Origin of the sequence: Pantoea sp. EEL5 (genome assembly GCF_049892805.1) — a bacterium.
GTDB lineage: Bacteria > Pseudomonadota > Gammaproteobacteria > Enterobacterales > Enterobacteriaceae > Pantoea > Pantoea ananatis.
Genome location: NZ_JBNDNJ010000007.1, coordinates 173,015 through 223,683, shown reverse-complemented (window position 1 = coordinate 223,683; position 50,669 = coordinate 173,015). Strand labels below are relative to the sequence as shown.

Sequence of the window (50,669 nt, the reverse complement as noted above, 5' to 3'; positions counted from 1 at the left end):
GGTTTTAGCCAGAACGGTGGTGATCGCTGCAGTCAGGGTGGTTTTACCGTGGTCAACGTGACCGATGGTTCCCACGTTTACGTGCAGTTTGTTACGTTGAAATTGCTCTTTCGCCATGGCGATATTCCTTACGTTATGCCTTCATCACTCTGGATGAAGGCATCAGTTCAAATTTAAACCGTAGCTTATTTGCTACGAGCTTCAATAACGGCCTGCGCAACGTTGCTCGGTGCGTCGTCATACTTCAGGAACTCCATGGAGTACGAAGCACGACCTTTGGTCAGAGAGCGCAGCTGAGTTGCATATCCGAACATTTCAGACAGCGGAACTTCAGCGTGGATCTGAACGCCAGTAGCGTTAGATTCTTGCCCTTTGAGCATACCACGACGACGGCTAAGGTCACCGATTACGTCACCGGTGTTCTCTTCTGGGGTTTCAACTTCAACCTTCATGATAGGCTCAAGCAGAACAGGCTGCGCTTTCTTAAAGCCATCTTTAAAGGCAATAGACGCGGCCAGTTTAAACGCCAGTTCAGAGGAGTCAACGTCATGGTAAGAACCGAAGTGCAGACGAACACCCAGATCCACAACCGGATAACCTGCCAGTGGGCCTGATTTCAACTGCTCCTGGATACCTTTATCAACGGCCGGGATGAATTCACCAGGAATTACACCACCTTTGATATCGTTGACAAATTCGTAACCTTTCGGGTTAACGCCCGGCTCCAGTGGGTACATGTCGATAACAACATGACCGTACTGACCACGACCACCAGACTGCTTGGCGTGTTTACCTTCGATACCGGTGACTTTAGAGCGAATGGCTTCACGGTAAGCAACCTGTGGTTTACCCACGTTCGCTTCAACGTTGAATTCACGCTTCATACGGTCAACGATGATATCGAGGTGAAGTTCACCCATACCAGCGATGATAGTCTGGTTAGACTCTTCGTCAGTCCATACGCGGAATGACGGGTCTTCTTTCGCCAGACGACCCAGAGCCAGACCCATTTTTTCCTGGTCAGCTTTGGTTTTCGGCTCAACGGCGATAGAAATTACCGGCTCTGGGAATTCCATGCGCTCAAGGATGATGACGTTATCTGGGTCACACAGGGTGTCACCTGTCGTCACGTCCTTCAGGCCGATCGCTGCTGCGATATCGCCCGCACGAACTTCTTTGATTTCTTCACGCTTGTTGGCGTGCATCTGAACGATACGGCCCAGACGCTCACGGTTTGACTTAACCGGGTTGAATACGGTATCACCCGTGTTAACTACACCAGAGTAAACGCGGAAGAAGGTCAGGTTACCTACAAACGGGTCGGTAGCGATTTTAAACGCCAGAGCAGCAAACGGCTCTTTGTCATCGGAATGACGCTCAGCCGGTGTGTCTTTACCGTCGTCCAGGATACCGTTGATCGCGGTAACGTCAGTCGGTGCTGGCAGGTATTCAACAACCGCATCCAGCATCGCCTGAACACCTTTGTTCTTAAATGCAGAACCACAGGTCACCAGGATGATTTCGTTTTTCAGAACGCGCTTACGCAGAGAAGTTTTGATCTCTTCTTCTGTCAGCTCTTCACCGCCGAAGAATTTCTCCATCAGCTCGTCAGAACCTTCAGCTGCGGCTTCAACCAGTTTCGCACGCCATTCTTCAGCCAGTTCCTGCATGTTGGCTGGAATGTCTTCGTAAACGAAGGTCACGCCCTGGTCTTCATCGTTCCAGTTGATCGCTTTCATTTTCACCAGGTCAACAACACCGGTGAAGCTGTCTTCTGCGCCGATAGCCAGCTGAAGTGGGACTGGGTTTGCACCCAGACGCGCTTTCATCTGGTCAACAACTTTCAGGAAGTTAGCACCCATACGGTCCATTTTGTTAACGAACGCGATGCGTGGAACTTTATATTTGTTAGCCTGGCGCCATACGGTTTCAGACTGTGGCTGAACACCACCAACTGCACAGTAAACCATAACTGCGCCATCAAGCACACGCATAGAACGCTCAACTTCGATGGTGAAGTCAACGTGTCCCGGGGTGTCGATGATGTTTACGTGGTGTGGTTCAAACTGCTTAGCCATACCAGACCAGTAGCAGGTGGTCGCAGCTGACGTGATGGTAATACCACGTTCCTGCTCCTGCTCCATCCAGTCCATGGTTGCTGCGCCGTCATGAACTTCACCGATTTTGTGGTTTACACCGGTGTAGAACAGAACACGTTCGGTAGTTGTAGTCTTACCGGCGTCGATGTGCGCACTGATACCAATGTTACGGTAGCGCTCAATGGGTGTTTTACGAGCCATTTGATTCCTCTGATTCTTAGACGTTCTAAGTTAATAAAGCCCAGCAGGTAAGCCACTGGGACGCCCGCTGGGTTAATAACACCTACGCAGCTGTTACCAGCGGTAGTGAGCGAACGCCTTGTTGGCTTCAGCCATACGGTGAACGTCTTCACGTTTCTTCACTGCAGTACCTTTGTTTTCTGCAGCATCAGAAAGTTCGTTCGCCAGGCGTAAAGCCATAGATTTATCACCGCGTTTACGAGCAGCTTCTACGATCCAACGCATTGCCAGGGCATTACGACGAACCGGACGGACTTCAACTGGAACCTGGTAGGTTGAACCACCAACGCGACGTGACTTAACTTCGACAGTCGGACGTACGTTTTCGAGAGCAACCTCGAACGCTTCCAGGCCATCTTTACCAGCACGTTGAGCCAGGGTCTCAAGCGCGGTATAGACGATAGATTCAGCAGTAGATTTTTTACCATCTACCATCAGGATGTTTACAAATTTAGCCAGCAGCTCTGATCCGAACTTAGGATCCGGCAGAATTTTACGCTGACCAATGACGCGACGACGTGGCATGGAAATACTCCGTTGTTAATTCAGGATTGTCCAAAACTCTACGAGTTTAGTTTGACATTTAAGTTAAAACGTTTGGCCTTACTTAACGGAGAACCATTAAGCCTTTGGCTTCTTCACGCCGTACTTGGAGCGTGACTGCTTACGGTCTTTAACACCTGAGCAGTCCAGCGCGCCACGAACGGTGTGGTAACGCACACCTGGCAGGTCTTTAACACGACCGCCACGGATCAGGATCACGGAGTGTTCCTGCAGGTTATGACCTTCACCGCCGATGTAGGAGGTAACTTCAAAACCGTTAGTCAAACGCACACGGCAAACTTTACGCAGTGCTGAGTTTGGTTTTTTAGGAGTGGTGGTGTACACACGAGTACAAACACCACGTTTCTGCGGGCAAGCTTCCAGCGCCGGCACGTTGCTCTTTGCAACTTTGCGGACGCGTGGTTTGCGAACCAGCTGGTTAACTGTTGCCATTAAATAGCTCCTGGGATTTAGCTTTTTGCTTCGTAAACACGTAATAAATCACCTCGTAGAATTACGAGGAGGCAGAATTTTAGGGCTGTGTCAAAAGGGTGTCAAGAAATAACCAGGGGGTTAACGAATTACCAGGCCATTTGTTGTCGATGTTTTACCGTTAACGCAACGAAGAAAGTATAGTCTACTGGCTGCACAATGGGGGAAATTTGCTCACCCAGCCCGCGTGCATTCAGGTCCGCTTCCAACGCCCACACGTTTACCCCACTGGCGCTCAGTTTTTCCAACGCCTTACTGCCCTGCATCGCAGCCAGCACGCCGTCCTGCAGCAATAACAGGTCGTCGTCCGGGCTGAGGAGCAAAGACAGCGAATCGATATCACTGTAGGCCGGAGAATGAAATAAAGTATGCAGCATTACACGCTCTTAAAAAGTCACAATACGGTCATAGCTCGCGAGTTTTTGACGCAGCAACGGCGCATCTAAAATCTCAGCATCCAACATGCGCGGCGCACGTTCCGCTAAACCGCGATCCCGTAACGCGTCCCGACACAGGTAACATTGCTCAATATCGTACAGCGCCAGCACACCAAAGGTCGCGGCATAATGACGGGCGTGAATGCTTTCTGGCTGTTGCCCGCTGCAGAGCTGGAGCACGCCATCGCCGATAAAAAACAGGCCAATATCGTCGCTTAACGCGCCGGTGGCCAGCGCAGCATCCAGTCCTTCGCGCCCCGCGCTGCTACCATGCGGCGCACGGGTAAAAACAAATGCAACACGATTCATTAAAACTGCACCATACGTTCGCAACGCAGCAGAGCTTCCGCCAGCGCGCCTAACCCCGCCAGCGTAAAGCCGGGTTGAAGATTAGCGCCGGGCAGCGCCAGCCGTGACGCTTCGTGCTGGTCGGTCACGCCCCGGCGTAACGCCGCCGCAACGCAGATATTCAGCGCGACGCCCTGAGTCTGACTGAGTGTCTGCCATGCCCTTACCAGATCAAACTCATCACTGGCCGGTGCCGTCAGCTGATTCGCATTCAGCACCCCTTCGCGGTAAAAGAACACGCTTTCCAGTTGATGGCCGGCTACCAGCAACGCGTTGGCAAACAGCAAGGCGCTGGTCGCCTGCTGCGTGCCATAAGCCGGTCCCGTCACTAACAGCGCATAGCGCATTAGCGATCCTGCCCCTGAAAGTCGCCATTTTTAAACTGACGGATGTACAGATACACGGTGTGTTTAGAAATATTTAAGCGGTCCGCCACCTGATTAATCGCGTCCTTGATGTCAAAAATACCTTTCTCATACAAATTCAATACGATTTGACGATTCTTGGCATTATTAGAGACGTTGCGATCGGCGCTCACCTCTTCAATAGTAAATTCCAGCGTTTGCATCACCAGGTCGTCTACCGAACTGGCGAAGTTGACGTTAGAGTCAACCTGATGCATCTCAGGCGGAAGAAATGTCGACATAATCTGCGAAAACGGAACATCAAGGTTCATATTGATACACAGCAGCCCAATCACCCGCTGCTGTCGGTTACGAATCGCGATGGTCACTGACTTCATCAGCACACCGCTTTTCGCGCGGGTAAAGTAGGCACGGGAAACATTGCTGTCTGCACCCTGCATATCATGCAGCATGCGCAGTGCTAAATCCGTAATGGGCGATCCCACTTTACGCCCTGTGTGCTCGCCGTTAGCAATGCGCACGGCCGAACAGTTCAAATCCTCCAGTGAGTGAAGGACGATTTCGCAATGCGAGCCAATCAACATGGCAAGGCCATCTACGACGGCCTCATACGACTTTAGAATATCGTAATCAGTTTGCTCGAACGGATGCTGCTCCAGAAGATCGAAGTCGCTCAGTTCACCGGGATTGAATGGATTAGACATTGAAGACATCACCCTACATGGCTGGAGCCTGTCTCAGCGGCTTACGGGCAGACTCAATATTGGGATAGTTATGCAGGCGATAGTCTGGCAAATGTCGCGGGCTTATGCCAGAGGTTTGTCATAAACAGAAACCGCCACCCGAAGGTGGCGGTAGACAGATTACTGCGATTTCTTCGCGTCAGCAGCAGGGGCCTGCGTTTTTTCATCCGCTTTCGGAGCAGGTTTGATATCAAGCAGTTCAACATCAAACACCAGGGTGGAGTTAGCCGGAATACCCGGAACGCCGTTTTTACCGTAAGCAAGGTTCGGTGGAATGACCAGCTTGATCTTACCGCCTTTCTTAACGTGCTTCAGGCCTTCGGTCCAGCCCGGGATCACGCCATCAAGACGGAATGACAGAGGCTCACCGCGCGTGTAAGAGTTGTCGAACTCAGTACCGTCAATCAGCGTACCTTTATAGTTGACGACCACGGTATCGCTGTCTTTCGGCGCATCACCGGTGCCTTCTTTCTCTACTTTGTAAAGCAGACCGCTGTCAGTTTTCTTCACGCCGCTCTCTTTGGCAAACTTAGCGCTGTAAGCTTCCCCTTTCTCAGCGTTTTCTTTCGCGTCTTTTTCCATCTTGGCTGAAGCCGCGCCTTTCACACGCACTTCAAACGCCTGCAGTGTTTGCTCGATTTCTTCGTCAGACAGTTTGCTCTTGCCACCGAATGCATCCTGAACACCGGCAATCAGCTGCTGTTTGTCCAGTTTGATGCCCAGCTTCTCTTGTTCTTTCAGAGAGTTGTCCATGTAACGGCCCAGCGATGCACCTAATGCATATGCAGATTGCTGATCTTCGTTTTTGAAGGCAGCGTTTTTTGGAGCCTGGGGAGCAGTCTGAGGTGCATCAGCAGCAGCCGGTACCGCTGCAGTTTCTGCGGCCATTGCCAGCGGAGCATTTAGCGCAACGGCCATGGTGGTAGCTAACAATGTGACTTTGAACAGTGATTTCATCCTTTCTCCAAAACCGAAGCCTGACACCTCGGGAATCATTGCGGACTGCGGGCCCACACTATAACTTTACGTGGCAGTGGCGAACACTCCCACAGCGTAATTATCCTGGTCTACTTCCGACCTTTTTTGCATCAGGAAGTTTCACCAGAGATGATGCCATCTGGGCCATTTTCAAGCTAAACACTAAATTAAAGATAAAAAATAGGGCAATTCTGCAACGTCAGCCATTAGAATTGCGCGCTGAGTAGCACCTTAACAGGAGAACAGGTCATGCAACAGTCAGAGTGGGAACAACGTATTGAAACGCTTGAAAGTAAACTGGCTTTTCAGGAGATGACCATCGATCAACTGAACAATACCGTGGTCCAGCATGAACTTGAAATGAGTAAGATGCGCGAACATATGCGCCTGCTGCTTGAGAAGTTCAAAGCCAGCGCGCCATCGATGATTGCCGATCCTTCTGAAGAAACGCCACCGCCTCATTACTGATTCAGGCGGTTATCGACGCGCGCACCGCGACAGGCAGAAAAAAGTAAGGCCACCCGGAGGTGGCCTTGACATGCAGATTTGAACTTAGTGGCTGCAACCGCAACCACCGGTACCGCAACCACCCTGACCGTGGTCATGGCCGTGATCGTGATCGTGGTCATGATCGTGATGATGACCATCGGCACCGTGAACGTGGCCATGGGCCAGCTCTTCCGGTGTGGCTTCACGAATCGCAACCACCTCAACATTGAAGTTCAGGTTCTGACCTGCCAGCATGTGGTTACCGTCAACCACAACATGCTCGTCTTCAACTTCGGTGATTTCAACCGGTACTGGGCCCTGATCGGTTTCTGCCAGGAAACGCATACCAACCTGTAATTCATCAACGCCCATAAAAACGTCTTTTGGTACGCGCTGTACCAGGTTGTCATCGTACTGACCGTAAGCGTCGTTTGCAGGAATGTGCACCTCAAACTTATCGCCCGCTACGTGGTTTTCCAGCGCGTTTTCCAGACCAGAAATCAGGGAACCATGACCGTGCAGATAGTCTAACGGTGCACTCACCGGTGACTCGTCAACCAACACACCGTCTTCTGTACGTACCTGATAGGCCAGGCTTACCACCAGGTCTTTTGCTACTTTCATGATATCTCCTAACCGTTGAGAACAAAGATCCCGTCTCATTGGTCTATTCTTGCGTGCAATAACACCAACCAGAAAGGTTCGGGGCTGAGTACAAGAGGTTATCTTTTTCTCTTGCGACCACAGCGTTAATGGCGTCAATTGTAACGGAATTCAATCCCGCTGTGTGGTTAAGCTTAAAAAAAGCTGGGCCATTTCGCTACTCGGGATGGAAAATTCCGATCACCTGCTCATTGCTGCGAACCTGATCGCGTACCTGTTTATCCGCTTCGCGCATTTGATGGCCGCACTTCACACACTCAACCACATCGACATTGTTTTCACGCCACATGGCCAGCGTGTCTTTTTCCTGGCAGTGCGGACAAACCGCACCGGCAATAAAACGTTTACGCATGATGCTCTACCTGCCTTCTCTGATTACTGATCGTCGTCCCAGTCATGGATCTGACGCCGTTCATGCTGCATTTCACGCTGGAAGATATCTTCAAGTTCCCGACGGGCTTCACGCGCACGAGAAATCTGTGCATTGTCGGAATGGGCGGGCATCAGTTCCCGTAACATGCGCATATCCAGCCGACGGAAATGCTGCTGCGCGCGGTGCGCCTGATGCGGATGCATACCCAACGACATCAATGTTTTACGCCCCAGTTCCAGCGCACTGGAAAAGGTTTCACGCGAGAACTGCGTAACGCCCGCCTGAAGTAGCTCGTGGGCTTCTACGCGGCCGCGAGCACGCGCCATGATGTGCAGATGCGGAAAATGCTGCTGGCAGAGATGGACAATCGTCATGGCATCTTCCGGATTACTGCAGGTAATCACAATGGATTGCGCACTGGCCGCCCCGGCTGCACGCAGTAGCTCCAGCTCGGTGGCATCGCCATAATAAACCTTGTAGCCATATTTACGCATCAGGCTCACCGCGCTGATATCGCGCTCCAGTACCGTGATACGTTTATTGTTCGCCATCAGCAAGCGGCCAACGACCTGACCAAAACGACCAAAGCCCACCACAATAACCTGCGGCTGATCGTCTTCAACGAACGGCTTTTCAGCATCTTCGTCGATTTCATTGAAACGACGTGCTAACAGACGGTCAATGCCTTGCATCAACAGTGGCGTCGTCATCATGGACAGCGTCACGGTTACCAGCAGAAGCGGAAGTTGATCGCCCGAAAACAGTTTGGCGGATGACGCGGCTGAAAACAGGACGAAGGCAAACTCACCGCCCTGACTCAGTACACCGGCAAACTGCTGGCGCTCCGAGCTGCGCAGACCATAAATACGCGCCAGTACGTATAAAACCAGGATTTTTACCGCCACCAGCGCCAGTACGCCCAGCAAAATCGCGATAATATGGGTATAGAGCACGCCAAGATTCAGCGCCATGCCAACTGAGATAAAAAACAGCCCCAGCAGCAAACCTTTAAACGGCTCAATCGCCACTTCCAGCTCATGCCGGTATTCACTTTCCGCCAACAGAATGCCGGCGATAAATGTCCCCAGCGCCATGGACAATCCCAGCGCATCCATAAACAGCGCCGATCCTAATACCAGCAGCAGTGAAGCAGCGGTAAACACCTCGCGTACGCCCGATGCCGCGATATAACGAAAAATGGGGCGCAGCAAATAACGGCCACCCACTAACATGCCAGCGAAGGCCAGCACCTTCATGCCCACTTTCATCCAGTCGATACTGCCGCTGTCATTGCCTGCCAGCAGCGGAATCAACGCCAGAGCTGGAATGACGGCCAGATCCTGGAACAGCAGTACTGAAAAGCCTAACTGCCCGGCTTCACTGCGATTCATTCCCTTGTCGCGCATCAGCTGGAGCGCCATCGCCGTGGATGACATTGCCAGACCAATGCCGCCAATAACCGCCGCTCGCCAGTCAAATTTAGTCAGCCACAGCAATACGCCGAGAATGGCCGCTGAAAAAATCACCTGCGCCGCACCGATACCAAAAATAGAACGGCGCAGCGCCCAAAGCTTTGCCGGATTAAGCTCCAGCCCGATGATAAACATCAGAAACACGACGCCCAGCTCAGAAAAGTGCAGAATCTCATCGACGTCGCTAATAAACCCTAGTCCCCATGGCCCGATAGCAATACCGGCCAGCAAGTACCCTAAAACCGCGCCAATACCGAGACGCGCCGCTACCGGTACGATCAGCACCGCCGCAACGAGATAGATTACCCCCGCGGTCAGTAGCGTTTGTCCTTCCATTTATAACCCTCCATTTGGCAGCGGTGCTGCCAGCCAGTCGCTGTACGCGCGGGCATAGTTTTTCAGTAAATCGGGATCCTGACGGCGAGCCCAGTAAATAATCATCGGCGGCATCCAGTGCATGCGGCACATCTGCGCCGTCAGCTCGAAGGGACGTAAAATGTCATTCATGGCGTAGCGATTTAGCCCCTGGCGCTGAAAGGCGGACTCTGGCTCACCGGTGGTCACAATACTGCGCCAGTATTTGCCTTCGAGCGCATTACCATCCACGCCGTTGGCAAAGCCGCGCGACAGCACGCGATCCAGCCACTCTTTTAACAGCGCCGGGCAGCTGTAGGTGTAAAGCGGATGTTGAAAAATAATCACATCATGCTCACGCAGCAGCTGTTGCTCGTGGTAGACATCAATAAAAAAATCCGGGTAGGCAGCATAGAGATCGTGAACGGTGACATGTTCTGTTTTCTCTGCCGCCTCCAGCAAAATGCGATTTGCCTTTGAATCCTGTGCTTCAGGATGAGCAAAAAGCAGCAAAATCTTAGGTGGCTGCGACATCCTTTCCCTCCAAAGCGTCGTCATTGGTGCAGATTTCCGCTACCATGCACAACGCAACAAAAACCCAATTATGTTGCAGGTAAATTAACATATTCTGACGATACGGCGCTTATGATTGTCTTCTCTGCCCTACAAATTCGCCGCGGTATTCGCGTTCTGCTCGATAACGCGACCGCCACCATCAATCCCGGCCAAAAAGTCGGACTGGTGGGTAAAAACGGCTGTGGAAAATCCACGCTGCTGTCGTTGCTGAAAGGCGAGATCAGCAGCGATGCTGGCTCATTCACCTTTCCCGGCAACTGGTCACTGGCCTGGGTGAATCAGGAAACCCCTGCCCTGAGCCAGGCCGCCCTTGACTATGTGATCGATGGCGATCGTGAATACCGCCAGCTTGAGGCAGAACTGGCAGAGGCGAACATCAGAAATGACGGAAATGCCATTGCTTTGGTACACGGAAAGCTCGATACCATTCAGGCCTGGACCATCCAGTCACGCGCCTCGAGCCTGCTGCATGGACTGGGATTTAGTCAGGAGCAGCTTCAGCGCCCGGTAAGCGACTTTTCGGGCGGCTGGCGCATGCGGCTAAACCTGGCTCAGGCGTTACTGTGCCGCTCAGATTTGTTGCTGCTGGATGAACCGACCAATCACCTCGATCTGGATGCGGTTATCTGGCTGGAGCGCTGGCTGAAAAGCTATGAAGGTACGCTGATCCTGATCTCGCACGATCGCGATTTTCTCGATCCCGTGGTGGATAAAATTATCCACATCGAGCAGCAGACGATGATGGAGTACACCGGGAACTACAGCTCCTTCGAACGCCAGCGCGGCGCCAAACTGGCCCAGCAGCAGGCGTTATATCAGAGCCAGCAGGAAAAAGTGGCGCATCTGCAGAAATATATTGATCGCTTCCGTGCTCAGGCAACCAAGGCGAAGCAGGCCCAAAGCCGCATTAAGATGCTGGAGCGCATGGAGCTGATTGCGCCAGCGCACGTGGATAACCCCTTCAGCTTCAGCTTTCGTGCACCGGAGAGCCTGCCGAATCCGCTGCTGAAAATGGAAAAAGTCACCGCAGGCTATGGCGATCGCATCATTCTTGATGCCATTAAGCTTAACCTGGTGCCCGGCTCACGTATTGGCCTGCTGGGGCGCAACGGCGCCGGTAAATCGACCCTGATTAAGCTGCTGGCCGGTGAGCTCAGTGCCAAAGAGGGTGAGATTGGGCTGGCAAAAGGCATCAAGCTGGGTTACTTCGCCCAGCATCAGCTGGAGTTCCTGCGCGCCGACGAGTCCCCTTTACAGCACCTGTCCCGTATCGCGCCGAAAGTGCTGGAGCAGCAGTTACGTGACTATCTCGGCGGTTTTGGTTTTCAGGGTGATAAAGTCACAGAGATAACAGCGCGTTTCTCCGGTGGAGAAAAGGCGCGCCTGGTGCTGGCGCTGATTGTCTGGCAGCGCCCTAACCTGCTGCTGCTGGATGAGCCAACCAACCATCTGGATCTGGATATGCGCCAGGCACTCACCGAAGCGCTTATCGATTTCGAAGGCGCGTTAGTAGTGGTTTCGCACGATCGTCATCTGTTACGTGCCACCACGGACGATCTCTATCTGGTTCACGATGGCAGCGTAGATGTGTTTCCCGGCGATCTGGAAGACTATCAGCAGTGGCTGAGCGACCTGCAAAAACAGCAGTCTCAGCAGGATGCGGCACCCAGGCAGGATTCCGGCAACAGCGCTCAGGCGCGCAAGGACCAGAAGCGCCGTGAAGCGGAGCTGCGCACGCAGACCCAGCCGCTGCGTAAAGAAATTGAGAAGCTGGAAAAGCAGATGGCAAAATGGCAAAGCCAGCTCGCCGACGCCGAAGCCCTGCTCTCAGATAGCGCCCTCTATGAGCAAAGCCGTAAGGCCGATCTCAGCGCCGCGCTACAAAAACAGGCCGAGAGTAAATCGGCCCTGGAAGAGGTGGAGATGGCCTGGCTGGATGCACAGGAAAAACTGGAAGCCATGCTCACCGCCTGATAAAGGCGGTGATGTTTCTTGCTCTTGCCTTACTCCTCCGCACCGGCTCCAGCGCCGGGTGCGGATCAATAAGGCCGGTCACCTAGCACCGTCGCCCGCTGCATCACTCGCCTCGCCGGATAATAGTCCGCATTCGCATAGTGCTGTGTCACCCGGTTGTCCCAGATAGCCAGATCGTTTGGCTGCCAGCGCCAGCGCACCTGAAACTCGGGCCGGGTCACGTGGGCAAACAAAAAGCCCAGTAGCGCGTCGCTCTCTTTCTGACTGATATCCATAATCCGCGTCGTAAACCCCTCGTTGACAAACAGGGCCTTCTTGCCACTCACGGGATGGGTGCGGATCACCGGATGATAAACGGGGGGATTTTTCGCCACAGCCTGCTGCCACTGCCGATGCGCCTCTTCCGTCTTGCGATGCTTATATTGAGGAAACGCCTTGGTAAAGTCATGCTCTGCACGTAACTCAGCCAGTAATGTCTTAAAAGGCGCAGACAGCGCCTCGTAAGCGGCAATGCCGCTGGTCCACAACGTATCGCCCCCAGACTCAGGCAGCACTTTAGACGCAAGTAACGCCACGGCGGGCGGCGTTTGAATAAAGGTCACATCGGTATGCCAGTTGTCATTATCCGGCGGATTATCCTGGTGCGTGTCCAGAACGATGATCTCTTCCACGCCCTCGGCATGAGGGTAAACCGGATGAATATGGAGATCGCCAAAGCGAATCGCCAGTGCGCGATGCTGCTCGGGCGTAATGACCTGTTCGCGCAGGAACAGCACCTGGTGACGCAGCAGCGCATGATAAAGCTGTTCAAACTGCGCGTCGCTGAGGGGACGTGATACATCAAGGTTGCCGACCTGGGCACCGATAAAAGGCCCCAGCGGCTTGATGGCTAACTTTTCGTTCATTTTTGCTCTCCATTCCAGGGCGTTAACCGGCGTTGCAGCGCACGCAGACTCAGCTCTAAACCAAACGCAATCACGGCAATGACCGCGATCCCTGCCAGCACCACATCCGTAGCAAGAAACTCGCCCGCCGACTGCACCATAAAACCCAAGCCTCGGGTTGCCGCGATTAACTCGGCAGCCACCAGCGTTGACCATCCCACGCCCAGACCAATCCGTAACCCGGTCAGTATCTCCGGCAGGGCGCCAGGCAAAATAACCCAACGCAGCTGTTGCCAGCGGGTCGCTCCCAACGAGGCCGCCGCACGCAGACGAACCTGCTGAGCATGACGCACGCCCGCCACCGTCGACAGCACCACCGGGGCGAATATAGCCAGATAAATCAACAGGATTTTCGAGGTCTCGCCAATACCAAACCAGATCACCATCAGCGGCAAATACGCCAGCGGCGGTACGGGCCGGTACAGCTCAATCAGCGGATCGATCAACGCACGCACGACCGGGCTGATGCCCATCGCGATCCCCACCGGGATGCCGATCGCCGCCGCCGCGGTTAAGGCAATCAGCATCCGCGTCAGACTGGCCGACAGATGCTGCCACAGCGTGGCGTCCATAAATCCTTGCGGGCCAGCCACCAGCAGCAGCTTACTTACTACCTGCTGCGGCGAAGGTAAAAACAGCGGTGCAACGAGGCCCAGCGCGGTCACGCTCCACCAGACGAACAGCAGCACAAGCAGGCTCAGGGTGCTCAGCGTAAACGAGGTGGAAAAAGGCCAGCGCAGGCGACGGTGGCGCACGGTGGTCGGCTCATCGTTGATTAGCGCACTCATACAAAGGCCTCCCGCTGTTCAAATACCCGACTCAACACATATTCCCGCTGGGCAATAAAATCAGGATCGGATTTAATGCTCCGGCAGGGTTCGCCCTCCACGAAACGCTGACCAAAATTAAGCGTCATTTTTTCCTGCACGCGCCCAGGCCCGGGAGAGAGCAGCACCAGCTCGCTGGCCAGAAAGATGGCTTCTTCAATGTCGTGAGTGATAAGCAGAATCTGCTTACCGCTGTTGCGCCACAGGGTTAATAACAGGGTTTGCATTTGCTCACGCGTAAACGCGTCAAGTGCGCCGAAAGGCTCATCCAACAGCAACAGTTGTGGATTGGCCGCCAGCGCCCGGGCGATCCCGACGCGCTGACGCTGGCCTCCTGACAGCTGCCAGATAGGGCGTTTTTCCGCACCTTCTAGTCCGACGCTTTTGATGAAGCCCCGTGCAATCTCCTCACGCTGCTGGCGCGCCATGCCGGCTATCTGCAAGCCGAAAGCCACGTTATCCAGCACGTTACGCCACGGCAGCAGGCCTTCGTTCTGAAACACCACGCCACGCTCTGCGCCCGGCCCGCGCACAGGCTCACCGTCCAGGGAAACCGTGCCGGACTCAACCGGTAAAAATCCGGCGATCAGGTTAAGCAGGGTTGTTTTGCCACAGCCTGACGGCCCCAGCACGACCATCAACGCTTTTTTATCAAGCTGTAACGTGATGTCCTGCAACACAGGCTGGCCGCCATAACTCGCGTTCAGGTGAGCGATACGTAACATGGCGTTCTCCTCAGGGTTTAGCCAAGGGGGCAACAAAGCGGCTGGTGACATAACGGCTGTAATCACTGCCAGCCTGCGGCACTTTTCCCTGCGCTTTCAGAAACTGCGCCGTATCCACAATGGCCTTGTTCACCGGCTGATCCAGCTGTTTAACCTGCTGCGCGGCCGTAAGGTAGGTATTGCCTTTTACCAGTTCCGGAACCGCTTGCTCTGGCACGCCGCTTAAACGCGAAAGCTTGCTGAGGTTGTCAGCCTGTTTCAGCCACTTTTCCGGGTCATCCAGATAGGCTTTCTGCGCCTCAAGGGCGCTGCGGGCAAAGGCGGTAACAATATCAGGATGCTGCTGTGCGAAGTCTTTACGCACGACCCAGACATCCAGCGTAGGCGATCCCCAGCGGCCAACCTGAGAAGAGTCTGTCAGGACCTTGCCGTCCTTTTCCAGTGCATTGACCGCCGGTGCCCAAACGTACGCGCCGTCGATATCGCCCCGCTGCCAGGCGGCCACAATAGCGGGCGGCTGCAGGTTCACCAGTTGGACCTGGGAGGGTTTAATTCCCCAGTGCTTCAAGGCAGCAAGCAGGCTGTAGTGCGTGGTGGAGATAAAGGGGACGGCGATGCGTTTGCCAATCAGATCCTGAGGGCTGGCGATGGTTTTCCTGACAACAAGCGCTTCTGAATTCCCCAACTGAGAGGCGAGCAAAAACGCTTCTATCGGGAGTTGCTGCGTCGCTGCAATCGCTAGCGGACTGGACCCAATATTGCCTATCTGCACATCTCCGGATGCCAGGGCGCGCAATACGCCCGCCCCACTGTCGAATTTGCGCCAGGCTACCGTTGCGCCACTCTCTTTAGCAAAAGTGTTATCTGCCTGCGCCACCTTGGCCGGTTCGGCAGAGGTTTGATACGCCACCGTCACGTCGACCGCGCCGGCCTGAAACGCCAGCAGTGCCAGCACAGTAGCCAAAATGGTTGACTGCCCTTTTAACATGATTTTCCCCATCACTTTTATGATGTGGGCAGTGTTGCTGGCAGGATTAATTTCACAAAGGAATTAAAAGTTATCCCTAATAGAAAGAAATTCTTAGATCATCATCTGCAATAGATTGCCGTTATATGCAAATTAAAATTCAGACAAAAAGCCATAAATTTGTCAGGCGCTCACATGCTGGGTGTGCTATTGATATGCGCTATTATTTGCTCCCGGTGAGGCCTGCGAGTTCGATGTCGATCGACAAAGTTGCCCTGTTAGCTGGCGTGTCTAAAGCCACGGTATCCCGCGTGCTTAACGCTCATCCAGGTGTGAAAGCGGATACGCGCCAGAAAGTGCTGGATGCCATTTCAACCAGCGGCTATCAGCCAAACCTGTTAGCGCGTCAGTTGCGTACCTCACAAAGCCATATGCTGCTGGTGCTGATTTCAGATATCACCAACCCCTTTTGTTCCAGGGTGGTGCAAGGCATTGAAGCGGAAGCCGAAATGCATGGCTACCATATCCTGTTGTGTAATTCCGCCTCGCAGTTTAAACGCGAAGCCGCTTACCTGACGCTGCTCACAGGCAAAGTCGTTGATGGCGTCATTACCATGGACGCGGCGGCCGGGCTGGAAAGCCTTATCGATATCATTGGAGATGCGCCCTGGGTGCAGTGCTCAGAGTTTGATCCCCAGATTGCGGCATCCTCGGTCTCCATCGATCATCTTGAGGCTGCGCGCGATACCGTACATTACCTTGCTGCCAGAGGCCGCCAACGCATTGCACTGGTCAACGGTGACATGCGTTATCTGTATTCCCAGTATCGTGAGCAGGGTTATCGCCAGGCCATTGAGCAAACGGATTTGGGCTGGTCTAAGGTCGTCTATACTGCGGATATTTCCTGTGAAGAAGGCAGTCGGGCTTTACGGGAGATGTTGCACTCACCCGAGCGACCAGACGCGGTCTTTGCCGTGTCCGATGTACTGGCGGTCGGCGTCGTGCATGCGGCGCTGGAAGCAGGCTTGCGCGTGCCCGAGGATTTGGCTGTGGTCGGGTTTGACGGTATTCCCTTTACCGGCAGCCTGAATCCGCCTTTGACCACCATAGAGCAACCGATGAATGAGCTGGGCGCCCGCAGCGTACAGTTGCTGCTGAAAAAAATCCGTCAGCCCCATGCGCCGGTTGTCAGGGAGGTGCTGCCCTGGAAGCGCCTGGAACGCGCCTCCAGTTAACGTCAGCGCCAGATGAGCAGTACGCAGGCTGCGGTTAACAGCCCCATACTGAGGTTAAATATCTTCCACGCGCGCGGACTGCGTAAAACACGGCCAATCATCGCGCCAAACCCCATCCAGATGATGCCCGCGACCAGATTGACCATCACCATCCCTACGCTGATTAACAGGACAGAGTGGCGATATCCGGCACCGGCCAGGCTAAAGCTGGCTATCGCCCCCAGGGCCATTAACCAGGCTTTGGGATTGATCAACTGCAACAATCCTCCCTGCCAGAAAGGCATGGGCGCGACCGGTGCCGCATCGGTCTCCAGCTTTTCGTATGCGGCGGTCGCAATTTTCCATGCCAGCCACAGAAGATAGAGGCTCCCGGCAACTTTCAGGATAAGGTGCAGTGAGGGATAGAGCAGGATCAATCCCCCTACGCCAAACGCCACCATCAGTAGCATCAGTTGCATACCAATCATGATGCCGACCATTAACGGAAGGGTTCGGAAAAAGCCAAAGTTGGCGCCCGAGGCGGTGAGTAACATATTATTAGGTCCGGGTGTAATCGCCGCGACCCAGAGAAACCCTAACATTGATAAAAAAAGACTGAGTTCCATTAATCCGGGTTCTCCCTCCATTATGTGAAAACTTATCGAAGCTAACAGTGTGATATGGAACAGACAAGCCTTTACAACATGAAATTTTCGGGCCCGGACGGCGCGGCGTTCAGCCCCATGCGCGGCCTGACCAATCCGCATGTGCAAACCATACTGCCGCGCCTGTTCCGCCGTACTCTAGCGTTAACGCCTCACTGGCAGCGGCTGGATTTACCCGATGGTGATTTTGTCGATCTGGCCTGGAGTGAAGATCCACAGTTTGCCGCGCATAAACCACGCGTGGTGCTGTTTCATGGTCTGGAAGGAAGCTTCCACAGTCCCTACATCCATGGCCTGATGAAAGTCTGCAGGCAACGTGGCTGGCTGGCCGTAGTGATGCATTTTCGCGGCTGTAGCGGCGAGCCGAACAGGCTAAACCGGATTTACCACTCCGGCGAGACGGAAGATGCACGCTTTTTCCTGACCTGGCTGAAGGCCCGCTGGGGACAGGTTCCTACTGCAGCTGTGGGGTTTTCGCTGGGCGGGAATATGCTGGGTTGCCTGCTGGGCCAACAGGGCAGTGACGTTGCGCTGGATGCCGGCGTTATCGTTTCGGCACCCTTGATGCTTGAACCCTGTAGCGCCCGACTGGAACGTGGGTTTTCCCAAATTTATCAGCGTTACCTGCTGAGCCAGCTTAAAAAGAATGCCAGGCGCAAGCTGCACGCATGGCCCGACACCTTACCGGTCAATCTCAGTCAGCTGAATGCCCTGCGTCGCCTGCGTGATTTTGACGACGCCATCACGGCCCGGGCGCATGGCTTTGCCGACGCCACGGACTATTATCGCCGAGCCAGCGCCCTGCCGTGGCTGAGATCGGTGACAAAACCGTTGCTGATTATCCATGCAAAAGATGACCCCTTTATGAGCAATGAGGTGATCCCGCAGAATGACCAGTTATCTGCCACTATTACCTATCAGCTGACAACACACGGTGGTCATGTTGGATTTGTGAGTGGTACCCTGCGTCAGCCTGAATTGTGGCTGGAACAGCGCGTGCCGCAGTGGATTTCCCCTTATCTGGATAGCTAACCCTGTGATTATTCCCTGGCAACAGGTTTCTCCCGAAACCCTTGAAAACGTTATTGAAGCCTTTGTTCTGCGCGAAGGTACCGACTACGGCGAACAGGAACTCAGCCTGACCGAAAAAGTCGCCAATGTGCGACGCCAGCTGCAGCAAGGTGAAGTCGTGCTGGTCTGGTCTGAGCTTCACGAATCGGTCAACATCATGCGCAAAAGTGAGTTCCGTGGCTGATGCACAGAACGAAAAATCGTGCTAACAATGCTCATCGCCTGATTTCACAGGGAGTTTCACTATGTCGGCACGTCATCCGATTATCGCGGTAACAGGTTCCAGCGGTGCCGGAACCACTACCACCAGCCTCGCATTCCGTAAAATTTTTCAGCAACTCAATTTGCACGCGGCCGAGCTGGAAGGGGACAGTTTCCACCGATTTACCCGGCCTGAAATGGATATGGCTATCCGTAAGGCGCGCGATCTGGGTCGCCATATCAGCTACTTTGGCCCGGAGGCGAATGATTTCGGTCTGCTGGAGCAGACCTTTGTTGAATACGGTGATCAGGGCAAGGGCCAGTCACGTAAATACCTGCATACCTACGACGAAGCGGTGCCCTGGAATCAGGTACCAGGTACCTTTACCCCGTGGCAGCCGCTGCCACCGGATACGGACGTGCTGTTTTATGAAGGACTGCACGGCGGCGTCGTGACGGCTCAGCACAACGTCGCTGAAAAAGTGGATTTACTGGTCGGCGTCGTCCCCATCGTTAACCTGGAGTGGATTCAGAAGCTGGTACGCGATACCGGTGAACGCGGTCATTCGCGTGAAGCCGTAATGGATTCGGTGGTGCGCTCAATGGAAGATTACATCAATTTCATTACGCCGCAGTTCTCACGCACCCATATTAACTTTCAGCGGGTTCCAACCGTCGACACCTCTAACCCCTTTGCGGCACGCACCATTCCTTCACTGGATGAAAGTTTTGTCGTCATCCACTTTCAGGGGCTGGAAGATATTGATTTTCCCTACCTACTGGCCATGCTGCAGGGATCGTTTATTTCCAATATCAACACGCTGGTTGTACCTGGCGGGAAAATGGGGCTGGCGATGGAATTAATTATGGCACCGCTGGTAAAACGGCTCATGGAAGGCAAACGCATTGAATAAAATCAGAGGCCGCGCTGGCCTCTGAATAATTACAGCTCGATAACTTCGTAACTGTGGGTAATTTCCACCCCTTTGCCTAACATAATGGCAACCGAGCAATACTTCTCAGCTGAAAGGTCGACCGCACGCGCCACGGCTTTATCTGAAAGTGCTTTTCCACTGACGATAAAATGCAGGTTGATGCGGGTAAAGATGCGAGGCGCTTCTTCCCGGCGTTCTGATTCGAGTTTTACTTCGCAATCAGCCACATCGTTGCGACCTTTTTGCAAAATTGATACCACATCAATGGCGCTGCATCCGCCGGCCGCCATCAGCACCATTTCCATAGGGCTGGGCGCTTTATCGCCGGAATTGCCGTCCATTAAGACCTGATGTCCGGACGAAGACTCGCCGAGGAATGTTAACCCTTCAACCCATTTGACTCTTGCCTGCATAATCTGGCCCCCAGAATGCCCTGTTTTTGCGTCAGAGTACGCTTTTGCCTGGTAAACAGCAATCCGGAGAAATCAGCCTTATTGCTGAAGCGAGACAACACAAGACAGTCGGCGAAAGCTGTGCTACAAACAGTGCTGAAAATATTTTTCGTCATCCGAAGACGAAGCCGGGAAGAATGATGCGCTCTGCGCAAATGCAGCCCGAATAATTTCCTGAATGGAAACACGCTTAACGCTTTCATCGCCTGGCAGGGAAACTGAGCCCTGTATTTTGGGCACGATTACAATAGAGGATAATAGCGAATGGTTCTCGGCAAACCGCAAACAGACCCTACACTTGAATGGTTCCTGTCCCATTGCCATATTCACAAGTATCCATCCAAAAGTACGCTGATTCACCAAGGTGAAAAAGCCGAAACGCTTTACTACATCGTGAAAGGTTCCGTCGCGGTACTGATTAAGGATGAAGAAGGCAAAGAGATGATTCTTTCTTATCTGAATCAAGGCGATTTTATTGGTGAGCTTGGCCTGTTTGAAGAAGGTCAGGAGCGCAGCGCCTGGGTACGTGCGAAAACTGCGTGCGAAGTGGCAGAGATTTCCTACAAGAAATTCCGTCAGCTCATTCAGGTTAACCCGGATATTTTGATGCGCCTTTCTTCTCAGATGGCTCGCCGTCTGCAGGTGACGTCAGAAAAAGTGGGAAATCTCGCTTTCCTGGATGTGACCGGACGCATTGCACAAACGTTGCTTAATCTGGCTAAACAGCCAGATGCCATGACGCATCCTGACGGCATGCAAATTAAAATTACTCGTCAGGAAATTGGCCAAATCGTTGGTTGTTCACGTGAAACCGTGGGCCGTATCTTGAAGATGCTGGAAGATCAGAACCTGATCTCCGCACACGGCAAAACCATCGTTGTTTACGGCACACGCTAAGCCTGACTGTTCACGGCGTGATGGCGACATTATGCCGTGAATGTCTTGTGTTGAGCCGATGTGGCGAAGAATAATCTATCACCCCGAAGTTAACTATGCGCTGCGCCAGACGCTGGTGTTGTGCCTTCCCGTAGCGCTCGGCTGGCTGTTCGGCGATCTGCAAAAAGGATTGCTGTTCTCATTGGTTCCCGCCTGCTGCAACATTGCCGGTCTGGACACGCCCCACAAACGCTTCTTTAAACGCCTGATCATCGGCGGCAGCCTGTTTGCCCTTGGCAGTTTACTGATGCAGTGGCTGCTGCTTAAAGACGTGCCGCTGCCGCTCATCCTGTTTGCCCTGCCTTTGCTGCTTGGCGTCACCGGAGAGATCAGTCCGCTGCACGCCCGACTGCTGCCCGGCACGTTAATCGCGGCAATTTTTACCCTCAGCCTGATTGGCCGTATGCCCATTTACGTTCCGCCCCTGCTCTATATCGGTGGAACGCTCTGGTATGGCCTGTTCAACTGGTTTTGGTTCTGGCTGTGGAAAGAGCAGCCGATGCGCGAAAGCCTGAGCCTGATCTACCGTGAGCTGGCAAATTACTGTGACGCCAAGTACAGCTTATTGACGCAGCTGACCGATCCGGAAAAAGCCCTGCCGCCCCTGCTGGCGCGTCAGCAAAAAGCGATCGATCTGATCAACACCTGCTATCAGCAAATGCATATGCTGTCTGCGAGTCGCGATCACAGCCACAAACGCCTGACCCGGGCGTTTCAGGTAGCACTGGATCTGCAGGAGCATATCTCCGTCAGCCTGCATCAGCCGGAAGAGGTCCAGAAACTGGTTGAGCAAAGCCATGCTGAAGCCGTCATCCGCTGGAACGCCAGAACGATTTCAGCCCGGCTGCGCGCGCTGGCCGACGATATTCTGTATCACCAACTCTCTGGTCGTTTCGATATGGACAAGCAGTTAGGTGCGCTGGAGAAAATCGCCCTTCAGCATCCGGACAATCCAGTGGGTAACTTCTGTCTCTATCATTTCAGCCGTATCGCCCGGGTGCTTCGAACCCAAAAGCCGCTTTATCAACGCGACCTGATGGCCGATCGCCAGCGTCGTTTACCGCTGCTGCCCGCGTTGCGGAGCTATCTGTCGCTGCGGTCTTCCGCACTGCGAACGGCCGGGCGTTTTTCCGTCATGCTGATGCTGGGCAGCGCCCTGGCCGTGTTCTTTTCGATTCCTAAGCCCTACTGGATTTTGATGACCATCATGTTTGTCAGCCAGAGCAACTACAGCGCAACCCGCGTACGTATTCAGCACCGGGCCCTGGGAACCTTTGCCGGACTGGCTATCGCGGCGGCGTCGCTACGCCTGGATGTGCCTGAACCGCTGGTGCTGAGCATCATGCTGGTGATTACCTTTATCAGCTACCGTTTTACCCGCCAGTTTTACGGCTGGTCAATAGTGGGATTTACGGTTACGGCCGTTTATACGCTGCAACTGCTCTCCCTTAACGGGGCACAGTTTTTACTGCCCCGCCTGCTGGATACGCTGATGGGCTGCCTGATCGCCTTTGGGGGCATGTTATGGCTGTGGCCGCAGTGGCAAAGTGCCCTGCTGCGCCAGAATGCCCATGATGCGCTGGAGGCCTGTCAGGATGCCCTGCGAATGTTGCTGGGCCCGGAGCAGTCACCCGATGCGCTGGCTTACCAGCGGGTTAAGGTCAACCAGGCGCATAACGCCGTATTCAACTCCCTGAATCAGGCCATGCAGGAGCCGGGATTTAATTCACGCTACCTGCAGGATATGCGCTTATGGGTCACGCACTGCCAGTTTATCGTGGAGCACATTAACGCCATGACCATTCTGGCACGTGAACATACCATGCTGCCGCCCACGCTGGCTGAGCACTACCTGCAATGGTGCGAGATCGCCCTGCAACGGTGTCAGCAAAGGCTGGAATATGATGGGGAAAGTTCGCAGACGGATCTGCTACAGGGCGTGGAAGATATAAATGAGGGGCCGGTCACGGTACTGGAGCAGCACGTCAGGCGCATCCTGGAGCATCTGAAAGTCATGCACACGATCTCTTCTCTGGCCTGGAACCAGCGGCCTCATCATGGCCGCTGGCTGTTGCGCAGTCTGCGCCGCAAATAACTCAGGCAGACAGCACTTTCTCTACCGCACGGGCAAAGCGAGCCATGCCCTCTTCGATATCGGCAGGCTCGATAATCAGCGACGGTGCGAAGCGCATCACATCTGTTCCGGCCACCAGCACCATGACGCCTTCCGCAGCTGACGCATTCAGAATATCGCGCGCCTTGCCCGCATGCTGCGGCTTCAGGGCTGCACCAATCAGCAGGCCTTTACCACGGATATCACTGAACAGGTCGTGACGCGCATCAATAGCCTTGAGCGCCTCAACAAACTGCTGGCGGCGGATTTCTACCCCATTCAGTACAGCTGGCGTATTGATAATATCTAACGCGGTTTCTGCGATCGCGCATGCCAGCGGATTGCCGCCATAAGTCGTGCCATGCACGCCAGGCGCCATGGTTGAGGCTACCTCATTGGTGGTCAGCATGGCGCTTACCGGAAAACCGCCACCCAGCGCCTTCGCCGAGGTCAGAATATCGGGCGTCACGCCGTAGTGCTCATAGGCAAACAACTTACCGCTGCGCCCCATGCCGCTTTGCACCTCATCCAGTACCAGCAGCGCCTGGTGTTTGTCGCACAGTTCACGTAACCCCTGCATAAACGCTGGTGTTGCAGGCATCACACCGCCTTCACCCTGAATCGGCTCCACCACAATGGCGCAAGTGTGATCGTCAATCACCGCCTTAACCGCGTCCAGATCGTTGAACGGCACATGAACGATATCGGCGGGTTTCGGGCCAAAACCGTCGGAGTACTTGGGCTGACCGCCCACCGTTACGGTGAACAGCGTCCGGCCGTGAAAGGCGTTGTGAAAGGCAATGATTTTGCTTTTGAACGGGCTGTGACGTTTACAGGCATAGTAGCGAGCCAACTTAAACGCGGCCTCATTGGCCTCTGCCCCCGAATTAGCAAAAAAGACCCGTTCCGCAAACGTGGCGTTGATCAGTTTACTGGCCAGACGCAGCGCAGGTTCATTGGTAAACACATTGCTGGTATGCCATAAGGTTTCGCCCTGTTTCTTCAGGGTCTCAACCAGCGCCGGGTGGCAATGGCCCAGAGCGGTCACGGCAATGCCGCCAGAGAAGTCGATATATTCTTTACCCTGTTGATCCCAGACGCGGCTTCCTTTGCCTTTTACCGGTACAAACTGAGCAGGTGCATAAACAGGCAAAATGACCTGATCGAACGTCTCACGCGTTACTGCCATATTTTCCGCTGTCATTGACAACCTCATTAACTGATTCGTTGAGTCACGATGAAATAATAATCATGAAATATGCATAAAAAATCACTTAAAGGCAAACACAACTTTACTGGTGCAGGAAATTAGCCAACAGCTGGTGTCCCTGTTCACTGAGGATGCTCTCTGGATGAAACTGCACGCCTTCCAGTGCGAGCGTTTTATGGCGAATCCCCATAATCTCATCCGGCTGGCCGTTACGCAGGCTCCATGCGGTCACCTCGAACTCATCAGGTAAGGTTTCCGTTTTGACAATAAGTGAATGGTAGCGCGTAACGGTCAACGGCTGATTCAGACCGCGGAAGACGCCGCAACCATTGTGCTGCACCGCCGAGGTTTTACCATGCATTACCTCGCGAGCGCGGACGATCTGCGCCCCAAAAACCTGGGCTATCGCCTGATGGCCCAGGCAAACGCCCAGTACAGGAAGACGGCCAGCGTAATGGCGGATGGCCTGCAATGAAATACCGCTCTGATCGGGCGTGCAGGGGCCGGGAGAAATCACCAAATGAGTCAGCGGCAGCGTGCGCATCTCATCAAGGGTAATAGCATCATTTCTTACTACCCGAACCTGAGCACCCAGTTGGCAAAAATACTGGTAGAGGTTCCAGGTAAACGAGTCGTAGTTATCAATAAGCAGCAACATGATTGTGATTTCAGGCAGACCGGAGGGATGCGCGGAGCGTTCAGCATCCAGAGTGATGACCAGAGCGCTATCCTATCATGCTGTTCAGGATGAGTGTGATGTGGGGATGCAGGATAACCGGTTTCGTGCAGGGCGACGCACCTGGGGCGCCGCCCTGTGGCGTAAGCGGATCAGGGGGCTTTGGCTTCACTGACGATACGGGCAAAGAGCTTTTCCAGCGGCTGCAACGCGCCGGCGGCACTGGCCTGATTTGCCGCAACCCAGTCTTCGGCGCTCAGGTTGTCCCATTCCAGCACGTAGCCGGCATGCAGCGCCAGCTGTTCAAAGAAAATACGCTGCGCCCTGCCGTTACCTTCGCGGAAGGGATGCAGCATATTGACTTCGCAATAGTACCAGGCAATCCGTTTTACAAACTCAGCCTGAGGCAGACAGGCCAAGGCTTTCTCCTCTTCCAGCGCCGCCATCAGTGCATTTCCCTCTTTTTCGATGTACTCGAAATGACAAAAAGGGGTTTCGTCGCGCCAGATGTCCAGCGTACGCAGTTCGCCGGCCCAGCTATAGACGTCCTGAAACAGGGTACGGTGAATATGGCAGAGGTAGGGCAATCCGATCTTGCACGGGCCCAGTTCAAGCGTGGCAAGGCGCGCGGCACTAAAGCTTAACTCGGCTTTACGCAGCTGCGCGGCATCGTGAATATCAAGACGGTTTTTCAGTACGGTATCGTTTTGCCACAGGTAGGGATCCTGAGTGACGGCAGTGTTAGCAGCCATATTGCCTCCTCAGTGAGGCCAGACGCGCTTCTGCATCTTCACCCTTGATTTCCGGTTCCGTCAGGGTAAAGCCTTCGAGCCGACAGCTTGCCCGATAGCTGGCATTTCGCCGCTGTTGCCAGAGCGCTGCTTTTTGTTTATCTGTGAGTTTGTTTGCCATACCGCCTCCTGCTCAGGTTTGCTCTAAGTATAAGAGCAAATTTTCCCTTTGCCGGAGACGAGATGGCATTGGATCAAATTACGGTAAGACTTTCGCTGACAAAATAACCACAGGTTTGGTTGGCACATTCTGATACGGGCCCACGTCTTTTGTCGGCACCTGAGAAATTTTATCCACCACGTCCTGGCCTTTGACAATCTTACCAAATACGGCGTAACCAAAATCACGTTGACCGTGATCCAGGAAAGCGTTGTCAGCAACGTTCAGGAAGAACTGGCTGGTGGCGCTGTCTTTATCGGCGGTACGGGCCATTGAGATGGTGCCACGCAGGTTGCGCAAGCCGTTGTCTGCTTCGTTTTTAATCGGCGCGTTGGTCTGTTTTTGCTGCATTTCACTGGTAAAGCCACCGCCCTGGATCATAAAGCCAGGAATGACGCGGTGAAAAATCGTGTTGTTATAGAAACCGCTGTTGACGTAATCCACGAAGTTTTTAACTGAAACCGGTGCTTTTTGATTATTCAGTTCGAGTTCGATATTGCCAGCAGAGGTGGTAAGCAGAACATGCGTATCACCTTTAGCCGCTAAAGCTGAGGCGGAAACAGAAGAGAGCGCTAACAGGGCAACTGCCGCTGTCAAAGTACGTTTAAACATGAGTAATTCCTTACTTTGGAGAGCCAGCTCAAAAACGATATTGATTGTAAAGAGCATGTAATACAAGAGCCAGCGTTTTACCTATATTTACGCTAAAGGCACCCACCAGAGCCTGAATAAGGTTGCTTGCGCTTCGTGACTAAAATCACAGTATTGATGAAATGAATGACATCAATTTTCACTCTTAGTTTATTAAGATCACGGTTACGTTTACAATTTCTGACGCTTCAGGCTCTCCCGCTTCCTAACAGGTTCAGAACATGACAAATCGTAATCGTATCGGCCTTACATGGATTAGCTTTCTCTCGTATGCGCTTACCGGCGCACTGGTGATTGTCACCGGCATGGTAATGGGCGATATCGCGAAAGATTTCCAGATTCCTATCGACAGTATGGGCAACACCTTCACCTTCCTGAACAGTGGCATTCTGGCTGCGGTTTTCCTTAATGCCTGGCTGATGGTGATTGTGCCGCTCAAACGGCAGCTGATATTCGGCTTTGTGCTGATGGTGTTAGCCGTCATCGGCTTAATGACCAGCCGCGATCTGTCGGTATTTTCTCTGTGCATGTTCGTGCTTGGCGTGGTCAGCGGCATTACCATGTCGATTGGCACCTTCCTGATAACCCACATGTACGAAGGCCGTCAGCGCGGTTCACGTCTGCTGTTTACGGATTCGTTCTTCAGTATGGCAGGCACCATTTTCCCCATCCTTGCCGGTATCCTGCTGGCGCGTCATCTGCCGTGGTACTGGGTTTACGTCTGTATTGGCGTGATTTATGTTGGCATTTTTATCATGACGCTGTTTGTTGAATTCCCGGTGCTGCGCAAGCCGGAGAACAGCCCGACCGTTGAGAAAGAGAAATGGGGGGCTGGCGTCCTGTTTCTGGCCATTGCGGCGCTATGCTACATCCTGGGCCAGTTAGGCTTTATTTCCTGGGTGCCAGAGTACGCGACCAAAGTCATGGGCATGAACATTGACGACGCCGGTCAGCTGGTGGGCAGTTTCTGGACCGCCTACATGGTCGGTATGTGGGTGTTCAGCTTCCTGCTGCGCTTCTTTGATCTGCAACGTATTTTGATGGTGCTGGCAGGCCTGGCAACGGTGTTGATGTACTGGTTCGTAAGCAGCCATGACGCCAGCATGCTGAGATGGATTATCTTAACGCTGGGCTTTAGCTCAAGCGCGATTTATACCACCATTATCACCCTGGGCTCGCTGCAAACCAAAGTGGCCTCACCCAAGCTGGTTAACTTTATTCTGACCTGCGGCACGGTCGGCACCATGCTGACCTTTGTTGTGACGTCACCGATTGTGAAAAACAGCGGCGTTCACAGCGCGCTGTTAACCGCAAACGGCCTGTACGCGGTGGTGTTTATTATGTGTGTGCTGTTAGGTCTGGTGACCAAACACCGCTCCCACGGTCATAACACCCATTAATCTCTCTGGGCGGCGCCACCATGCCGCCCTCGCCTTTCAGCGTTTAAACGTCACGTCTTCCCACTGTTCTAAACAGATTGCGCTTTTCGCAGGCTGAGTCTCGGCTATCACCTTTCCGCGACGCAGCGAATAGCGCACCGGTACCTGTCTTCTCACCGCGTCAAAGCCGTTTTCCGCTGGCAGGATAATCAAGCTGGCGTCATGCCCGCGTTGAATGCCGTATTCTGCAAGATTCATCGTTTTGGCACTGTGATGGGTGATGAGATCGAGCCCGGCATTAATTTGTTCATAGCCCATTAGCTGACACACGTGTAGCCCCATATGCAGCACCTGGAGCATATTGGCCGTGCCCAGCGGATACCAGGGATCAAACACATCATCGTGACCAAAGCAGACGTTAATCTCCGCCTCCAGAAGCTCTTTAACACGGGTAATGCCGCGCCGCTTAGGGTAACTGTCGAAACGGCCCTGAAGATGAATATTGACCAGCGGATTCGCTACAAAGTTAATCCCGGAGAGCTTCAGGAGTCGAAACAGACGCGATGTGTAGGCACCGTTATAGGAGTGCATCGCCGTAGTGTGGCTTGCGGTCACGCGTGCCCCCATGCCATCGCGGTGGGCCAACGCGGCCACGGTTTCAACAAAGCGCGACTGCTCATCGTCAATTTCGTCGCAGTGCACATCCACCAGCCGGTCATAACGGTTAGCCAGCGCGAACGTTTTATGCAACGACTCGACGCCGTATTCCCGGGTGAATTCAAAATGAGGAATCGCCCCGACGACATCTGCGCCGAGCCGCAGCGCCTCTTCAAGAAGCGCTTCACCATTGGGATAAGACAGGATGCCTTCCTGCGGAAACGCCACGATCTGAATATCAATCCAGGGTGCCATCTCCGCTTTAAGTTCCAACATCGCTTTGAGAGCCGTTAAGGTGGGATCGGATACGTCCACATGGGTACGGACATACTGTATGCCGTTCGCTATTTGCCACTTCAGCGTCTGCATTGCCCGCCGTTTGACGTCCTCATGACTCAGCAACGCTTTGCGCTCTGCCCAGCGCTCAATGCCCTCAAACAAGGTCCCGGACTGGTTCCAGGCTGGCTCTCCCGCGGTTTGCGTGGTATCCAGGTGAATATGAGGTTCAATAAAAGGCGCAAGGGCCAGGCCACCTTCCGCATCCAGCGAGGCGCCGTCCGCAGATATCTGCTGAGGCTGTGCCGTCATTCGGACGATTTTCCCTTCAGCAATTTCTATCTGCCACAGTCCGTCACGTGTGGGCAGACGCAGATTGTTTATCCATCGAAGTGGTGCGGTTGTCATTGCGGGCTCCTGATTCGTTAAGCGCTGCTGATTAAAGCTAACACGATAGCGTTGCCCTGCTCCAGATGACTTTGTAAGTCAGTGACCTCACTTAAGGTAATGGGCTGAATCGTGCAGCACTCCCTTGAGAGGTATAGCGTACTGCGATTGATGTACATCAATAAGCACCAGACAGGTGATTCGCCGCTGTCGGATTGTCCTGCACGAAATATTACGCTGGTGGTAAAAACAAAACGGCGAGCCTGCGCTCGCCGTTTACATGCCCGACTCGCCGATTAGGGCTGAGCGACAAAACCTACAGCGTCATAAACCTTTTTCAGGGTTTCCTGCGCCTGAGCACGGGCTTTCTGCGCACCGTCACGCATCACCTGCTCCAGCAGCGCTTCATCGTTACGGAAGCGATGATAGCGTTCCTGCAGATCAGTCAGCATACCGGACACCGCATCAGCTACTGCGCCTTTCAGATGCCCGTACATTTTGCCTTCAAACTCCTGCTCCAGCGCCGTTACGGGCTTGCCGGTCACGCCTGACAGAATGTCCAGCAGGTTTGAAACGCCCGCCTTCTCTTTAATGTCATAGCGAATGACCGGCGGCTCTTCCGAGTCGGTCATCGCGCGCTTGATTTTTTTGACCACGGATTTTGGATCTTCCAGCAGGCCGATAACGTTATTGCGGTTATCGTCCGACTTAGACATCTTTTTCGTCGGTTCCAGCAGGGACATCACGCGTGCGCCAGATTTAGGAATGAACGGCTCGGGCACTTTAAAGATATCGCCATACAACGCGTTAAACCGGCTCGCAATGTCGCGACTCAGTTCAAGGTGCTGTTTCTGGTCTTCACCCACTGGCACCTGCGTCGTCTGATAAAGCAAAATGTCTGCAGCCATTAGCACCGGATAGCTGAACAATCCCGCGTTGATGTTTTCTTCATAGCGCGAGGATTTGTCTTTAAACTGCGTCATACGGTTCAGCTCACCAAAATAGGTGTAGCAGTTCAGGATCCAGCTGAGCTGCGTGTGCTCGGGCACATGGGACTGAACGAAGATAGTGCTTTTCTCGGGATCGATACCACAGGCCAGATACAGCGCCAGCGTATCTAAGGTGGCTTTACGCAGTGCTGCCGGGTCCTGGCGAACAGTGATCGCGTGCAGGTCGACGATACAGTAAATGCAGTGGAAATCATCCTGCATCTGCACCCACTGACGCAGCGCACCCATATAGTTGCCAATGGTCAGTTCGCCGGACGGCTGTGCGCCGCTGAAAACGATGGGTTTGCTCATGCTTATGTCCTGATAAATTACCGCCCGATAGCGGGCAAAAGTTCGTCAAAAGAGTCAAGGGTGAGATCGGGTTGGCTGGTCGCAATAGGCTCGCCGTAGTTATAGCCAAAGGTCATACCAATATTGGGAACACCAGCCGACTGCGCAGCCAAAATATCGTTGCGCGAATCCCCGACAAACAGCAACTGCGCGGGCAGCAGGCCAAATTTACCCAGCACCAAAAAAATGGCCGCAGGATGCGGTTTTTTCGCTACGACGTCATCACCGCCAATAATCAGCGAAAACGCGTCATCAATCCCCAAAGACTTCAGCAGCGGGGCGACAAACGGCGTAGGCTTATTGGTCACAATCGCCATCGGTATCCCCTGCGCCTGCAGGGTTGCCAGCGTTTCCTTAACCTGAGGAAACAGCGTGCTGCCGGCTTCCACGGTACTGGCATAGTGCTTGTCAAAGAGCACTCGCGCATCACGCTGCTCATCCTGCTGTGGCTCACGCCCCAGCGCCCAGGTCAGCGCGCGGGCCATCATGATATCCGCACCGTTACCAATCCAGGTGGACACGCGCGCCACGCCAGCAGCCGGTAAACGCAGATCCGCAAGCGTCAGATCGATTGCGTCAGCCAGGCCCGGCGCGCTGTCGACCAGCGTACCATCCAGATCGAACGCCAGTGCGCGTATATCAGTGAAATGAGCCATTGGCTTTCTCCAGCTCGTTTCGCATGTCATCGATTACTTTTTTATAGTCCGGATGGCCAAAGATGGCTGAACCGGCCACAAACATATCCGCGCCTGCTGCGGCGATCTGGCCAATATTATCAATCTTCACGCCGCCGTCCACTTCCAGACGAATGCTGTAGCCGCTCTGATCGATGCGCTTACGCGCTTCACGTAGCTTATCCAGGGTGCCGGGAATAAATGACTGCCCGCCGAAGCCAGGGTTCACCGACATCAGCAGAATGATATCCAGCTTATCCATCACGTAATCAAGGTAGCTGAGCGGCGTGGCGGGATTGAAGACCAGGCCGGCTTTGCAACCGTGCTCTTTGATCAACTGCAGCGTACGGTCAACATGCTCGCTGGCTTCCGGGTGGAAAGTAATGTAGGTGGCACCAGCTTTGGCAAACTCGGGAATTAACGCATCCACGGGCTTCACCATTAAATGCACATCGATTGGGGCCGTAATACCGTAATCGCGCAACGCTTTCAGTACCATCGGTCCCATGGTCAGATTGGGAACATAGTGGTTGTCCATAACGTCGAAGTGAACCACGTCGCCTCCGGCCGCCAGTGCTTTCGCAGTGTCTTCACCCAGGCGAGCAAAGTCTGCCGAAAGGATGGAAGGGGCCAGCAAATATTGTTTCATCCGATTCTCCACTGTTGTGCGCCAGCATCGCTGCTGGCGAAATACCCTGGCCGCGGACGAAACAGACTAGCGATAGAGTGCCAGCAGTTCGTCGACCTTGGTGCGGCCGGTTATGCTTCGGCTAATAGAACGCCGGACTTTAACCACATGTAACACGGCATCCTGATACCAGCAACGCGTCAGCTCAGTATCATGATTAGAAATCAGTACCGGAATCTGGCTCTCAGACGCCAGCTTAGCCGCCAGCTGTGCCAGATGCTGCTGTTCATGCAGACTGAAACTATTGGTGTGGTAAGCCGTAAAGTTAGCCGTCGCGGACAGTGGCGCGTACGGCGGATCACAATATACCACAGAGCCTTTCCGGGCATTGTTCAGGGTAACATCGTATGATTCACAGACAAACGTCGCTTTCTGCGCACGTTCGGCAAACCACAGTAACTCTGCTTCCGGAAAGTATGGTTTGCGGTAGCGACCAAAAGGGACGTTGAACTCGCCGCGTAAATTGTAGCGACACAGGCCGTTGTAACAATGGCGATTAAGATAGAGAAATAGCAGCGCACGCTGATAAGCATCCTGGCTGAGATTGAATTCAGTGCGGAGCTGGTAATAGCAGGCTTCGTTATTCCCTTCAGGCGTAAAGAGTAAACGCGCATCGCGGATAAAATCTGCCGTACGCGTTTTCACGATGTTATAGAGATTGATGAGATCGTTGTTGATATCGGCCAGATGATAGCGATCAAAATCGGTGTTGAGAAACACTGAGCCAGCGCCAACAAAGGGTTCGATCAGGCAATCACCTTGCGGCAGGTAACGGTGGATCTCTTCGACTAAGGGAAACTTTCCCCCCGCCCATTTCAAAAAAGCGCGATTTTTTTTCATGCTGTCGTGGTAATTACATCTTATTGTGAGGCTGTGGTTAAACCGACAGCAGATCTGCGCTTAAAACGGGACCGGCAACGGCCGGTCCCACATCATTTATTGGCTGGCTTCTTTCCTGACCTGACTGACCGGTTTTACCCATGGGTTCTGTGCGCGGACGGCGGCAGGCAAGGTTGCTACAGCGCGTTTTGCGTCCGCGGGCGTTGCATACGCACCACTCACCAGCACGTACCAGGGTTGGCCATTGCGCGTCGTCTTATACACATGGTACGCGCTCAGATTCTGTTTCCTGGCCCATGCATTCAGGCTTTCTGCTTTGGAGGCACCGCTCAGCTGCAGAGTGTAATTGCCGCCAGGCAGCGATTTACTCGCCGCTGCGCCGCTGCCAGCGGCTTTAGCTGGCGCAGTATTCGCGGCAGTGTGCGCTGGCGTGGTGTGCATTTTATGCTCGCTGGCTGCGGGCTTAGTCGCGGTTTTGACCGGTTGCTCACGCATGTGACGTGGGGCGACCGCGGTCTGACCTGAAGGCGCCCGGCCTGTTGTTGCTGGCGCTGAACCGGCTTTGCCGCTAACCGTGGCGGGCGCCGTAGGCAGTGAGCTGCTGTTTTCTGCTCCCTGCACCGCGCCATCAACCTGCTGCTGTTGATTGGTCAGGGCGCTGTTGAGATCGCCGGGTAACGTTACGCGCTGCTGATTTGCTGGGGTTTCAACGGGCGCTGCCTGCGTCGGCGTTGAAGCCACCGGCGGCATAGAAATATCGCGTGGCGCATTTGTCGCTCCGGCAGAAGAATCCGTACCCGGTGCATTCTGCGCTGTCGAAGAGGACGGCTGAGTCCCTGCGGCATTTTGTCCACCGCTCATGGCGGTAGATCCACTCAGATCAATATTTTTTTCGCTGCCCGTTCCCGCGGCTCCGCTGGCAGGCGCGTTCTTATTATCGCTGGCCGAAGAGGACTTACTGTCGTCAGAACCGTTGAGCGCAGAACCGATTCCCAGCACTAACAGCAGTAACACCAGAATCCCGACGCCCATCATGACATGCTGGCGCGATACCGGTGCTTTCGTCGCAGAAGACGATTTACGTGGGCGCGAGGGACGACGGTCGCTGGCGTCAGGTTTTAACTCATCATCCGGTTTGAACTCATCCATTTTGCCTCCTCCGTAAAGCGGCATCCCGCACTGCGCACCTGCGCGCCGCGTCACCACTTACCTGCTTAATATCAAGATTTCTGGCAATCATTAATTGCAGCCATCACCATATCATGAGCCACGCCACCGCGCACTTCAGCGCGACCAATGGACAGCGGCAGTATCAGACGCAATTCACCGGCCAGCACTTTTTTGTCACGCATCATATGCGGCAAATAGTCCTCTGCCCGCATCTCTACCGGCCCGTTCACCGGTAAACCGGCCCGCTGCAGTAAAGCAATGATGCGATCGGTGTCCTGTGCGCTGAACTGGCCCAGACGTTGCGCCGTGCGCGCCGCCATGACCATCCCGGCAGCAATCGCCTCACCATGTAACCAGTTGCCGTAGCCCATATGGGCCTCAATGGCATGACCAAAAGTATGACCCAGATTCAGTAATGCGCGCTGACCGTGCTCGTGCTCATCTGCGGCAACGACCTCCGCCTTCAACTCGCAGCAGCGGCGAATACACCAGGCCAGTGCAGATTCATCCAGTGCCAGAAGCCCATCAAGATTCTGCTCAAGCCACTGAAAGAATTCACCGTCCAGGATAATGCCATACTTGATGACTTCAGCCAGACCGGAAGCCAGTTCACGTGGCGGCAGTGAACGAAGACACACCGTATCGATCACCACCGAGGCGGGCTGATAAAACGCGCCGATCATGTTTTTGCCAAGAGGATGGTTAACGGCCGTTTTGCCGCCAACCGATGAGTCAACCTGCGACAGCAGCGTTGTCGGTACCTGAATAAAGCGCACGCCGCGCTGATAGCTTGCCGCAGCAAACCCCGTAAGATCGCCAATGACACCACCGCCAAGCGCCACCAGCGTAGTATCACGGCCGTGGGGTTTTTGCAGTAGTGCGGTAAAGACCTGATCCATCACGGTCAGCGTTTTATACTGCTCACCGTCGGGCAAAATCACCTGATCCGTTTTCACCCCCGCCGCCTTCAGCAGAGCCGATACCTTATCCAGGTAGAGCGGTGCCAGCGTCTGGTTGGTCACCAGCATGGCATTGTCACCCGCTTTTAACGGCCAAAAAGAAGCCGGATCGTTAAACAGTCCGGCGGCGATAGTGATGGGGTAACTACGTTCCCCCAGTGAAACGGTGATCTTCTCCATGATGCTCGATACCTGTCAAAGAGCCTTCAAACGTTGGATCAACTTTTTTCCAACATGTGGATAATCTGATTCGCCACCACTTTTGCACTTTGATCGTCAGTGCGGATAGTGACGTCGGCGATCTCTTCATAAAGCGGGTTACGTTCACCTGCCAGCGCTTCAAGCACTTCACGCGGCGGTGATTCTACCTGCAGTAAGGGGCGTTTTTTATCACGCTGTGTACGTGCCAGTTGTTTCTCAATAGTGGTTTCAAGATACACCACGACGCCGCGAGCGGAGAGACGATTACGTGTTTCCCGGGATTTTACGGAGCCACCGCCGGTCGCCAGGACGATGCCCTGCTTCTCGGTCAGTTCATTGATGATTTTTTCTTCACGATCGCGGAAGCCAGCTTCGCCTTCAACGTCAAAAACCCAGCCCACATCCGCTCCGGTGCGTCGCTCAATTTCCTGATCGGAATCGAAGAACTCCATATTGAGTTGCTGAGCCAACTGACGGCCAATAGTGCTTTTGCCGGCACCCATCGGCCCAACCAGAAAGATATTGCGTTTCTCTGCCATTTTGTCGGTATTACTAAGAATTCGTTAATGATACCCCGCTTTCAGCATTTTGCTGGCGGGACAGGAACTGAGACCTCATGAGCGTTAGCAAGAGTCAGACGAAAAATTATCTCAACACTCAAGGCTGTTTGGCAACCGATTATATTGCTTACAGCACATCCATTTCTGAATTGGCCCGTCGTTCGCGAAACTGTAATGCGTCAGTACAGCGTTGTGACATTACGGCGAGCAGAGGAATTCTTTCATCTGCTTGCCTGGTTTTTCCAACACAGACGCTTACAACGTGTTAAAAATCGCTAAACCTTGTAAGCTAATTCCAGCCCTGCGTCAACGCAGTTGGACTTTATGGGCACATTTTCCGTTTTATCGTGCCGAAAGCGCTGCTTCCCTGACCAATCGCGGCGTCATGAAAATGACCAGCTCACGTTTTCTCTGCTCTTCTGCATGCTGCCGAAACAGGCTGCCCACAACAGGAAGATTACCGAGCAGCGGAACCTGGCGCTGCCCGCGAGTGCGCTGCTGATGAAAAATTCCCCCCAGCGCCAGCGTTTGCCCGTCACTGACCGTGACCTGAGTTTCAATTTCCTGCTTATCAATGGACAAAACCTGTGAATCGCCGGTCTGAACCGCCCGACCCGGCACGTTCTGACTGATGCGTATTTTGAGCTGAATGCGGCCATTGCCTAAAACGGCAGGCGTGACCTCCATGCCCAGCACCGCCTCTTTGAACTCAATGCTGGTCGCTCCGCTGTTGCCGGCAGAGACTTCATAAGGGATTTCAGTGCCTTGCTTAATGGATGCCGTTTGTTGATGGGAGGTAAACAAGCGCGGGCTGGCGATAATTTCCACCTGATTTTCCTGCTCCAGAGCGCTGAGTTCTAAATCCAGAAGTTTGCCGCCAATCCGCGACAGCGTGACGCCCACAGATACGTCGTGGGAATTCAGCCCCAATGGAATATCAAGTAAAGGATGACGTAATGCACGATTTATGACGTCGCCTTCGTTATACAGCCGCCAGTTGACGCCCAGTTCATGCAAGTGCTCTTCGCTGATGGTGACGATATGCGCCGCCAGTTCCACCTGCTCCAGCGGGACATCCAGCGCACCTATCCAGCGCGCAGTCTCCTCAAGCGCCGCCGGGCTGTCGCGCAGCAGTAGGCTGTTGGTCCGGCTGTCAACCGTTGCACTGCCGCGCGCGGTCATCAGCGATGGCCGTTCACTCTGCAGACTGCGATGGACGTCGCTGGCACTGGCATAGTGCAGGGAGATCCTGCGTTGTTGCAGCGGCTGTTGCTGTAACGCTTCGGCCTGTTGTGCCTTTTCGGCCTCATGCCGTTGCTGCTGCCAGCTCTCAGGATAAACCAGCAGAACGTTCTCCTCTTCCAGTAAGGTCAGGCGAGCCATACGGCCGACCAGCGACAGCGCCTGTTGCCAGGGTACATTCTCCAGCCGCAATGACAGTCTTCCCTCAACCTCAGGCGAAATCATCAGGTTAATGTGCTGATAATCAGCCAGCGCCTGCAAAACACGTTCAACAGGTGCATCATCAAATGCCAGGCTTAAGCCGTCATCGTGGCTGGCGTGAGCGGGCGTCAGGCAGAGCACCAGCCACGTCAGAATCGCTGTCCTTATCATGCAGGCTTCCTTTGAGACGAAAGGTGTAACGTTGAGATGAACAACTGCCCGGTACTGACAGCTCAAGGGTACGCGACGTGAACTGCACGGTTTGCCACGGCCCCATCGGGAAAGGGCGATCGCTGAGAACCTTCACGCCGTGACCCTGCGGCGTCACCAGCCAGCCCTGAAACCTCGGCGCACGACCCACAATGCCCTGTAAGCGCCATTCGCTGAGCGGCTCAACGTCTGCCAGACAAGCCGTACCGGGAAGAGGACGAAAAGGATCGCGCGCATGAACGGCGCCGCAGCAGAGCAATACCAGGATGACGCTAACGGGCTTCATCGGATTGCAGCCAGAGTTGCGCGACCAGATGCGCCGGATGTGCGGTGAGTTGAAAACGCCCCGGAAATGCCGTCGCTGATTGCGACAACGCTGAAAACAGCGGTTGAAACTGCACCCATTGCAGGTGGAACGTCAGCACCCGCGGCTCTTCATCAGTAAGCCACTGCATTAACTGCGTCCCCCGCTCCGCGATGATGGCCTCCAGCATGCGTGGCGCTGCAGGTTGTCTTGCCGTTTCCAGCACCAACTGAGCCTGTAATGTCGCAATGTCAGGATGCTGAGCCAGCTGAAACTGCCGCTGTTGCACCCGCTGCTGCTGCTGCGCCAACTGAAGCCGGGCTTCGTGCGTTACCCGCCGCTGCGGCTGCAACAGCATCCACCAGGCAACAAAGAACAGCCCAAAGGCTGCCGCCAGCAGGCTGAGATAGCGAAGCGGCCAGGTTAACTGTAACCAGTGCTGCATAGCGTTACTCACTCACTTCCTCCTTGAGTGTAATGCGCAGCGTGAAGTGGTAATCCCCTTCTGGCTGGCGCTGCACATTGCCCTGCCGAATATGTGCAAAAAAAGCCACGCCCGTTAAGCGCTGACGAAAATGGCGGATAGCCTGCATTTGCAGTGCCCTGCCCTCCAGCAGCAACTGCGCATCGTGCTTTTCCAGCCGCGTTAACCACAGCCCATCGGGCAGCATGACCGGCAGGTCCTGCCAAAGCTGCTGCCAGACGCTGAATTGCCTGGACTGCTGACGAAGCCAGATGCGCTGTTGCTGCAACCCGTCCAGCTGTTGCAGCAGATGTTTTTGCTGCTCTGCTCGCGCAACAAGGCGCTCAAGAACAGGACTGAGTTGAGCATGCTGCCGCCGGACATGAATGAGAGCCTGATGTTCCTGCCAGTACAACAGGAGCACCGCCAGCGTTAAAAGCAGTAATGTCAGGCCCAGCGCGATAATGCTCTGGCACCGTTGACGCTGCCAGCGCCACGCCCGCCAGGGTAAAAGATTAACCGCCACCATCAGCGATCCTCCTTTCGCAGCGCCAGCCCGGTTGCCAGCGCGAACGCACCGGGATTGTCAGGTAAAGGCGGCTGATAGCGAAGTGGCTGGAAGGGTGAAAAAGGACGCGTACCCTCAGGAAACGAGAGGTTGTCGGCATCGCAATAAAACAGGTGGCTTGCCTGCGGAAAGGCCTGCTCACGCAGAGCCGATAACCCGTCCACTTCAGCCAAAGATGCTGCACTGATGCCGTCACTCCACAGGTAACGTGCATCCTGTCGTAAAACCACTACACTTCCCGCTGCTAATTGCGCCTGCTCAGTCACCATTTTTAGCGCATGCGTAGCCAGTTCAAACACGCGGGGCTTGAGTCCTGCCTGCGTCAGCGGGGCCAGCCACTGTTGCACCACATCAAGCCGGGCTGCCGTAATACACAGCTGGTTATGGGTGGGATCGAGGCGGTAATCCAGCGCCAGTTCGCGCACGTCAACGGGAAAAAGGCGTTGGGCCGCCGCCTGGATGAAACGGCTTAATGCGGGTTCTTTTAACGGCAGTTCGGGAAGGGAAAGCGGCTGCTGCAATACCAGCTGGGCAGGCAGGCCCACACGCAGTGAGTAGCGTAGAGGCAAGCGCTTGCGCCAGCGGGTTAACACGGTCAGCAATTCAGGGGAAGATTGCAGCACGCCGTTTCTTAACGTATCTTGCGCCAGCCGCTGCTGCCACCAGTGGCATAACTGCCAGCCCTGGCGGCGACGCAGGATGGCAATGGCGCAGCACTGCCTGTTCTGGATATCCAGCCCAATTTGCCAGGTGTGCAAAGTCATGCGCGCGATCTCCTTATCGTCCAGAAAAATGGACATATCAAAGCGTCTGGCTTGCCTTTATACTACTGCGCGGTTGCTTATAAACTGCCCAAACGACAACAGATGGGAAATCTCAGGTGAAGTTCGTAAAGTATTTATTGATCCTTGCAGTGTGTTGCATCTTGCTGGGAGCTGGCTCGATTTATGGTTTGTACAAATACATTGAGCCACAGCTGCCCGACGTTAACACGCTGAAAGATGTGCGTTTGCAAACCCCTATGCAGGTTTACAGCGCTGAGGGCGATCTTATCGCTCAGTACGGTGAAATGCGCCGTATACCGCTTAGCCTGCAGCAGGTTCCGCCTGAAATGGTGAAAGCGTTCATTGCCACGGAAGACAGCCGCTTCTATGAGCATCACGGTGTGGATCCCATCGGGATTTTTCGTGCTGCCAGCGTTGCGCTGGTGTCAGGTCATGCCTCTCAGGGTGCCAGTACGATTACCCAGCAGCTGGCGCGTAACTTTTTCCTGAGTCCGGAACGCTCCCTGATGCGTAAGATAAAGGAAGCCTTCCTGGCGATTCGCATCGAGCAGTTGCTGAATAAAGACGAAATTCTTGAGCTGTATCTGAATAAAATCTATCTCGGCTATCGGGCTTACGGCGTGGGCGCAGCCTCACAGGTTTATTTTGGTAAGCCTGTCAATGAGCTGTCATTAAGTGAAATGGCGACCATCGCAGGCCTGCCTAAAGCGCCTTCGACGTTTAACCCGCTTTATTCGCACAGCCGTGCGGTAGCACGCCGCAACGTCGTCCTTGCCCGCATGCTGGATCAGCACTACATCACCCAGCAACAGTACGATGAAGCACGTAATACGCCTTTAGTGTCCACTTATCATGGGCCTAAAATCGTCTTCGCTGCGCCTTATCTGAGTGAGATGGTGCGTCAGGAGATGGTAAAACGTTATGGCAACAACGCCTATACCGATGGCTACAAGGTTTATACCACCGTCACACGTCGTCTGCAGCAGTCCGCGCAGGAGGCCGTTCGGAATAACGTGATGGCCTACGATATGCGCCACGGCTACCGCGGCCCTACCAGCGTGCTGTGGAAAGTTGGCGAGCCCGCGTGGGGACAGGCGCAAATTGTTAAGGCGTTAAAAGACCTGCCGTTATACGGCCCGCTTCACCCGGCCGTGGTCACACATGTCCAGAGCGATGAAGCCACCGTTATGATGAAAGATGGCAGCAACGTCTCGCTGACCATGGCAGGCGTGCGCTGGGCGCGTGCCTTTAAGTCGGACACGGCGCAGGGGCCAACCCCTAAGAGCATTACTCAGGTTCTGCAGCCGGGCCAGCAGGTTTGGGTGCGCCAGGTCGGTGAGACATGGTGGCTGGGCCAGGTGCCGGATGTTAACTCGGCACTGGTTTCGCTGGATCCTGCCAACGGTGCCGTGCGTGCACTGGTGGGCGGTTTTGACTTTAACCAAAGCATGTTTAACCGCGCCACCCAGGCCCTGCGCCAGGTCGGTTCGAACATCAAACCGTTCCTCTACACGGCCGCGATGGATCGGGGATTAACCCTGGCATCCATTCTTAATGACGTTCCTATTTCCCGTTGGGATGCGGGTGCCGGGGCTGACTGGCGTCCGAAGAACTCTCCGCCGACCTACGATGGTCCGATTCGACTGCGTCAGGGCCTTGGCCAGTCGAAAAACGTGGTGATGGTGCGTGCGATGCGTGCAATGGGCGTGGACTATGCTGCAGAGTACCTACAGCGCTTTGGCTTCCCGGCTCAGAATATTGTGCATACCGAATCGCTGGCCCTTGGCGCAGCCTCGTTTACGCCTCTGCAGGTCGTGCGCGGCTACTCGGTTATGGCGAATGGCGGTTTCCTGATTGATCCTTACTTCATCAGCAAGATTGAAAATGAGCAGGGACAAACCGTTTTCGAAGAAAAACCGAGAATTGCCTGTCCACAGTGCAACCTGCCCGTGATTTACGGTGAAACCAAAAAAGCGTTGGCGCTGAACGCCGAAAGCGTTGAGAACGTTGCGCCTTCCGCTCAGCAGCAAAACCAGACGGTGCCGCAGCCTGAGCTGGAGCAGGTACCTGCACAGCCACAGTCAGGTGGCGAACAGCTTTATGCGCCACATGTGATTAATACACCGCTGTCATTCCTGATTAAGAGCGCGCTGAACAGTAACATTTTTGGCGAACCGGGCTGGATGGGAACAGGCTGGCGTGCCGGCCGCGACCTGAAACGTAATGACATCGGTGGTAAAACGGGGACAACCAACAGTTCCAAAGATGCCTGGTTCTCAGGGTACGGGCCTGGCGTGGTGACCTCGGTGTGGATTGGTTTTGACGATGCGCGCCGCGATCTGGGTCGCAGTACGCTTTCCGGCGCCATTCCCGATCAAATTTCGGGTTACGAGGGCGGCGCGAAGAGTGCACAGCCTGCCTGGGATGACTTCATGAAGGTTGCCCTGGAGGGCGTTCCTGTGCAGCCGCTGACGCCACCAGAGGGGATTGTGACGGTTACTATCGATCGCAGCACCGGCAAACTGGCCAACGGCGGGGGCAATACGCGCCAGGAATACTTTATCAATGGTACTCAGCCAACCGAGTATTCGGTACATGATGCAGGGACAACCATCATGGATAATGGCGAGAGCCACGAACTGTTTTAATCTTCAGGGGCGGCGCAAGTCGCCCCTGCTCACCGAAAGCCGCTTTTACGGCCCATCAATAACTGATACGTCCCTGCTTCACCAGCCACTCACGCACCATAAACAATGCGCTGACGTTGCGTGCCTCGCGAAAATCAGGCTCCTGCAACAAAGCCAGCAGATTGCTCAACGGCCAGTGATGGACGACCAGCGGTTCAGGCTCATCGCCTTCCAGCTTCTCCTGATAAAGCCCTTCCGCCACCACAATATTCATCTTGCTGGAAAAGTAGGACGGCGCCAGGGTCAGTTTGCCCAGGGTGGTCAGTTGACCCGCACCAAATCCCGCTTCTTCTTTAAGTTCCCGATCGGCAGCCTGATTTACGGTTTCACCCGGATCAATTAAGCCTTTTGGAAAGCCCAGTTCGTAGCTCTCCAGGCCCACCGCGTACTCTTCAATCAGCACCAGGTGATCGTCAATAATCGGCACGATCATCACCGCTTCACGTTCCGAGGGCTTCATGCGCTCGTAGATACGCCGTGCGCCATTACTAAAGGCCAGATCTACCGCTTCAACAGTAAACAATCGTGACTTCGCCACGGTTTCTACATTGAGGATGTCCGGTTTTTTTAACGACTTTCTCATATCAGCCTCAAACTTGCTGCGCCAGCACTCAGGAACGAATTAGCATACCTAACCCTCCGCCATTGTGCGACTCTCAAGGCGCACGCGAAGCGTATGTTGTTTTTCTACGATAACATTGGTTTCTCAGGTACAAAAAATTTGTGTTAGTCAATATCTCACGTCAAAATTCAGACAATGCCGATACAATAACCTGTGCACTGTGGTTACTATTCTGGCAATGTGTGATGTAATAACGCCTAATTAAATGATTTACATTACTATTTCGTTTATTGTTAAACTTGTCAGCGTTGTTTAACCTCCCATAAGTCGTCTTAACTATCCGGCGCATCTGGGGATAATAAGTTTAAAGTGAAGGCAGTATTTTGGCTGAATTGAGCAAAGCATGAGCACAATAATTATTATATTGGCCGTAGTGCTAACCTGTTCAATTCTGGCAGGTATTGGATTTTGGTACGCTATGCGGCGCAGGCCGCCGTTGGCGAAACCGCTGCCATTTATTAGTCCGCCCTGCCGTAAACTCTCTGAGCGGGAGCGCAAGGCGGTTGAACAATACCTTGCCGCACTGGAAAAACAGCCCCGTATCCTCAGCCCGGGTGAAACCCGTCGTCGTCATGAAAAACTGGTGCTCACGGCACAAAGCAACAACGTTTACCCTGTTACACGGGCGATAACCCGTTATGGCCTTTCCACGGACGATCCGCATAAGTGGCGCTACTACCTCGATGAAGTCGAAGTGCATTTGCCGCCGCTGTGGGAACAGTATATTACGGACGAAAACTACGTTGAGTTAATCCGCACCCAGTCGATCCCCTTGATCATCTCTTTGAACGGGCATTCTCTGGTGGATTACGCTATCGATCAGCAGTCGCTACCCAATCTGATACGTCCGTCCTCCACCAACGCCTCGATCCGTAAAGCCGAAAGTGAAAACGTCGAGCTGGTACGAGTACGCAAAGAAACGCTGGAAGAATACCGACTGTCTCGTCCCGATGGCACGCGCGAAGCCGTAATTATCTCATTTGCCCTGCTGCTGTTTTTTATTGGTTTGCTGCTGCCCGCGAGCCTGATGATCTGGCTGTCCGTCCTTGCTGGCATGATGATTGTCGCCAGCCTGTGGCTGATGTATCGCGTACCGGGTGAAAATGGCCTGCGCGAAATTCACTGCCTGCGCGGGGCCCCCAAGCGCTGGGGCCTGTTTGGGGAGTCAAATCAGGAGCAGAGCAACATTACGCTGGGGATCATCGATCTGGCTTATCCTGCACACTGGCAGCCTTACGTCGCGCACGATCTTGGTCAGGTAACGGATGTCGATATTTATCTGAATCGTCAGGTAGTACGCCAGGGGCGCTTCCTTTCCCTTCAGGACGAGGTAAGGAATTTTCCGCTACAGCGCTGGCGGAAAAATGTTGTTCTTGCCGTTGGCTCGCTGATTGTTCTGGCCTTGTTGATCACCTGGATCCCCCTCAGTATGCCCATTAAACTCAGTCTGGCATGGGCTAAAGGGACGGAGAGCCTGGATGTGAATAGCGTAAACCAGCTGAGTCGTGAAGATCTTAAAGTAGGCGACAGCCTTAAGGTCACCGGAACCGGTATGTGTGCGGTACCGGACAACTACCAAAGCAACCGCACCTATACTTATATGCCGTTCGATTGCTCGCAAATTTACTGGAATAACGCCACACCGCTGCCGCTGCCCCACTCAGATATTATTGAGAAAGCCTCGGCGTTGCTGGACACCACCACCAGGCAGCTCCATCCTGAAACGAACACCGACCCCAAACTGAACCCACAGTTAGCGTCGGCGATTCAGAAATCAGGCATGATTCTGCTGGATGACTTTTCGGACCTCGTGTTAAAAACGCAGGCGCTTTGCAATCAGGCACAGGACTGTATGCGACTCAAAAATGCGCTGGTCAATCTGGGGAATGCCAAAGACTGGGACACCTTAGTCAGCCGTGCCGATTCTGGCCAGCTAAACGGGATGAATGTCCTGTTGCGTCCGGTCAGTGCGGAGGCGCTGGAAAACCTGGTGCACACGGCAACCTCTACCTTCTTCTTCCGCGAAACGCGCCGCGCCGCAGAGAACCTGAACAGCCCACCGCCAGGCGGGTTTGTTATCGCCAGTGATGAAGGGCATCAGCTCGTCAATCAGCCTCAGCCCGCCGTTCCTCTGTTTGATCTGGATGCGGGTTCGCAGTGGCAAGAGCTACAGCGTCTGTCCTCCTTGTTGCTGCACACACCGTTTAGCGCTACAGGCATCATTACCGGCATTTATACCGATGCCAACGGCACGCGTCATATCGCCCTGCACAATGAGCCTGACGCCATGGCAAAATGGCGCTATCTGGGCGCCGCACTGTTGCTTATCGTGTTGCTGACCTGCGCCATTACCAACGGTCTGCTGGCACTGCGGCGCATCCATCTTAACCGCCAGCGAATGCTTGCTATACAGCAGTATTACGATAAGTGCTTTAATCCCTCGCTTAACACTATACAGGGCGTGCGCTCCATATTCTGAGCCACCTGCAACTGTGCTACCCTGTTGCGCTGACAAGCAACGGGTGAATTGCCATGATGTTCAACGGGTCCGACATTGACACCGTGCTGCTCGATATGGACGGCACGCTGCTTGATTTGGCGTTTGACCGCTTTTTCTGGCTGGAGCATGTCCCCGACATCCTGAGCACCCAACGCGGCATCCCTGCTGCTCAGGCCCGGCTGATTATTGAAGAAAAATATCAGGCCGTAGCGCATACGCTAAACTGGTATTGTCTGGATTACTGGTCACAGGCGTTGCAGTTGGACATTCATGCCATGACCTGGGAACAACGTCACCGGGTCAGTATCCGCGCGGATACGCTGCCTTTTCTACAGGCACTGCGTCGCGCGGGTAAGCGCACCATCCTGCTGACCAATGCGCATCCCTGGAATCTGGATGTGAAACTCAAACAGACAGCTTTAGCACCACACCTTGATTTATTGCTTTCCACCCATACCTTTGGCTATCCGAAAGAAGATCAGCGTTTGTGGCAGGCGGTTGAGCAGCACACTGGCTTTGATGCATCGCGGACATTGTTCATCGATGACAGCGAAATCATCCTCGATGCCGCCAAATCATGGGGAATCGGCTGGTGCCTGGGCGTCAGTAATCCTGACTCTGGCCGTCCTGAACAACACTTTCAGCGTCACTGTGCGATCAGCGACTACCGCACACTGATTCCGTTCTGGGAGCTGCAATGAAAGAGAAACCCGACGAAGGCGTTCGTCTTGATAAATGGCTTTGGGCGGCACGGTTCTACAAAACCCGCTCGATTGCGCGCGAAATGATTGAAGGTGGCAAGGTTCATTACAATGGTCAGCGGAGTAAACCCAGTAAACTGGTCGAACGGGATGCTGAGTTAGCCCTGCGTCAGGGCAATGAGGAGCGAACGGTCGTCATTGCCGAAATCAGCGAGCAGCGGCGCCCCGCCAGTGAAGCACAGCTGCTTTACCGCGAAACCGAAGCCAGTATTGAAAAACGTGAAAAAGTGGCTCTGGCACGCAAGATGAATGCGCTGACCATGCCCCATCCCGATCGCAGGCCCGATAAGAAAGAACGCCGCGATTTGATGAAGTTTAAGTTATCGGGCGATGAGTAAACCGGCTACTGAGCCGGTTATCGTCCGCCAAAAGAGAGAAAAACTATGTCTGTACAAGATCAACTGCGCCGCTATTTGTTTGAAAATGCTGCCGTCCGCGGCGAACTGGTTAATGTTTCAAACACCTGGCACGCTATCCTTAAAAATCACGACTACCCGCCAGCCGTACAAACGCTGCTGGGGGAGTTACTGGTGGCAACCAGCTTGCTGACCGCCACGCTTAAATTTGACGGTGAAATTACCGTGCAGCTTCAAGGCGATGGCCCCCTGACCTTAGCCGTGATCAATGGTAATAATCAGCAGGAGTTACGTGGCATAGCCCGCATGAAAGGTGACATTCCTGACGACAGCACGCTCAAAAGCATGGTGGGTAACGGCTATCTGGTTATCACCATCACGCCTGAAAAGGGCGAACGTTATCAGGGCGTGGTAGGACTGGAAGGTGACACGCTGAGCGACTGTCTGGAAGACTACTTTATGCGCTCCGAGCAATTGCCGACCCGACTGTTTATCCGCACCAGCGACGCAGGCGCAGCCGGGATTCTGCTGCAGGTCCTACCGGCTCAGGACACGAGTAAAGATGACTTTGAGCATCTGGCGACGCTGACAGAAACCATTAAAACCGAAGAGCTGATTGATTTGCCTGCAACCGATGTCCTGTGGCGGCTTTATCACCAGGAAGAGGTGACCGTTTACGATCCGCAGCCGGTTGTTTATAAATGCACATGTTCACGCGAACGCTGTAGCGAGGTGCTGAAAACCCTGCCGCAGGAAGAAGTTGACGAGATCATTGCAGAAGATGGCAAAATCGATATGAACTGCGACTATTGCGGATCGCATTACGTATTCGATGCGGTAGACATTGCCGGGATCCGCAGCAACTCCGTTGAGAACAGCAATCGACTTCACTGATCGGACCAGGGCGGTTATGCCGCCCTGCCTGCCTCACTGCTATGCCATTAATTTACTTAGCAAATTATCTTTTTTTACTTTCATAACATCTTAAAAACGTTCGAAACATATCCTTAACGCGCCCTAAGTCTCATTTTTAACGAACAAGCCTTTCTCGCCTGGCACAGTAGCGTAAACTGCGCGCGATCGCGTCTCCGCCCCTCACTCTGTGGCATTTTAAGGACGCGATCCCAAACTCTCTTTGCCCTACAGAACAGACACCGATTTAAGGAGCAGTAAAATGCGCGTTAACGGCCTGACCTCGAAAGCCCTTGCCGATCTGGGCATCACCGATACCACTGAGGTGGTTCATAACCCTGATTACGCTACGCTATTTCAGGAAGAGATGCGTCCGGAGCTCGAAGGTTTTGAGCGTGGCACCCTGACGCAGAGCGGCGCAATCGCCGTTGATACCGGGATTTTTACCGGGCGCTCGCCCAAGGATAAGTACATTGTGCGTGATGACACCACGCGCGATACGCTGTGGTGGAACGATCAAGGAACCGGAAAGAACGATAATCAGCCCCTGTCCCAGGAAACCTGGCAGGCGCTGAAAAAATGCGTGACCCGGCAGCTCTCAGGGAAGCGTCTGTTCGTTATTGATGCCTTCTGCGGGGCTAACCCGGATTCACGCCTGAGCGTGCGTTTTGTTACCGAGGTTGCCTGGCAGACGCATTTCGTCAAAAACATGTTCATTCAACCGAGCGCGGCTGAGCTGGATAACTTCACGCCCGATTTTGTAGTGATGAATGGGGCTAAATGCACCAACCCTGACTGGCAGGCACAAGGGCTGCATTCCGAGAACTTTGTTGCCTTTAACCTGACCGAACGTATGCAGCTGATTGGCGGCACATGGTACGGCGGAGAAATGAAGAAGGGGCTGTTCGCGGTGATGAACTATCTGCTGCCGCTGAAGGGCATTGCCTCTATGCACTGCTCCGCCAACGTGGGTAAAGCAGGCGATGTCGCGGTATTCTTTGGACTGTCCGGCACGGGTAAAACCACGCTTTCTACCGATCCGGACCGCCAGTTAATCGGTGACGACGAACACGGCTGGGACGATGACGGCGTGTTCAACTTTGAAGGCGGCTGTTACGCGAAAACGATTAACCTTTCTGAACAGGCTGAGCCGGAAATCTATCGCGCCATTCGTCGTAACGCCTTACTGGAAAACGTCGTGGTACGTGAAGACGGCAGCATCGATTTTGCTGACGGCAGCAAAACCGAAAACACCCGTGTGTCCTATCCGATTAACCATATCGACAATATTGTTCAGCCGGTTTCCAAAGCAGGCCATGCGAAGAAAGTCATTTTCCTGACCGCCGACGCCTTTGGCGTGCTGCCGCCCGTCTCCAGACTGACGCCAGAGCAGACTCAGTATCATTTCCTGTCGGGCTTTACAGCGAAGCTGGCAGGCACGGAGCGCGGAGTAACGGCGCCAACGCCAACCTTCTCAGCCTGTTTTGGCGCAGCCTTCCTGACGCTGCATCCTACACAGTATGCAGAAGTGTTGGTGAAACGCATGGAAGCGGCGGGCGCGCAGGCTTATCTGGTTAATACGGGCTGGAACGGCAGTGGCAAGCGTATCTCACTGAAAAATACCCGTGCCATCATCAACGCCATTCTGGCCGGTGAACTGGACGATGCGCCAACGGAAACGCTGCCGGTATTTAACCTGCAGGTGCCAAAAACGTTGGGCGATCTGGATGCCGAAACGCTCGACCCACGTCGTACCTGGGAAAGCGAAGAGAAGTGGCACGCGGCGGCAGATGATTTAGCCCAGCGCTTTATCACTAACTTTGAAAAATATACCGATAATGCGGCCGGTGCCGCGTTGGTAAAAGCAGGTCCTCAGCGTTAATCACAGCGGCGCGGCTTAACAGGCCGCGCCGCTGCTGTTTAACTCAGTGCAAGGTTGCTGTTGTTGGCGCCCGACTCCGGGCTTTCCGCTAAGGGTAACCAGGCACGGATACGTAATCCGCCGCGTTCACTGTCACCGATCTCTAGCGAACCCTGATGCGCATCGATAATGCGCTGGACGATCGCCAGCCCAAGGCCCGTGCCGCTGGTGCTGCGTGCGCTGTCACCGCGCACAAATGGCTGAAAGAGATGCGCCAGCTGATCCGGCTTAATGCCGGGACCGTCATCTTCAACCTGGAACCAGGCCCTATGCAGCTCGCGTCCGCTGCTGACTTTGATCCAGCCGTTGCCGTAACGCGCCGCGTTCACCACCAGGTTAGCCAGGGCGCGCTTAATCGAAAGGGGATTAATCTCCAGCATGAGCTCTTCTGCCATGACGGCGTTTTCAATTTCACGTTCATAACCGCTTTCTGCGGCCACTACTTCGCCCAGCACGCTGTTAAGATCGGCCAGCTCAGTCTGCATCTCCTGCCCGGTGCGCAGGTAATCGATGAACTGCTCGATGATGGCATTGCACTCTTCGATGTCTTTGTTAATCGACTCTGCCAGGTAGCCATCCTGTTCATTCATCATTTCCGTCGCGAGCCGGATGCGCGTCAAAGGGGTGCGTAAATCGTGGCTGACGCCCGCCATCAACAAAGTGCGGTCATCGGCAAGCTGCTTAACGCCCGCCGCCATTTGGTTAAACGCGCGCGTCACCGAACGCACCTCTGACGCACCGTATTCACGTAATGGTGGGGGAATAATGCCCTTGCCCACCTGTAATGCGGCATGTTCTAAATCGACTAACGGGCGGTTCTGGATGCGGATAAAAAGCCATGCGCCACCTATCGCCAGCAACATTATCGCCAGGGTATAGCGGAACAGCGGCGAGAAATCACCCTGATGAATTTCCGTTAACGGCACCCGTACCCAAATGTCGGGCGATAGCCAGGTTTTGAGCCAGACAACAGGGGAGTTTTTGTTGACCTCGACGCGAACGTCTGTCGGGCCGCCAAGCTGCTGGCCCATCTGATCGCTAAGGAATTTGTAGTGCTGCGCCCAGCGCAGTCCGCTCTCCTCTGCCGCCGCATTGGTATAAAGCGAAATACCCAGTTCACGATAAATTTCGCGACGAAAAGCGGGCGGCACTTCCAGCTGCGTACCATCTTCCAGTTGTAAACGGTCGGTCATCAGCATACGCACTTCGTAGGCGAGGACTTTATTAAACTGTTGCAGGCTGGGAAGAATGGCAAAGTTCAGCACCACCAGGTAGGTCGTTACCAGGCTGACGAACAGCAAGGTAACGATCAACAACAGGGT

At 54.1% G+C, this 50,669-nt stretch carries 54 protein-coding genes (1 of these 54 cut by a window edge); 15 read left to right on the top strand and 39 right to left on the bottom strand.

Annotation, left to right across the window (positions count from 1 at the left end):
- The 9 genes from ACPXSQ_RS20865 to fkpA form a co-directional block, all read right to left on the bottom strand.
- Positions 1–117: GTP-binding protein (locus tag ACPXSQ_RS20865; RefSeq protein ID WP_250341462.1), on the bottom strand; the 117-nt coding region annotated here is incomplete at its 3' end.
- A gap of 68 nt (positions 118–185) precedes the next feature.
- The gene (gene fusA / locus ACPXSQ_RS20860) at positions 186–2,300 is read right to left on the bottom strand and encodes an elongation factor G (protein WP_013027472.1); all 2,115 of its coding nucleotides are present in this window, start codon (positions 2,298–2,300) and stop codon (positions 186–188) included.
- 93 nt (positions 2,301–2,393) lie between these two features.
- Complete coding sequence (rpsG, locus tag ACPXSQ_RS20855) at positions 2,394–2,864, bottom strand: 30S ribosomal protein S7 (protein ID WP_006120576.1); 471 nt, start codon at positions 2,862–2,864, stop codon at positions 2,394–2,396.
- Positions 2,865–2,960: 96 nt separating this feature from the next.
- The gene (gene rpsL / locus ACPXSQ_RS20850; protein ID WP_006120575.1) at positions 2,961–3,335 is read right to left on the bottom strand and encodes a 30S ribosomal protein S12; all 375 of its coding nucleotides are present in this window, start codon (positions 3,333–3,335) and stop codon (positions 2,961–2,963) included.
- Positions 3,336–3,463: 128 nt separating this feature from the next.
- On the bottom strand, positions 3,464–3,751 hold the full coding sequence (gene tusB / locus ACPXSQ_RS20845; RefSeq protein WP_013027473.1) for a sulfurtransferase complex subunit TusB: 288 nt from the start codon (positions 3,749–3,751) through the stop codon (positions 3,464–3,466).
- 9 nt (positions 3,752–3,760) lie between these two features.
- Positions 3,761–4,120, bottom strand: a complete 360-nt coding sequence (gene tusC, locus ACPXSQ_RS20840) for a sulfurtransferase complex subunit TusC (protein ID WP_015699398.1) — start codon at positions 4,118–4,120, stop codon at positions 3,761–3,763.
- Positions 4,120–4,506: a sulfurtransferase complex subunit TusD gene (tusD, locus tag ACPXSQ_RS20835; protein WP_105088823.1), complete on the bottom strand. Its 387-nt coding sequence runs from the start codon at positions 4,504–4,506 to the stop codon at positions 4,120–4,122. Before tusD ends, tusC begins: the two co-directional genes overlap by 1 nt.
- On the bottom strand, positions 4,506–5,228 hold the full coding sequence (locus ACPXSQ_RS20830; protein WP_014604869.1) for a helix-turn-helix transcriptional regulator: 723 nt from the start codon (positions 5,226–5,228) through the stop codon (positions 4,506–4,508). Before ACPXSQ_RS20830 ends, tusD begins: the two co-directional genes overlap by 1 nt.
- Before the next feature lie 159 nt (positions 5,229–5,387).
- Entirely contained in the window at positions 5,388–6,224 is an 837-nt protein-coding gene (fkpA, locus tag ACPXSQ_RS20825; protein WP_426144287.1) for an FKBP-type peptidyl-prolyl cis-trans isomerase, read from the bottom strand.
- 270 nt (positions 6,225–6,494) lie between these two features.
- On the opposite strand from fkpA, the gene ACPXSQ_RS20820 reads away from it, so the two are divergent.
- Positions 6,495–6,713 (top strand): protein SlyX, encoded by a 219-nt coding sequence (locus ACPXSQ_RS20820; protein ID WP_013027478.1) that lies wholly within the window; start codon positions 6,495–6,497, stop codon positions 6,711–6,713.
- Between the two features lie 84 nt (positions 6,714–6,797).
- Here the strand turns inward: ACPXSQ_RS20820 and slyD are convergent, their stop codons facing one another.
- The 4 genes from slyD to kefG all read right to left on the bottom strand — a co-directional run bounded on the left by slyD (position 6,798) and on the right by kefG (position 10,130).
- Positions 6,798–7,358 (bottom strand): peptidylprolyl isomerase, encoded by a 561-nt coding sequence (gene slyD, locus ACPXSQ_RS20815; RefSeq protein WP_014604868.1) that lies wholly within the window; start codon positions 7,356–7,358, stop codon positions 6,798–6,800.
- Between the two features lie 196 nt (positions 7,359–7,554).
- The gene (locus ACPXSQ_RS20810; RefSeq protein ID WP_426144285.1) at positions 7,555–7,749 is read right to left on the bottom strand and encodes a YheV family putative zinc ribbon protein; all 195 of its coding nucleotides are present in this window, start codon (positions 7,747–7,749) and stop codon (positions 7,555–7,557) included.
- A gap of 23 nt (positions 7,750–7,772) precedes the next feature.
- Positions 7,773–9,578, bottom strand: a complete 1,806-nt coding sequence (gene kefB, locus ACPXSQ_RS20805) for a glutathione-regulated potassium-efflux system protein KefB (protein ID WP_013027480.1) — start codon at positions 9,576–9,578, stop codon at positions 7,773–7,775.
- Positions 9,579–10,130, bottom strand: coding sequence for a glutathione-regulated potassium-efflux system ancillary protein KefG (gene kefG, locus ACPXSQ_RS20800; RefSeq protein WP_013027481.1), 552 nt, complete (start codon positions 10,128–10,130; stop codon positions 9,579–9,581).
- 111 nt (positions 10,131–10,241) lie between these two features.
- Here kefG and ACPXSQ_RS20795 point away from each other — a divergent pair, with 111 nt between their 5' ends.
- Entirely contained in the window at positions 10,242–12,146 is a 1,905-nt protein-coding gene (locus ACPXSQ_RS20795) for an ABC transporter ATP-binding protein (protein WP_014604867.1), read from the top strand.
- Between the two features lie 65 nt (positions 12,147–12,211).
- On the opposite strand, the gene tauD is transcribed toward ACPXSQ_RS20795, so the two are convergent.
- The 4 genes from tauD to tauA are packed head-to-tail and all read right to left on the bottom strand — an operon-like array spanning position 12,212 to position 15,642.
- Positions 12,212–13,051 carry a taurine dioxygenase gene (tauD, locus tag ACPXSQ_RS20790; protein ID WP_426144283.1) on the bottom strand — a complete coding sequence of 280 codons (840 nt, stop codon included), beginning with the start codon at positions 13,049–13,051 and terminating at the stop codon, positions 12,212–12,214.
- Positions 13,048–13,878 carry a taurine ABC transporter permease TauC gene (tauC, locus tag ACPXSQ_RS20785; RefSeq protein WP_426144281.1) on the bottom strand — a complete coding sequence of 277 codons (831 nt, stop codon included), beginning with the start codon at positions 13,876–13,878 and terminating at the stop codon, positions 13,048–13,050. The genes tauD and tauC overlap by 4 nt, the downstream gene beginning before the upstream one ends.
- Entirely contained in the window at positions 13,875–14,642 is a 768-nt protein-coding gene (gene tauB / locus ACPXSQ_RS20780; protein WP_014604865.1) for a taurine ABC transporter ATP-binding subunit, read from the bottom strand. The genes tauC and tauB overlap by 4 nt, the downstream gene beginning before the upstream one ends.
- 10 nt (positions 14,643–14,652) lie before the next feature.
- Positions 14,653–15,642, bottom strand: coding sequence for a taurine ABC transporter substrate-binding protein (tauA, locus tag ACPXSQ_RS20775; protein ID WP_426144280.1), 990 nt, complete (start codon positions 15,640–15,642; stop codon positions 14,653–14,655).
- Between the two features lie 221 nt (positions 15,643–15,863).
- Between tauA and ACPXSQ_RS20770 the strand changes: the two genes are divergently transcribed.
- Positions 15,864–16,844, top strand: coding sequence for a LacI family DNA-binding transcriptional regulator (locus ACPXSQ_RS20770; protein WP_014604864.1), 981 nt, complete (start codon positions 15,864–15,866; stop codon positions 16,842–16,844).
- Between the two features lie 2 nt (positions 16,845–16,846).
- Here the strand turns inward: ACPXSQ_RS20770 and ACPXSQ_RS20765 are convergent, their stop codons facing one another.
- Positions 16,847–17,449, bottom strand: a complete 603-nt coding sequence (locus tag ACPXSQ_RS20765) for a LysE family translocator (protein ID WP_014604863.1) — start codon at positions 17,447–17,449, stop codon at positions 16,847–16,849.
- 54 nt (positions 17,450–17,503) lie between these two features.
- Here ACPXSQ_RS20765 and ACPXSQ_RS20760 point away from each other — a divergent pair, with 54 nt between their 5' ends.
- The 3 genes from ACPXSQ_RS20760 to ACPXSQ_RS20750 all read left to right on the top strand — a co-directional run bounded on the left by ACPXSQ_RS20760 (position 17,504) and on the right by ACPXSQ_RS20750 (position 19,674).
- On the top strand, positions 17,504–18,520 hold the full coding sequence (locus ACPXSQ_RS20760) for a hydrolase (RefSeq protein ID WP_019106455.1): 1,017 nt from the start codon (positions 17,504–17,506) through the stop codon (positions 18,518–18,520).
- 4 nt (positions 18,521–18,524) lie between these two features.
- On the top strand, positions 18,525–18,743 hold the full coding sequence (locus ACPXSQ_RS20755) for a YheU family protein (RefSeq protein ID WP_013027490.1): 219 nt from the start codon (positions 18,525–18,527) through the stop codon (positions 18,741–18,743).
- Between the two features lie 61 nt (positions 18,744–18,804).
- On the top strand, positions 18,805–19,674 hold the full coding sequence (locus tag ACPXSQ_RS20750) for a phosphoribulokinase (protein WP_013027491.1): 870 nt from the start codon (positions 18,805–18,807) through the stop codon (positions 19,672–19,674).
- A 29-nt stretch (positions 19,675–19,703) separates the two neighbouring features.
- Here the strand turns inward: ACPXSQ_RS20750 and ACPXSQ_RS20745 are convergent, their stop codons facing one another.
- Positions 19,704–20,108 (bottom strand): OsmC family protein, encoded by a 405-nt coding sequence (locus tag ACPXSQ_RS20745; RefSeq protein ID WP_013027492.1) that lies wholly within the window; start codon positions 20,106–20,108, stop codon positions 19,704–19,706.
- Between the two features lie 303 nt (positions 20,109–20,411).
- Here ACPXSQ_RS20745 and crp point away from each other — a divergent pair, with 303 nt between their 5' ends.
- Both crp and ACPXSQ_RS20735 read left to right on the top strand, forming a co-directional pair.
- A complete protein-coding gene (gene crp / locus ACPXSQ_RS20740; protein ID WP_000242758.1) occupies positions 20,412–21,044 on the top strand; it encodes a cAMP-activated global transcriptional regulator CRP in 633 nt (210 codons plus the stop codon).
- 58 nt (positions 21,045–21,102) lie between these two features.
- Positions 21,103–23,178: a YccS/YhfK family putative transporter gene (locus ACPXSQ_RS20735; protein ID WP_014604862.1), complete on the top strand. Its 2,076-nt coding sequence runs from the start codon at positions 21,103–21,105 to the stop codon at positions 23,176–23,178.
- A 1-nt stretch (position 23,179) separates the two neighbouring features.
- Here ACPXSQ_RS20735 and argD read toward each other — a convergent pair whose 3' ends face one another.
- The 5 genes from argD to ppiA form a co-directional block, all read right to left on the bottom strand.
- Positions 23,180–24,400 (bottom strand): bifunctional acetylornithine/succinyldiaminopimelate transaminase, encoded by a 1,221-nt coding sequence (gene argD, locus ACPXSQ_RS20730; protein ID WP_013027494.1) that lies wholly within the window; start codon positions 24,398–24,400, stop codon positions 23,180–23,182.
- An 88-nt stretch (positions 24,401–24,488) separates the two neighbouring features.
- Positions 24,489–25,064, bottom strand: coding sequence for an aminodeoxychorismate synthase component II (locus ACPXSQ_RS20725; protein WP_014594773.1), 576 nt, complete (start codon positions 25,062–25,064; stop codon positions 24,489–24,491).
- A gap of 170 nt (positions 25,065–25,234) precedes the next feature.
- A complete protein-coding gene (locus ACPXSQ_RS20720; protein ID WP_014604861.1) occupies positions 25,235–25,834 on the bottom strand; it encodes a putative adenosine monophosphate-protein transferase Fic in 600 nt (199 codons plus the stop codon).
- Complete coding sequence (locus ACPXSQ_RS20715) at positions 25,824–25,994, bottom strand: YhfG family protein (RefSeq protein WP_013027497.1); 171 nt, start codon at positions 25,992–25,994, stop codon at positions 25,824–25,826. The genes ACPXSQ_RS20720 and ACPXSQ_RS20715 overlap by 11 nt, the downstream gene beginning before the upstream one ends.
- Positions 25,995–26,072: 78 nt before the next feature.
- Positions 26,073–26,645: a peptidylprolyl isomerase A gene (ppiA, locus tag ACPXSQ_RS20710; protein WP_014604860.1), complete on the bottom strand. Its 573-nt coding sequence runs from the start codon at positions 26,643–26,645 to the stop codon at positions 26,073–26,075.
- Between the two features lie 260 nt (positions 26,646–26,905).
- Here ppiA and tsgA point away from each other — a divergent pair, with 260 nt between their 5' ends.
- Entirely contained in the window at positions 26,906–28,084 is a 1,179-nt protein-coding gene (tsgA, locus tag ACPXSQ_RS20705; protein ID WP_013027499.1) for an MFS transporter TsgA, read from the top strand.
- A 36-nt stretch (positions 28,085–28,120) separates the two neighbouring features.
- On the opposite strand, the gene ACPXSQ_RS20700 is transcribed toward tsgA, so the two are convergent.
- The 13 genes from ACPXSQ_RS20700 to pilM all read right to left on the bottom strand — a co-directional run bounded on the left by ACPXSQ_RS20700 (position 28,121) and on the right by pilM (position 39,567).
- The gene (locus tag ACPXSQ_RS20700) at positions 28,121–29,404 is read right to left on the bottom strand and encodes a cytosine deaminase (protein ID WP_014594776.1); all 1,284 of its coding nucleotides are present in this window, start codon (positions 29,402–29,404) and stop codon (positions 28,121–28,123) included.
- A 275-nt stretch (positions 29,405–29,679) separates the two neighbouring features.
- Positions 29,680–30,684 carry a tryptophan--tRNA ligase gene (gene trpS / locus ACPXSQ_RS20695; protein WP_013027501.1) on the bottom strand — a complete coding sequence of 335 codons (1,005 nt, stop codon included), beginning with the start codon at positions 30,682–30,684 and terminating at the stop codon, positions 29,680–29,682.
- 17 nt (positions 30,685–30,701) lie between these two features.
- Complete coding sequence (locus ACPXSQ_RS20690; RefSeq protein WP_019106456.1) at positions 30,702–31,379, bottom strand: phosphoglycolate phosphatase; 678 nt, start codon at positions 31,377–31,379, stop codon at positions 30,702–30,704.
- Complete coding sequence (gene rpe, locus ACPXSQ_RS20685) at positions 31,363–32,046, bottom strand: ribulose-phosphate 3-epimerase (protein ID WP_014594778.1); 684 nt, start codon at positions 32,044–32,046, stop codon at positions 31,363–31,365. Before rpe ends, ACPXSQ_RS20690 begins: the two co-directional genes overlap by 17 nt.
- A 66-nt stretch (positions 32,047–32,112) precedes the next feature.
- Complete coding sequence (gene dam / locus ACPXSQ_RS20680; RefSeq protein ID WP_013027504.1) at positions 32,113–32,925, bottom strand: adenine-specific DNA-methyltransferase; 813 nt, start codon at positions 32,923–32,925, stop codon at positions 32,113–32,115.
- Between the two features lie 96 nt (positions 32,926–33,021).
- Positions 33,022–34,074 (bottom strand): SPOR domain-containing protein, encoded by a 1,053-nt coding sequence (locus tag ACPXSQ_RS20675; protein WP_019106457.1) that lies wholly within the window; start codon positions 34,072–34,074, stop codon positions 33,022–33,024.
- Between the two features lie 71 nt (positions 34,075–34,145).
- The gene (gene aroB, locus ACPXSQ_RS20670; RefSeq protein WP_019106458.1) at positions 34,146–35,234 is read right to left on the bottom strand and encodes a 3-dehydroquinate synthase; all 1,089 of its coding nucleotides are present in this window, start codon (positions 35,232–35,234) and stop codon (positions 34,146–34,148) included.
- A gap of 38 nt (positions 35,235–35,272) precedes the next feature.
- Positions 35,273–35,794, bottom strand: a complete 522-nt coding sequence (gene aroK / locus ACPXSQ_RS20665; RefSeq protein WP_013027507.1) for a shikimate kinase AroK — start codon at positions 35,792–35,794, stop codon at positions 35,273–35,275.
- Positions 35,795–36,157: 363 nt separating this feature from the next.
- A complete protein-coding gene (gene hofQ / locus ACPXSQ_RS20660) occupies positions 36,158–37,429 on the bottom strand; it encodes a DNA uptake porin HofQ (RefSeq protein WP_019106459.1) in 1,272 nt (423 codons plus the stop codon).
- On the bottom strand, positions 37,362–37,754 hold the full coding sequence (locus ACPXSQ_RS20655; protein ID WP_019106460.1) for a HofP DNA utilization family protein: 393 nt from the start codon (positions 37,752–37,754) through the stop codon (positions 37,362–37,364). Before ACPXSQ_RS20655 ends, hofQ begins: the two co-directional genes overlap by 68 nt.
- A complete protein-coding gene (locus ACPXSQ_RS20650) occupies positions 37,741–38,229 on the bottom strand; it encodes a hypothetical protein (protein WP_019106461.1) in 489 nt (162 codons plus the stop codon). The genes ACPXSQ_RS20655 and ACPXSQ_RS20650 overlap by 14 nt, the downstream gene beginning before the upstream one ends.
- On the bottom strand, positions 38,222–38,764 hold the full coding sequence (locus tag ACPXSQ_RS20645) for a PilN domain-containing protein (protein ID WP_014594783.1): 543 nt from the start codon (positions 38,762–38,764) through the stop codon (positions 38,222–38,224). The genes ACPXSQ_RS20650 and ACPXSQ_RS20645 overlap by 8 nt, the downstream gene beginning before the upstream one ends.
- Complete coding sequence (gene pilM / locus ACPXSQ_RS20640) at positions 38,764–39,567, bottom strand: type IV pilus biogenesis protein PilM (protein WP_026021070.1); 804 nt, start codon at positions 39,565–39,567, stop codon at positions 38,764–38,766. The genes ACPXSQ_RS20645 and pilM overlap by 1 nt, the downstream gene beginning before the upstream one ends.
- Before the next feature lie 116 nt (positions 39,568–39,683).
- Between pilM and mrcA the strand changes: the two genes are divergently transcribed.
- Positions 39,684–42,236: a peptidoglycan glycosyltransferase/peptidoglycan DD-transpeptidase MrcA gene (gene mrcA, locus ACPXSQ_RS20635; protein ID WP_014604852.1), complete on the top strand. Its 2,553-nt coding sequence runs from the start codon at positions 39,684–39,686 to the stop codon at positions 42,234–42,236.
- A gap of 55 nt (positions 42,237–42,291) precedes the next feature.
- Here mrcA and nudE read toward each other — a convergent pair whose 3' ends face one another.
- Positions 42,292–42,858: an ADP compounds hydrolase NudE gene (gene nudE, locus ACPXSQ_RS20630; RefSeq protein WP_013027514.1), complete on the bottom strand. Its 567-nt coding sequence runs from the start codon at positions 42,856–42,858 to the stop codon at positions 42,292–42,294.
- A gap of 382 nt (positions 42,859–43,240) precedes the next feature.
- Here nudE and ACPXSQ_RS20625 point away from each other — a divergent pair, with 382 nt between their 5' ends.
- The 5 genes from ACPXSQ_RS20625 to pckA all read left to right on the top strand — a co-directional run bounded on the left by ACPXSQ_RS20625 (position 43,241) and on the right by pckA (position 49,308).
- Positions 43,241–45,376: an intracellular growth attenuator family protein gene (locus ACPXSQ_RS20625; RefSeq protein WP_013027515.1), complete on the top strand. Its 2,136-nt coding sequence runs from the start codon at positions 43,241–43,243 to the stop codon at positions 45,374–45,376.
- A gap of 56 nt (positions 45,377–45,432) precedes the next feature.
- On the top strand, positions 45,433–46,098 hold the full coding sequence (gene yrfG / locus ACPXSQ_RS20620) for a GMP/IMP nucleotidase (protein WP_370607164.1): 666 nt from the start codon (positions 45,433–45,435) through the stop codon (positions 46,096–46,098).
- Positions 46,095–46,496: a ribosome-associated heat shock protein Hsp15 gene (gene hslR / locus ACPXSQ_RS20615; protein WP_426144275.1), complete on the top strand. Its 402-nt coding sequence runs from the start codon at positions 46,095–46,097 to the stop codon at positions 46,494–46,496. Before yrfG ends, hslR begins: the two co-directional genes overlap by 4 nt.
- Positions 46,497–46,541: 45 nt before the next feature.
- Entirely contained in the window at positions 46,542–47,408 is an 867-nt protein-coding gene (hslO, locus tag ACPXSQ_RS20610; protein ID WP_013027518.1) for an Hsp33 family molecular chaperone HslO, read from the top strand.
- Positions 47,409–47,688: 280 nt separating this feature from the next.
- Positions 47,689–49,308: a phosphoenolpyruvate carboxykinase (ATP) gene (pckA, locus tag ACPXSQ_RS20605; RefSeq protein ID WP_426144274.1), complete on the top strand. Its 1,620-nt coding sequence runs from the start codon at positions 47,689–47,691 to the stop codon at positions 49,306–49,308.
- Between the two features lie 38 nt (positions 49,309–49,346).
- Here pckA and envZ read toward each other — a convergent pair whose 3' ends face one another.
- Positions 49,347–50,669, bottom strand: the 3' portion of a protein-coding gene (gene envZ, locus ACPXSQ_RS20600; RefSeq protein WP_013027520.1) for a two-component system sensor histidine kinase EnvZ. It continues 42 nt past the right edge of the window; only the last 1,323 of its 1,365 coding nucleotides appear in the window; its start codon lies off the right edge, out of view; its stop codon occupies positions 49,347–49,349.

Coding starts and splice junctions, on each gene's coding strand:
- ACPXSQ_RS20715 (WP_013027497.1), bottom strand. CDS start 25,994: ATGGCAAACAAACTCACAGATAAACAAAAAGCAGCGCTCTGGCAACAG.
- tusB (WP_013027473.1), bottom strand. CDS start 3,751: ATGCTGCATACTTTATTTCATTCTCCGGCCTACAGTGATATCGATTCG.
- trpS (WP_013027501.1), bottom strand. CDS start 30,684: ATGAGCAAACCCATCGTTTTCAGCGGCGCACAGCCGTCCGGCGAACTG.
- ACPXSQ_RS20750 (WP_013027491.1), top strand. CDS start 18,805: ATGTCGGCACGTCATCCGATTATCGCGGTAACAGGTTCCAGCGGTGCC.
- tauD (WP_426144283.1), bottom strand. CDS start 13,051: ATGAACGAAAAGTTAGCCATCAAGCCGCTGGGGCCTTTTATCGGTGCC.
- ACPXSQ_RS20700 (WP_014594776.1), bottom strand. CDS start 29,404: ATGACAACCGCACCACTTCGATGGATAAACAATCTGCGTCTGCCCACA.
- ACPXSQ_RS20625 (WP_013027515.1), top strand. CDS start 43,241: ATGAGCACAATAATTATTATATTGGCCGTAGTGCTAACCTGTTCAATT.
- ACPXSQ_RS20810 (WP_426144285.1), bottom strand. CDS start 7,749: ATGCGTAAACGTTTTATTGCCGGTGCGGTTTGTCCGCACTGCCAGGAA.
- hslR (WP_426144275.1), top strand. CDS start 46,095: ATGAAAGAGAAACCCGACGAAGGCGTTCGTCTTGATAAATGGCTTTGG.
- hofQ (WP_019106459.1), bottom strand. CDS start 37,429: ATGATAAGGACAGCGATTCTGACGTGGCTGGTGCTCTGCCTGACGCCC.
- ACPXSQ_RS20820 (WP_013027478.1), top strand. CDS start 6,495: ATGCAACAGTCAGAGTGGGAACAACGTATTGAAACGCTTGAAAGTAAA.
- ACPXSQ_RS20765 (WP_014604863.1), bottom strand. CDS start 17,449: ATGGAACTCAGTCTTTTTTTATCAATGTTAGGGTTTCTCTGGGTCGCG.
- yrfG (WP_370607164.1), top strand. CDS start 45,433: ATGTTCAACGGGTCCGACATTGACACCGTGCTGCTCGATATGGACGGC.
- ACPXSQ_RS20725 (WP_014594773.1), bottom strand. CDS start 25,064: ATGTTGCTGCTTATTGATAACTACGACTCGTTTACCTGGAACCTCTAC.
- ACPXSQ_RS20645 (WP_014594783.1), bottom strand. CDS start 38,764: ATGGTGGCGGTTAATCTTTTACCCTGGCGGGCGTGGCGCTGGCAGCGT.
- tusD (WP_105088823.1), bottom strand. CDS start 4,506: ATGCGCTATGCGCTGTTAGTGACGGGACCGGCTTATGGCACGCAGCAG.
- pilM (WP_026021070.1), bottom strand. CDS start 39,567: ATGACTTTGCACACCTGGCAAATTGGGCTGGATATCCAGAACAGGCAG.
- crp (WP_000242758.1), top strand. CDS start 20,412: ATGGTTCTCGGCAAACCGCAAACAGACCCTACACTTGAATGGTTCCTG.
- tauC (WP_426144281.1), bottom strand. CDS start 13,878: ATGAGTGCGCTAATCAACGATGAGCCGACCACCGTGCGCCACCGTCGC.
- tusC (WP_015699398.1), bottom strand. CDS start 4,120: ATGAATCGTGTTGCATTTGTTTTTACCCGTGCGCCGCATGGTAGCAGC.
- aroK (WP_013027507.1), bottom strand. CDS start 35,794: ATGGCAGAGAAACGCAATATCTTTCTGGTTGGGCCGATGGGTGCCGGC.
- kefB (WP_013027480.1), bottom strand. CDS start 9,578: ATGGAAGGACAAACGCTACTGACCGCGGGGGTAATCTATCTCGTTGCG.
- rpsG (WP_006120576.1), bottom strand. CDS start 2,864: ATGCCACGTCGTCGCGTCATTGGTCAGCGTAAAATTCTGCCGGATCCT.
- fusA (WP_013027472.1), bottom strand. CDS start 2,300: ATGGCTCGTAAAACACCCATTGAGCGCTACCGTAACATTGGTATCAGT.
- ACPXSQ_RS20655 (WP_019106460.1), bottom strand. CDS start 37,754: ATGAAGCCCGTTAGCGTCATCCTGGTATTGCTCTGCTGCGGCGCCGTT.
- tauB (WP_014604865.1), bottom strand. CDS start 14,642: ATGTTACGTATCGCTCACCTGAACGCGAGTTATGGCGGCCAGCCTGTG.
- ACPXSQ_RS20735 (WP_014604862.1), top strand. CDS start 21,103: ATGTGGCGAAGAATAATCTATCACCCCGAAGTTAACTATGCGCTGCGC.
- ACPXSQ_RS20745 (WP_013027492.1), bottom strand. CDS start 20,108: ATGCAGGCAAGAGTCAAATGGGTTGAAGGGTTAACATTCCTCGGCGAG.
- aroB (WP_019106458.1), bottom strand. CDS start 35,234: ATGGAGAAGATCACCGTTTCACTGGGGGAACGTAGTTACCCCATCACT.
- ppiA (WP_014604860.1), bottom strand. CDS start 26,645: ATGTTTAAACGTACTTTGACAGCGGCAGTTGCCCTGTTAGCGCTCTCT.
- argD (WP_013027494.1), bottom strand. CDS start 24,400: ATGACAGCGGAAAATATGGCAGTAACGCGTGAGACGTTCGATCAGGTC.
- ACPXSQ_RS20675 (WP_019106457.1), bottom strand. CDS start 34,074: ATGGATGAGTTCAAACCGGATGATGAGTTAAAACCTGACGCCAGCGAC.
- ACPXSQ_RS20795 (WP_014604867.1), top strand. CDS start 10,242: ATGATTGTCTTCTCTGCCCTACAAATTCGCCGCGGTATTCGCGTTCTG.
- ACPXSQ_RS20760 (WP_019106455.1), top strand. CDS start 17,504: ATGGAACAGACAAGCCTTTACAACATGAAATTTTCGGGCCCGGACGGC.
- tauA (WP_426144280.1), bottom strand. CDS start 15,642: ATGGGGAAAATCATGTTAAAAGGGCAGTCAACCATTTTGGCTACTGTG.
- hslO (WP_013027518.1), top strand. CDS start 46,542: ATGTCTGTACAAGATCAACTGCGCCGCTATTTGTTTGAAAATGCTGCC.
- pckA (WP_426144274.1), top strand. CDS start 47,689: ATGCGCGTTAACGGCCTGACCTCGAAAGCCCTTGCCGATCTGGGCATC.
- dam (WP_013027504.1), bottom strand. CDS start 32,925: ATGAAAAAAAATCGCGCTTTTTTGAAATGGGCGGGGGGAAAGTTTCCC.
- ACPXSQ_RS20830 (WP_014604869.1), bottom strand. CDS start 5,228: ATGTCTAATCCATTCAATCCCGGTGAACTGAGCGACTTCGATCTTCTG.
- ACPXSQ_RS20690 (WP_019106456.1), bottom strand. CDS start 31,379: ATGGCTCATTTCACTGATATACGCGCACTGGCGTTCGATCTGGATGGT.
- tsgA (WP_013027499.1), top strand. CDS start 26,906: ATGACAAATCGTAATCGTATCGGCCTTACATGGATTAGCTTTCTCTCG.
- rpe (WP_014594778.1), bottom strand. CDS start 32,046: ATGAAACAATATTTGCTGGCCCCTTCCATCCTTTCGGCAGACTTTGCT.
- kefG (WP_013027481.1), bottom strand. CDS start 10,130: ATGTCGCAGCCACCTAAGATTTTGCTGCTTTTTGCTCATCCTGAAGCA.
- ACPXSQ_RS20720 (WP_014604861.1), bottom strand. CDS start 25,834: ATGGCTGCTAACACTGCCGTCACTCAGGATCCCTACCTGTGGCAAAAC.
- ACPXSQ_RS20770 (WP_014604864.1), top strand. CDS start 15,864: ATGTCGATCGACAAAGTTGCCCTGTTAGCTGGCGTGTCTAAAGCCACG.
- rpsL (WP_006120575.1), bottom strand. CDS start 3,335: ATGGCAACAGTTAACCAGCTGGTTCGCAAACCACGCGTCCGCAAAGTT.
- fkpA (WP_426144287.1), bottom strand. CDS start 6,224: ATGAAATCACTGTTCAAAGTCACATTGTTAGCTACCACCATGGCCGTT.
- slyD (WP_014604868.1), bottom strand. CDS start 7,358: ATGAAAGTAGCAAAAGACCTGGTGGTAAGCCTGGCCTATCAGGTACGT.
- nudE (WP_013027514.1), bottom strand. CDS start 42,858: ATGAGAAAGTCGTTAAAAAAACCGGACATCCTCAATGTAGAAACCGTG.